The sequence below is a fragment of the Rhizobium esperanzae genome (assembly GCF_014197615.1).
Lineage (GTDB): Bacteria > Pseudomonadota > Alphaproteobacteria > Rhizobiales > Rhizobiaceae > Rhizobium > Rhizobium esperanzae_A.
Window position 1 is genome coordinate 54,043 of record NZ_JACIFY010000006.1, and the last position, 57,671, is coordinate 111,713.

Consider the following 57,671-nt stretch of genomic DNA (forward strand, 5'->3'; position numbering starts at 1 on the left):
TGGCGATGAAATTCGGCAGGCAGGCGTCGCCATGGGTGACGACGAGATCCTCGTCGACAGGCTTCGTGCGCAGGAGTTCGGCAAACAGGGCCGCAGCACTCCGTCCAAGCCGCGCCGCGTCGAAATCCTCTTCGTCGACGATCCCCGCCTCCATGCGCGCCTTGGCGGCGGATAGGCGTTTTTCCAGCCGGTGATCGAACGGGCAGGAGGAAATCGGCAGGCGATGCAGGTCGAGGAGCGCTACCGCCAGCAGTTCGACCCGCGCAAGCTGCGTCAGCGCCGACGCGCTGGCAAGATCGATCCCCGGCAGCGCACCGATCAGCAGCCAGTCACGCTCGCCGTCGCTTTCCCGCGCAAACACATCGGGACACGGCAGGCCAGAGGCCTTCAGCCAGGCGAGCCGCTCCGCCTCATCGGCAAGCTCGCCGAACGGCCCCGACTCCTCGACCTTGAGATAGAGCGCCGGCAGGCCCTCGCCTTCCAGCCGGAAGACGTTCGCCGCCGAACGGCCGAGCGCATCCCGCTCCATCCGATAGCCCGACAGCCGGTCGCCAAGCGCTCCGGGCGGCAATGTCTTGGAAAATTTCAATGAAGCGTTTCGGCGGGCGCAGCTTCGAGCAGGATCTCGAAGGCCTCTTCGAGGGCCGCCACCAGAATATCGGTCAGCTCGTCGCCCTTGTTTTCCAGAAACAGCGCACTGACGGCTTCATCCTGACGCTCCAGAAAACGCTCGATCTCGTTCGACATATCATTGTCCCTTCTTCACCGTATCATCACGGCCATGAGGAAAGGCTAGATGGGGTTCCTTGCGCGTAGCTTGTTGCAAGATGCCTCGGCTCACGTCAACTACTCACGAATGCTATAGGTCGCATACCGGCTACGAGGGATCAACTCGCCAGCCTCATGGGCAAACGAGACGACTTTCGTGGCGTCCTCGTTAACCTCGCAACGGAACCGAATTTGATACCAGCCTTTGGCGGTGCGGAAAGCCGCACTCTTGATATCCAGAACTGTGCCGCTCGATAGTCCGAAAGTCGGCACGATGATCGGCTGAAAGCTGGGCGTATCATGCATGAGCTGTTGCTGGAGTTCATTACCGCAAAGTTGGGCAATACGTTTGCCTCGCGGCACACCGTTCATCGCGATCCTCGCCACCGGATCATCGTCGGCTGTCTGCGAAAATAATGTCTTCGCTTTGGGCAAATCGTCCTTTGCGACATCCGCCTTAGACGGTTCAGGAGGTTTCTGTGCCGGCGGCTTTGTCACCTCGATATCAGTCTTGGCTTCACCGGCCGCTTCTGCGAGAGGCGCATCGCGCTCGGAAGAAACATCGGCCGCATCAACCTCAGGAAGCTTCAAATCATCCGGAACCGGCCTTGCCGGCGGTGTCTCAGCCTGCGGCTTTTCTGAAGAAACCTCTGCAGGCGGCTGTTGGGGCTTTGCGCCATGCTCAGGCGCCGTCGTCGCGGGTTTTATTTCGCCCTCAGAGGAATTTCCCGCCGTCGATTTTTTCGGCCCGCTATCCCTGTCGCCGAACTCGAAAACAGGATTCAGGCTCGGCATCGGGACCGCGGGCTTGGCTTGCTCTGATGGCTTGTTTTCAACGCGGTGCGGCGGAGGTGGTGGAGGCGGCGGAGGAGGTTGCTTCTTGGCCTCCTCCGGCGGCTTCAACTTCCGCTCCGGCGGTTTTTCCTCGGGCTTGGGTTCCGGCTTCTTTTCCTCGGGCGGCGGAACGAGTTCCACCTTCACGCTCTCATCTTCGGGAGGCTTCGGCTCGATCTTCGGCAATCCAAAGATCAGAAGTGCAACAAGAGGGACATGCAGAAGCACGGACACAACGATACCCCACCGGATTTCAGGCCGCTGTTTTCTCGTTTCGTGCTGCGTTTCCGCCGGTACAACGTCTTCTTCTGTCACAGCAGCGATGTGGCCTTTAAAGCGGGCAGCATCAAGCCGTAAACGAAAAAAACCGCGTGATCGCAGCGGCGATTGAAGTCATTGGTCGGCGGCCCCATCGTCCGCCACCAGATTATGCGCCTGCCATTGGTCTTTCGGAATGGCATCGCCGACGAAGAAGGCGAACGACACGACCTTGCCGGAGCCGGCATCGAGCCCGCATTTGAACTGGATGTTGTACCATTTGCGTTGGCTGCGGAAGGCGCCGCCCCTCACCTCGACGCTGCTGCCGCTCACCTTCTCCGCCGCCATCGCATAGGGGGCAAGCGCATCGGGCCGCAAATCCGGCCGTGTGCGGCGGACCTGCTCCAGCGCCTCGAGGTCACAAAGCTGCAGATTGCGTTCGCTGCCGGCGAGGCCGCGCAGCGCTTCGCGGGCGCCCCGGCTGCGCGGGTCGGCCAGCACCTTGTCGGAAAAGAATTGGCGTGCATCGACGAATTCCTCCGGCAGCGGCGCGATCGGTGCCGCGGGAGGCATGACAGCGGCAGGCGGATTGTTCTGGACCGGCGCGGCCGGCTCTGCTTCGGGCCTCGCGGCTTCGGGCTTTACAGCCTCCGGCGGCAGCGCCTTGGCGGGCTCAGGCACGGCCATAGGCTCCGCAGCCTGCGGAACGATCTCCACAGAGAGATCGTCATCGGGCAAGGGCAGCGGCGGCTCGGGCTTCGGCAACAGCAACAGAAGAAGCAGGATCGCAGCGACATGCAGCGCAAATGACGCAGCCGTGCCCCACCGGATTTCGCCATCCCACTTGTCCGCCGCCAATTCCATCGGTCAGGTGGCCGCGGTCGAACGAGCGGCGACGATCAGGAAACTGAGGAGCGCTTTCATCATGGAGCTTGCCGAAAAATCGGGCCGGGAGCCCTGCCGCGGAAATTGAAGCACGCATGGACACTGCCAGCACAGCCAACGCTCTGCAACAGATAAAATACACAATCTTTGATTGCGTCTAACCGAGCGAACCTATGAGATCCCGATAGGCTGCCTCCGGAAAGGCCTTCAGCGTCTCGGTCCGGACATTGCCGCTCATGGCGAGTGAGAGCGTAAAATGCGCCATCACGGCGTCATCGGGCGCCTCGCAGACAGCAACCATGTCGTGCCCGCCCATGGTCAGGAAGAACTGGCTGAAGGAGCCGCCGACGCCGGCGAGCAATTTCTTCGCCGCATCGAGGCGTTTTGCCGAGTCGCGAACGTTGCGGATGCCTTGGTCGGTCCAATTGATCAAAAGAATGTAAGTGGTCATGTCGCACCTCCCAGAGGATGATGCCGAAAAGTGTGAGTGGCTTTCGGACGACATCATGCTCAATTTTCGAGGTAGATCCGGATTCGGATTTTAGGCCGGTCAGGCCTGAAATCATCCCGATCTAGCGGAGGATCGGTCTATACGGCCACACGTCAGCTCTCGCTCGCGCGTGGCGATCGGTCCCTTCCCGTGGGCGGATTATAATCTTGTCACCATGGAGCGACAAGAAAGGTGCCGGGATCATTGGTACTAATCAGGAAAAGCAAAAGCCGGGCGCGAAACCCGGCTTTTCAATGAGATTGGCGGCGTCGAAGCCTCAGCTGTCCAGGAAGCTTCTGAGCTTTCTCGAGCGGCTCGGATGCTTCAGCTTGCGCAGCGCCTTTGCCTCGATCTGGCGGATACGTTCGCGGGTAACCGAGAACTGCTGGCCGACTTCTTCGAGCGTGTGGTCGGTATTCATGCCGATGCCGAAGCGCATGCGCAGAACACGTTCTTCGCGCGGCGTCAGCGAGGCGAGAACGCGGGTCGTCGTCTCGCGCAGGTTCGCCTGGATGGCGGCGTCGATGGGCAGCAGCGCGTTCTTGTCCTCGATGAAATCGCCGAGATGCGAATCCTCTTCGTCACCCACCGGGGTTTCGAGCGAGATCGGCTCCTTGGCAATCTTCAGGACCTTACGGACCTTTTCGAGCGGCATGGCGAGCTTTTCGGCCAGTTCTTCCGGCGTCGGCTCGCGGCCGATCTCGTGCAGCATCTGGCGCGAGGTGCGGACGATCTTGTTGATCGTCTCGATCATGTGCACCGGAATACGGATCGTGCGGGCCTGGTCGGCGATCGACCGGGTGATCGCCTGACGGATCCACCATGTCGCATAGGTCGAGAACTTGTAGCCGCGGCGGTATTCGAACTTGTCGACCGCCTTCATCAGGCCGATATTGCCTTCCTGAATGAGGTCGAGGAACTGCAGGCCGCGGTTCGTGTACTTCTTGGCGATGGATATGACGAGGCGAAGGTTCGCTTCGACCATTTCCTTCTTGGCGATGCGCGCTTCACGCTCGCCCTTCTGCACCATATGCACGATGCGGCGGAATTCCGAAATCGAAATACCGGTCTCGGTCGCCAGATTCTGGATCTCCTGGCGGATATCGCGGATCGTCGTATTTTCGCCGCGGGCGAATTCCTTCCAGCCGCGGGCGGCCAGATTGCCGATCGACTTCATCCAGTTCGGATCGAGCTCGGCGCCCTGGTACTGTTCCAGGAAGCTGTCGCGCTTGACGCCGTAGGATTCGGCCAGACGCAGCAGGCGGCCTTCGTTGGAAACCAGGCGCTTGTTGATGTCGTAGAGCTGCTCGACCAGGGCGTCGATGCGGTTCTGGTTGAGCGACAGCGACTTGACCGCCTTGATAAGCTCGTCCTTGAGTTCCTTGTAGCGGCGCTCCTGGGCTGAAGACAGCGTACCGGATGCCGACAGGCGCTGCTCGACCTGCTGGTCCTGCAGCTTGCGCAGCTTCTTGTAGGTCTCGGCGATCGTATCGAGCGTCTCCATCACCTGCGGGCGAAGCTCGGCTTCCATTGCCGCCAGCGAAAGGTTGGATTCGTCCTCGTCCTCTTCCTCCTCCTCGGGAGGCAGGCCTTCGCCGCCGACATCGGTGATGTCGTCGTCGCCGGAGCGGGCGCGGCGGGTCTTTTCCTTCTCCTCGGCAGCCTTGCGGTCGGCCTCGATCTTCTCGGGGCTCTGGAACTGCGGCGCAGCCTTGGCTTCCGGACCGGAATAGGTCGTTTCGAGATCGATGATCTCGCGCAGCAGCGTCGTGCCTTCGTTCAGTTCGTCGCGCCAGATGATGATTGCCTGGAAGGTCAGCGGGCTCTCGCAGAGGCCTGCGATCATCGTTTCGCGGCCGGCCTCGATGCGCTTGGCGATCGCGATTTCGCCCTCGCGGGAGAGAAGCTCCACCGAGCCCATCTCGCGCAGATACATGCGAACAGGATCGTCGGTCCGGTCGGTCGGTTCTTTTTTCTTGGCGGTCGCGAGCGCAGTGCCGCTCGACGGCGCGAGTTCGCCGCCTTCGCTCTCTTCGTCGCCGCCGCTATCGTCGTCATCACCGCCGCCGGAAGCACCGGCTTCCTCGGCTTCTTCATCTTCGATGACGTTGATGCCCATGTCCGAAAGCATCGACATCGTGTCTTCGATCTGTTCGGACGTCACTTCTTCGGACGGCAGAACCGCGTTGAGCTCGTCCATCGTCACATAGCCGCGCTTCTTGGCGGCCTTGATCATCTTCTTGACCGCGTCGTCGGAAAGATCGAGAAGAGGGCCGTCGCTTGCGCCATCGCGTTCGACTTCCGCGTCTTCGTTCTCTTTGACCTTGGTTGCCATTTATATCGTCGCCTTCCTGACGCTATCCAATCTCGCTACGGTGAATGGGCCGTCTCAGGGCCAGACGCGTCGCTCGCGCCGCCCTATGAATCACCTTTGCCCACCTAACGGGATGACATTTAAAGCCTGATTAACCACGATCGCCGACACCGGACAGCAAAGCTTTTTTGCGTTTGGATTTCCGGCCATGGTTGCGCGATCCGCCTTGACCCAGTTCACCGTTTCAACAAGTCGAACGGTGATTCCCACATTTTTTGCTCTCGTCAAGCTTTTCCACAAAAAAAGCCCACGAAAAATCGGAAAAAGCCTTATCCACAGGCTTTGAACCGCGGCAGCGATTGCGAACCTTATTTAAGATGCGACGAACAAAAGACAAGGGCGGCAAGAATTTTGCCTGCTGCGCCAGTTGTTTCGGCAATTTTTGCAGTCCCGCCGCCGATCTGTTTGCCTCTGCCCGGACGAATATTGGCTATTTTGCCTTGCCATCATAGGCCGTCACCGTCAGCGCACCGAGATCGACCGCAGGAATACAGCGCAGATTGATCGCGGCCATCGCCGCACCATTCGGGCCTACGCCCTCGCCGAACGGCGCGATGCCGCAATTGGCGCAGAAGTGATGCCGGATGACGTGCTTGTTGAAAGTATAGGTCGAGAGTTTCTCTTCGGGCGTCCTCAGCACCAGCTTCTCGCGCGGCACGAAGGCCAGAAGCGCGCCTCTCCGGCGGCAGAGCGAACAGTTGCAGTCGAGCGCTTCGGTGAATTCGCCTTCGACCTCGAAAGCGATATTGCCGCAATGGCAGCTTCCTTCATAGAGCATATTGTCCTCCTTACATCCAATCCATGACGACCTTGCCGGAATTTCCAGACCGCATCGCCTCGAAGCCGTCGCGAAACTCGCCGATCTTGATGCGATGGGTGATGATCGGCGCCAGATCGAGGCCGCCCTGGACGAAGGCGATCATCTTGTACCAGGTCTCGAACATCTCACGGCCGTAAATGCCCTTGAGATTGAGCATCTTGAAGATCACCTTGTTCCAGTCGATCTCGAAACCAGCGGGCGCGATGCCGAGAATGGCGATCTTGCCACCGTTGTTCATCTTGTCGATCATGTCGCGGAAGGCGGGCGCGGCGCCCGACATTTCGAGCCCGACGTCGAAGCCCTCGGTCATGCCGATCGCCTTCATCACGTCGGCCAGATTTTCGCTCGACGCATTGACGACATGGTCGATGCCGAGCTTGCGCGCCAGATCCAGCCGGTGCGGATTGATATCGGTGATGACGACCTTGCGGGCGCCGGAACGCTTGGCGACCAGCGCCCCCATGATGCCGATCGGCCCGGCGCCGGTGACGAGCACATCCTCGCCGACGAGATCGAAGGAGAGCGCCGTATGCACGGCATTGCCGAAGGGATCGAAGATCGCGGCGATCTCATCTGAGATATCGTCCGGGATCGCCACGACATTGCTTTCGGGAATGCAGACGAACTCGCCGAACGAACCCGGCCGGTTGACGCCGACGCCGAGCGTGTTGCGGCAGAGATGCCCCCTGCCCGCCCGGCAGTTGCGGCACTTGCCGCAGACGATATGGCCCTCGCCGGAGACCCGCTCGCCGACATGATAACGGGTGACCGCCGAGCCGATTTCGGCAATCTCGCCGGAGAATTCATGGCCGACGACCATCGGCACCGGAATGGTCTTCTGCGCCCACTGGTCCCAGTTCCAGATATGGACGTCGGTGCCGCAGATCGCCGATTTCTTCACGCGGATCAGCACATCGTTCGGCCCGACCTCCGGCACCGGCACATTCTCCATCCAGAGCCCGACTTCCGCCTTCGACTTGACCAGCGCCTTCATCATGTTCGACATCGACAATATCCCGCCCTTGTTCTGGCGCCGACTTTGCGACTCCCTCTTCTCCCCATCGGGGAGAAGGTGCCCGTAGGGCGGATGAGGGGGCCGCGCGGCACGCCATATAATGCTTAGTTTGTTCTCGCTTCCGCTCGAAACCTCGCTTCGCTCGCCCCCTCATCCGGCCCTTTGGGCCACCTTCTCCCCGCTGGGGAGAAGACGGAGCAAGCCTCCTCAAATCACACCCAGCTCCCGCCCAGCCTCGGCAAAGGCCGCAATCGCCCGCTCCACATCTGCCTTCGAATGTGCCGCCGACATCTGCGTGCGGATGCGGGCCTGGCCCTTCGGCACGACCGGGAAGGAGAAGCCGATCACATAGATCCCCTTCTTCAGCATCAGCCCCGCCATGTCCTGCGCGAGCTTGGCGTCCCCCAGCATGACCGGAATGATCGGATGGCCTTCGCCGGCAAGGGTGAAGCCGAGCTTGGTCATCTCGCTGCGAAAGAGATCGGCATTGTCGGAAAGGCGCTTGCGCAAAGCATCGCCGTTTTCGATCAGGTCGAAGACCTTGAGCGAGGCAGCGGCGATAACAGGCGCCAGCGTGTTCGAAAACAGATAGGGCCGCGAGCGCTGCCGCAGCCATTCGACGACCTCGGCCTTCGCCGCGGTATATCCGCCGGAGGCACCGCCGAGCGCCTTGCCGAGCGTACCGGTGATGATATCGATCCGGCCCTCGACGCCGCAATGTTCCGGTGAGCCACGACCGTTCCTGCCGACGAAGCCGACCGCATGGCTGTCATCGACCATGACCATGGCGCCATATTTCTCGGCGAGATCGCAGACACCTCCCAAATTGGCGATGATCCCGTCCATCGAAAAGACGCCATCGGTGGCAATCAGCTTGAAGCGGCTGCCTTCGGCCCTTTTCAATTCCTCTTCGAGTGCCGCCATGTCGTTATTGGCGTAACGAAAGCGCTTGGCCTTGGAGAGACGCACGCCGTCGATGATCGAGGCGTGGTTCAGCGCGTCTGAGATGATCGCATCCTCTTCGCCGAGCAGCGTTTCGAACAGGCCGCCATTGGCGTCGAAGCAGGAGGAATAGAGGATCGTATCCTCCATACCGAGGAAGGAGGAGATGCGCGCCTCGAGCTGCTTGTGCTCTTCCTGCGTGCCGCAGATGAAGCGCACAGAGGCCATGCCATAGCCGTAGCGGTCGAGCGCCTGCTTGCCTGCCTCGGCCAGTTCCTCGTTGTCGGCCAGGCCGAGATAATTGTTGGCGCAGAAATTCAGCACCCGCTCGCCGGAAACAACGGCGATTTCGCCGGCCTGCTTCGAGGTGATGACGCGTTCGGACTTGTAAAGGCCGGCATCCCTGAGAGAGGCCAGTTCAGATTGCAGGTGGGAGAGAAATGCTTTTGTCATCGTAAGCGCCCTTTTGTCCAAAACATTCTCCGATGGGCGCTGCAATTAGCACAAAGCAGGTGCATATGTCGCCGATCCGGTACGAAATATTTTCATAAAGGAAGACCGGTAGCCAGAGGGGCCGAACCCCTCCGGACTACTGGTCGTGCGAGAGAATGATCTCCAGGAACGCATCGCCGTAGCGCTCGAGCTTCGACTGCCCGACGCCCGAGATGCCGAGCAATTCCTTGCGGCTGCGCGGCCGCTCCGTGGCAAACGCGATCAGCGTCGTATCGGGAAAGACGACATAGGGCGGCACGCCGAGCGATTTCGCGATCGACATGCGCTCGGCCCTGAGTGCCTCGAAGAGACTGCCGTCGGCGCCGGACAGTCCCGATTTGCGCTCGCTGCGCTCGGCCTTCTTCGTGCGCCGCTCCGAGGCCGGCCGATCCTTGCGGAAGAACACCTGCCGTTCGTGCTTGAAGACGGCGCGCGCTTCCGGCTCCAGCTTCAGCGCTCCGTATGCCTCGTGATCGATGCGGATCAGCCCCATGGCCAGCAGCTGGCGGAAGACCGATTGCCAGGTGCGTGCCGGAAAATCCTTACCGGCGCCGAAAACAGGCATATCGACATGGCCGAAACGCTCGGTCTTCTCGTTGGCGTTGCCGACCAGCACATCGATGACATGGCCGGCGCCGAAACGTTCGCCGGTGCGGTAGACGGCGGCCAGCGCCTTGATCGCCGCTTCCGTGCCCTCCCAGGTCTCGACCGGTTTCAGGCAGGTGTCGCAATTGCCGCATTGGCCGGCATGCGCCTCGCCGAAATGGGCAAGGATCGCCTGCCGGCGGCAGGAGGCGGTCTCGCAAATCGCCAGCAAGGCGTTGAGTTTGGCGCGCTCGACCCGCTTGATCTCGTCGGCGGCATTGCCTTCGTCGATCATCCGGCGGCGCTGGATGACATCGGCCATGCCATAGGCCATCCAGACCTCAGACGGCAGGCCGTCGCGCCCCGCACGCCCGGTCTCCTGGTAATAGGCTTCCACCGAACCCGGCAGATCGAGATGAGCGACATAACGCACATTCGGCTTGTCGATGCCCATGCCGAAGGCGACGGTAGCGACCAGGCAGAGGCTTTCCTCCTTGAGGAAAGCATCCTGATTGGCGTCGCGAACCGCCCGGTCCATGCCGGCATGATAGGCACGCGCGCGGATGCCCTGCCCGTTCAGCCACTCGGCCGTGTCCTCGACCTTGGCGCGCGACAGGCAATAGACGATGCCGCTATTTCCCTTGTGACCGGAGAGGAAGCGCAGAAGCTGCTGGCGCGGCTGGTCGCGCTCGACGATTTCGTAGGCGATGTTCGGCCGGTCGAAGCTGGTGGTGAAGACCTCGGCAGCGTCGAGCCCCAGCCGCTCGATGATATCGTCGCGCGTATGCGGATCGGCCGTTGCCGTCAGCGCCACCCTGGGCACACCGGGATATTGCTCGCCGAGCCGGCCGAGCTCGCGATATTCCGGCCGGAAATCATGGCCCCATTGCGAAACGCAATGGGCCTCGTCGATGGCAAACAGCGCGATCTTTTCGTTGGCGATCAGTTCACGGAAGCCGTCTGTCAGGATGCGCTCGGGGGTGACGTAGAGAAGATCGAGCTTGCCTGCCGACAGCGCCCGGCGAACCTCGACGAATTCCTCGCGCGACAGCGATGAATTGAGTGCCGCGGACCGGATGCCGAGCTGCTTCATCGCCTCGACCTGATCGCGCATCAGCGCAATCAGCGGCGAAACGACGATGCCGACGCCGTCCCGGCAGAGCGCCGGGATCTGGAAGCACAGCGATTTGCCCGCGCCTGTGGGAAAGAGCACCACCGCATCGCCGCCGGCGACCACATGGTCGACCACCTGCTGCTGCTTGCCGCGGAAGGAGGAATAGCCATAGACCTGCTTCAACACCTCGAGCGGCGCGCGGCCGGCGGAAAACAGCGCATCGGAGGCGGAAAAGCCCGGTTCGTTCCGTTCGGTCAGCGGCATCAGTGGTTCGCCGCCCCTTTGACGCGGCCGGAAAGCACGCCGAAGCCGTCGATGATCGCCTCCTGATTCTCCAGGCGCACGCCTTCGAAATGCACTTCCTGCTGCGCCCGCATCAGCTGAACGATCGCCTCGCCGTCGCCGGCTTCGGTCGCCAGCGCGATCTCGCGTTCGAGTTCCATCTTCTGCCGGCGCAGCGCCTTCGCCCGTTTGTGAAAGGCGAGCGCCTGGCGGTAGCCCTCACGAGCATCCTCCATCGCCGCCTCCTCGGTCGCCGTCCACAGCCGCGCATTGCGCACCTGCTGGTCGAGGCTCTTGATGAGCGCACCGAAACCTTCGAATTCCAGCCGTTCGGTCAGATATTCGCGCGTCAAATGCGGGCCGGCGACGGCAGCGGCTGCGCCGAGCATTGCCGACCAGAGCCGCTGCAGCTCGCGGCTGTCATATTCGATCGAGGCGATCTCGTCATAATCGTCGATCATCAGCGCCGGATGATTGACGACGGTCAGCGCCAGCACGCTTTCGCGCAGCGCCGTATTGTCCCGGTGTCCGCGCACGGGACCTGAGCGGGCGAGCCGGTCGGAAATGAGGCTGGGGCTTTTCGGCCCTGCCTTGGCCGCATTGTCGCGGCCGTTCCGGGAATTGCCGTTGCCGTTGAAACTGCGGCGCTCGCCGCTGCTGCGGTTCTGGAACTGCGGCTGGAAGAAGGCGTTCAGCCGGTCGCGAATATCCTGCTGGTAGTGACGGCGCACATTCTCGTCAGCGATGACGGCGACCAGCTGCTTCAGCCGCCCTTCAAGTTCGGCGCGCGCCTCGGGCGTGTCGAATTTGCCGGTGTTGATCTCGCGGCTCCACAGCATCTCCGAAAGCGGCTTTGCCTGGCTCATCACCTTGTCGAAGGGCGCGCGGCCCTCGTCGCGCACGAGGTCGTCCGGGTCCTTGCCATCAGGCAGAAGCGCGAAGCGGACGGTGCGGCCGGGCTTCAGATGCGGCAGCGCCAGTTCGGCGGCGCGATTGGCGGCGCGGATGCCGGCACCGTCGCCATCGAAGCAGAGCACCGGCTGCGGCACCATCTTCCAGAGCAGCTCGAGCTGATTTTCGGTGAGCGCCGTGCCGAGCGGCGCGACGGCATTCTCGACGCCCGCCTGATAAAGCGCAATCACATCCATATAACCTTCGACGGCAATGATGGTGCCGCTCGCATTGTCGTCCTGATCGCCGCGGCCAGGGCCCTGGATGGCGCGGCGGGCGCGGGCGAAATTGTAAAGGACATTGCCCTTGTGGAAGAGTTCCGTTTCGTTGGAATTCAGATATTTCGCCGGCGCATCTGATGACATGGCGCGGCCGCCGAAGGCGATCACCTTTTCCCGCGACGAGAGGATCGGAAACATGATGCGGTCGCGGAAGCGGTCGTAGGAAACCGGCACGTTTTCGTGGACGACCAGGCCGCAGGCCTCGATCTGCTCCTTGAGTACGCCCTTGCCGGCAAGGAATTCCTTGAGCGCGTTGCGGCTGTCAGGCGCATAACCGAGACGGAAAGTCTCGATGGTGCGCCCGGTCAGGCCGCGGTCGCGCAGATAGGCGCGCGCCCTCGCCCCATTCGCCGTCTGCAGCTGATCCTGGAAAAATTGTGTCGCCATTTCCATGACGTCGATCAGCGAGCCGCGCTCCTTCTCGCGCTTCTCCATCACGGGATCGGCAAGCGGCATCGGAACGCCGGCCATATCGGCGATCTGCTGCACCGCCTCGGGAAAACTCAAGCCTTCCAGCTCGGTGAGGAAGCGGAAGTGATCGCCGGTGACACCGCAGCCGAAGCAGTGATAACGGCCCTTCCTATCCTCGCAGTGGAAACTCGGCGATTTCTCGCCGTGGAACGGGCAGCAGGCCCAGTAATCGCCGCGCGATACGTTGGTCTTGCGTTTATCCCAGCTCACGCGGCGCGCGATCACGTTCGAAATCGGAACGCGGTCGCGAATATCATCGAGAAAGGTGTTGGAAAAGCGCATCTATACCTCTTGGCCAGCCTCCATATAAGCTGGTTTGCCGCTCCACGCCACGAAACTTGTCACCAAAACCCGCTATTCACAGGCAAGTGCACCCGTCCCCGGCGGCGTCGGTTATCCCATCAAAAACACGTTATCGCCCCCTGCGACAGGGTGCGACATTATTGTCTTTCAAGCGCTGAAATTCCGCCGCCGTAACTGTCTCGGCAAGAATGACGGCCTTTGATGGAGTCAAATTAAATCGTTTTAAAACAGCGACTTATTGTCTGCATCGATTGTGCGGCCTTATCCCCGCACCGCCGTCCGAACCTTCGCTTCGGCGCCTCTAAAAACGACGTTTTCGGCAATCATTATTTTTTTGTAATTTGAATAAGCCGCCGGCCCGCAATAGGTTCGATCTCAACAAAGCGATCCCCGAGCGAAGCACCATCCCTACCCCCGGCGCCGCTTCGCAAGGGTGCCTTTGCAAACACCCTCCGGCTTGGGCTTCGGCCCTGCGTGCCGGTGGAAGCAAAGAGCAAGAAGGCAGGAGCGCCCCCAGCTCCTGCCTTCTTAAATTTTAAGCTCCTTTGCGACAACTCTCCCTTTGAAATTAACCGCTTATAGACAAAACCGTTGACAGGCGGCGCTTGCATGAAAGATGTATGCGCCGAACTCCTGGACCTCTCCAAATGGCTTTTACCGCGGACAATCTCGCAGCAGACGATCGCTTTCTCGCGGCGATCCTCCATTGCGCTGATCAGATGCTCTCGATCTATCGCGAGAGCCCTCGCATCGCCTCGATCTTCGCCGCGCAACAGCGCTGGCTGATGGCCCATGCCGGCTTCGCGCTTCATTACGGTCACCCTGACGACGGCAGGAGCGGCGGCCTCTATTCCGGCCGGTTCATCGATTTCGCGGTCAGGAACGACATCGCCAGCCGCAATACGGCTGCGGCCTTCATGCAGGAAATGCTGGCTTACCGCTTCCTGCGGACGGTTCCCGGCCCCGACAAGCGCACACGCTATCTGGAACCCACGGAGATCGCCGAACAGCATTTCACCCGATGGCTCGTCGCCCATGTGATGATCCTCGACAGCCTCGACGGCGGTGGACGCGCCGACAGGATCACCGCCGATCCCTCGGCGATGATGGCCGCGATCCAGCCGCGGATCGCCAAGGCGATTATCGGCAGCGAAGCGGTGCGCAATCCGGGGCCGACCTTCAATCTTTTCAACTGGGCGAATACCGGCGGGCTGGTGATGGATTACCTGATCTCGCGCCTTCCGCAATTTCCCCGGACGGCCGAACGCGTCGTGGTCGGCCCGCTGTCGCTCCGGGAAATCCGCGAGCAGTTCATGATCTCCAACACCCACCTGAAGCGGCTTCTGACGCAGGCGGCAAACATGGAAAGTGTCGGCTGGACCGAACCCTCCCGAAAGGGTGACTTCTGGCTGTCGGGCCGCTTCATCATGGAATATTGGAATTATCAAGCGGCGAAGTTCGCCATCATCGATGCGGCTGCCGAAGCAGTGCTCGGGCCTGCGGTTCAGGAGGAACCGCAGGCGAGACGGGTGGTCTGAGGCCTATCCGTTCAGCAGTTCCTTAACGGTCGCCGACGCCTTGGCGAAATCCATCTGGCCGGCATAACGCTCCTTGAGCGCCGCCATCACCTTGCCCATGTCCTTGACGCCTGAGGAACCCGTCTCGGCGATAACAGCTGAAATATTGGCGCGCACCTCACCATCCGAAAGCTGCTTCGGCATGAAATCCTGGATGACGGTGATTTCGGCGCGCTCTTTGGCGGCAAGCTCCGGGCGCGAATTCTCCTCGTAGATCTTGGCCGATTCGTCGCGCTGCTTCACCATCTTGGCGAGAATCTGCAGGATCTCGTCGTCGCTCGCCTGCTCCTTGCCGGTGCCGCGATTGGCGATATCACGGTCCTTGACCGCAGCCTGAATCAACCGGACGGTGGAAAGCCGCTCCGCATTCTTAGCCTTCATCGCCTCTTTCAGCTGGGTGGCGAGTTGATCGCGCAGCATGGTCTTTTCTCCTTTTTCGATGCCGCTTCATAAACCACGCTAATGCGGCGGATCAAATAAATTGCGCGATCGGCGCGATAAAGCGCAGGAAAACGGCGGCAATCTCGGCTAGAAAGATTGACGCTCAGCGATTGCGTGGCTATTTACCGCCACCTGCACCAAAATTCGTGATCAGGCCTGAAGCGCGCGGCATTGCCGCGTCCACACGCCTGCGAGATCAAATGGCGACGCGCGCGGCAACGCGCACCGACCGCCGGAAACGGGATGAAGATGACCGCGACAGCACCCTGGACAATCGAAAAGCCGACCGCCCTGCTCGTTCTTGCCGACGGCACGGTGATCGAAGGCAAGGGCATCGGCGCCACCGGCAAGGTCCAGGCCGAAGTCGTCTTCAATACGGCGCTGACCGGCTATGAAGAGATCATGACCGACCCTTCCTATCTCGGCCAGATCGTCACCTTCACCTTTCCGCATATCGGCAATATCGGCGCCAACGATGAAGATATCGAAGACCTGACGCCCGCTGCCCGCCACGGCGCCGTCGGCGTCATCTTCAAGGCCGACATCACCGACCCCTCGAACTACCGCGCCGCCAAGCATCTCGATCAATGGCTGAAGGCACGTGGCGTGATCGGCCTCTGCGGCATCGATACGCGTGCGCTGACCGCCTGGATCCGCGAGAACGGCGCCCCGAACGCGGTGATCGCCCACGACCTGAACGGCGTCTTCGACATCGAGACACTGAAGGCCGAAGCCAAGGCCTGGAGCGGTCTCGAAGGCCTCGACCTTGCCAAGATCGCCTCCTCGGGTCAGTCCTCGCAATGGACCGAGACGCCATGGGTGTGGAACGAAGGCTATGGCGAACTCGCCGCGGCGGACGCGAAATACCACGTCGTCTGCCTCGATTACGGCGTCAAGCGCAACATCCTGCGCCTCTTTGCCGGTCTGGATTGCAAGGTGACGGTCATGCCGGCTGCTACCAGCGCCGAAGACGTGCTCGCCATGCAGCCGGACGGCATCTTCCTGTCGAACGGCCCCGGCGATCCGGCGGCAACCGGCGAATATGCCGTGCCCGTGATCCAGACGCTTATCAAGACCGACATCCCGGTCTTCGGCATCTGCCTCGGCCATCAGATGCTGGGTCTCGCCCTGGGCGCCAAGACCGAAAAAATGCACCAGGGCCATCACGGCGCCAACCACCCCGTCAAGGACCATACAACAGGTAAAGTCGAGATCGTCTCGATGAACCATGGCTTCGCGGTCGACTCGAAGTCGCTGCCCAACGGCGTTGAAGAGACTCATATTTCGCTCTTCGACGGCACCAATTGCGGCCTGCGCGTGCTCGGCAAACAGGTCTTCTCGGTGCAGCATCATCCGGAAGCCTCTCCCGGCCCGCAGGACAGCCACTACCTCTTCCGCCGCTTCATCAACATGGTGCGCGAAAAGAAGGGCGAACCGGCGCTGGCCGAACGCTAAAGCGCGTCGCGATCTTTCAGATTCGCTCCTCGCGCTTTAGGTCTTTGTTTTTACGCATGTCGTTGCCTCAAAACCGCTGCACACTTTTGCGCGACATGCTCTAATTTCAAGAACTGCCCAGTTCAGATGAAGGCTTGCCGATAGGCGAGCCTTTTTCTTTACCCGCATCTTGACCTCAACTTAACTTGAGGAATTACAGATCTCCCTGCAGACATCTCATGCAGGAGAAAATAGATGAGCGGTGCCCTTTTTCGTGTCGACAAATTCATCGTGCCGGCGGCGGCGCGGGAGGAATTTCTCGTCAAAGTGATGATGACCCACAAGGTGCTGGAGGCACAGGAGGGTTTCATCGATCACCGGGTGCTGGAGCAGGTCGCCGGCCCCGGCGAATTCAATTTCGTCACGATCGCCGAATGGGAAAATACCGAGGTCGTCGAGCGCGCGCGGGCAGTCGTCGCCGCCGCTCACAAGGCGGCGAATTTCGACCCGCAGGAATTGTTTGCACGTCTCGGCATTCGCGCCGATATCGCCAGCTACAAGCCTGTCGCGGCTTGAGGGTAATGGCCGCCGGCTCAGGCCCCGGCCGCTGCTCCCTCGCGGCGAAGCAGAAGGTAGAAGCGGGCGCAGAGCATGACGGCCGCCGCCGCCAGCCCGACGAGGAAGCCGAACCAGATGCCGATGCCGCCGAAGCCCAGCGGGAAGGCGAAGGCCCAGGCGAGGAAGAAGCCGATCGGCCAATAGGCGATCAACGCCATGATCATCGGCACGCGGGCATCCTTGAGGCCGCGCAGCAATCCATTGGCGATCACCTGCAGCCCGTCGACGAGCTGGAAAAGCCCGGCAACGACGATCAGCGGCCCGGCATAGGCAAGCACTTCGGGCGCCTCCGGCGAGTTGACGTCGAGGAACCAGCTGCCGAGGAATTGCGGCATGGTGGCAAAGAGCAGCGAGCCTACCGCCGAAATGGCGCAGGCAAGGTTGAGGACCATGACCGAAGCCCGCACCAGCCCATCGTAATCGCCCTGCCCGTGGGCGACGCCGACGCGCACCGTCGCCGCCTGGCTGAGGCCGAGCGGGATCATGAAGGCGATCGAGGCCCATTGTAGGGCGATGCCATGGGCGGCAAGCTCGATGGTGCCGATATAGCCCATCAGCAGCGAGGCGACCGTGAACAGGCTGACCTCGGCAAGAATGGTGACGCTGATCGGGAAGCCGAGCCGGATCACCTCCAGCAGCGCATGCCAGTCGGGCTTCCAGAACCGCACGAAGATCTCGTAGCGCCGCGTCTCCTCCCGCCGCTGCACGAAAGCCAGGATGAAGAGAAAGCCTGCCGTCTGTACGACGACTGAAACGATCGCAGCACCTTCGAGCCCCATCGCCGGAAAGCCGAAATGGCCGAGCACCAGGGCATAGGCGAAGATCGCGTTCAGCACCAGCGTGGCGATGGTGACGTTGAGGATGATGCCCGCCTTGCCGATGGCGCTGACGAGCGCCCGCATGACGTTGAAGAGCAGCGCCGGCAGCACGCCGAACTGGCCGATCATGATATAGCCGTGAGCGAGCTTGGCCACCTCCGGCTTCTGCTGCGCGAAGAGCAGGATCTGCTCCGAGTTGAAGAAGGCCGGCTGCATGACAAGCCAGTAGGCGATCACCACCCAGAGACCCATGCGCAGCGCCCGGCGCACCGAGACGACGTCGCCGCGGCCATAGGCCTGCGCCACCATCGGAATGACGGCGATGGCAAAACCCGAGCCGAAGATCAGGATCGTGAACAGGAACTGGGCCGACAGCACCATCGCGGCCAGATGTTCGGCGCCGAGACGGCCGACGATCATCACGTCGGTGGTGTTGATGCCGAGTTGGGCGAGCTGCGCGCCGATCAGCGGAATGCCGAGCGCCAGCGTTGCACGGAAATGTGCACCCCAACGATTATCGTTTGTCGGCGCAAGCCTGCGCGCGTCGATCGGCGTGTCCATGACACTAGTCCTGTGATTGAAATGGCATCGCCGCAGCTCGCGGCAAAATATCATTCCGGACTTAGATCAAAGCCCGGCGAAGAACTACCCCAAAACAGGCAGATGATGAAAAATTCATCATCACATCAGCATTCCTGATCGATCAACCCGCCGCTTCCAGCGCCTCGGCCGGCTGGCGGACCCGGACCCGCACGAGGAATATGCCGGCGGCCACCAGGATGAACAGGGCGGCCGTCAGATAGGGGGCGCCGGCAAAGGTGACCGGTGCCTCGGGCCGCGTGAAATAGCTGAACAACTGTGTGAAGATCAGCGGGCCTAGAATGGTGGTGATGCTGCTGAGACTGGTCAGCGCGCCTTGCAGCTCGCCCTGCGCCGAGGGCGGCACCTTGCCGGCGGCGATGCTGCGCAACGGCGGATCGGCGACGTTTTCCATGACGGTCGCCACGATCACCACATAGACCACCCAGCCCTCCCAGGCAAAGGCGTAACCGGTCAGCCCTGCAGCCGAAAAACAGAGACCGAGCAGTGCCGTCTTCCATTCGCCGAGCAGAGGCACGACACGCGGCAATATCAGTCCCATCACCAAGGCAGCGCCGATCCCGTAAATGCCGAGCGACAGGCCGATCTGCCCCTCGCTCCAGCCATAGCGATAGGTCGACACGAAGGACCAGACCGAGGGATAGACGGCATGCGCCAGGAAGAACAGGAACATCACCAGGCTGACCCAGCCGATGCCGGGGTAATGGCGCATCTGCCGCAGCGCGCCGAGCGGATTGGCGCGTTTCCACTCGAACTGCCGGCGGTTCTTAGCCTCCAGCGTTTCCGGCAGCAGGAAGCAGGCGGCGATGAAATTGAGAAGCGACAGCGCCGCCGCGCCGAGGAACGGCACACGCGGGCCGAATTCGCCGAGGAAGCCGCCGATAACGGGGCCGATGGTGAAACCGACGCCGAAGGCGATGCCGATCAGCCCGAAATTCTTCGCCCGGTTCTCCTCCGTACTGATATCGGCGATATAGGCCGAGCAGGTGGCGAAGCTGCCGCCGCTGATGCCGGCGAGCACGCGGCCGACAAACAGCATCCAGAAGCTGGTAGCGATGCCGCAGATGAAATTATCGATCGCGAAGGTCAGCACCGACAGCAGAAGAATCGGCCGGCGGCCGAAACGATCCGATAGGTTTCCGAGCAACGGCGCAAACAGGAACTGCATGCCGGCGTAGACCAGCATCAGCCAGCCGCCGTCGATCGCCGCATCGCTGACACTGCCGCCGGTCAGTTGCTCCAGATAGGCGGGCAGCACCGGCATGATGATGGCAATGCCGATAATATCGAGGAAGAGGATGATGAAGACCAGGAAAAGGCCGCGGCGAACGAATTTAGGGTCAAGCATGAGGCATCTCTACAGCGGTTGGTTCTGAAAAGACGATCTCGTCGCCGAGAAAATGACATAGCTCAGAAAACAAACCGAAACAATCCGTGAACATTTCAAAGATTTTGATAGTGCCGCACGGGAAATTTATGAAATCCGTCAACCGGAGGGCGCTGCCTCAGGAGATCGAGAGCCAGCGCCAAGCTCCGCGTTCCCTTGCAATCGCAGCGACGGCATCCAGATCACTGACAGGAAGATCGCTCATTGTGCATTTCGCCGTACAGGCTGTTCGAGACCGCCCGATTATCGCCCGAAAACAAAAGCGGTAGAACGGCATCGACAGCGCTGCTCGGGGCGTGCGCGTGCGAACGAAGGAGAAGGCAATGCGGACCTATCGATTGGGAAAGACCGGACCTGAAGTCTCGGCCATCGGCCTCGGCTGCATGGGCATGTCCGGCATGTATGGTCCCTCCGACCGCGCCGAAAGCATTGCGACGATCCATGCCGCGCTCGATGCCGGCGTCAACCTGCTCGACACCGGCGATTTCTACGGCATGGGCCATAACGAGATGCTGATCGGCGAGGCGTTGAAAGGCCGCAGGCGCGAGGATGCCATTCTCAGCGTCAAATTCGGCGCGCTCCGCGATCCCGCCAGCGGCTGGAACGGCATCGATGCCCGCCCAGCCGCGGTGAAGAACTTCCTCGCTTACACGCTGCAGCGCCTCGGCGTCGACTATATCGATATCTACCGTCCGGCCCGCCTCGATCCGAGCGTGCCGATCGAGGATACGGTCGGCGCCATCGCCGACATGGTCAAAGCAGGTTATGTCAGGCACATCGGCCTGTCGGAAGTCGGCGCCGACACCATCCGCCGTGCTGCAGCCGTCGCCCCGATCGTCGATCTGCAGATCGAATATTCGCTGATCTCGCGCGGCATCGAAGAGAAGATCTTGCCGGCGACCCGCGAACTCGGCATCTCGATCACCGCTTACGGTGTGCTCTCGCGCGGCCTGATCAGCGGCCACTGGCAGAAAGGCCAGGTCGCGGCAGGCGATTTTCGTACCCATAGTCCGCGCTTCCAGGAGGGCAATATCGAGCAGAACCTCGCTCTGGTGGAAAAGTTGCGCGAGATCGCCCAGGCAAAAAGCGTCTCCGTCGCCCAGATCGCCATCGCCTGGGTCGCCGCCAAGGGCGAGGATATCGTCCCGATCATCGGCGCCCGCCGCCGCGACCGGCTGACCGAGGCGCTCGGTTCACGCGCAGTCGACCTGTCAGCAGAGGATTTCGCCGCCATCGAACGCGCCGTCCCGAAGGACGCAGCCGCCGGCGGGCGTTATCCCGAACAGATGCTGAAGCATATGGATAGTGAGAAGTAGGCAAAGGGCGGGTTGAAAAGGGACTGAACGTTGTGCCGCGCGCGCCCCTCATCTGCCTGCCGGCATCTTCTCCCCGCTGGGGAGAAGAGACCAAGCCGCACGACCGTTATTCCCACAGCCGAGGTATCAGAGGGAGCGAGTCGCCGTCACGATTCCGCTTCTCCCCAGCGGGGGTCCGAAGGACGGGTCGAGACCCGTGGCTCGACCCCGGTTGGTGCCGGCAGGCGGATGAGGGGGCGACACGCGCAAACCTTAGCTAATCACCCTCAAACCGGCCCCGAAAACGTATCGCAAGCCGAGAGCTGTCCGCTGTCGAAACCGCGCTTAAACCACCGCGCGCGCTGCGCCGAGGTGCCGTGGTTGAAACTCTCCGGCACGACGTAACCCTGCGAGCGTTTCTGCAGCGTATCGTCGCCGATCTGCTGGGCGGCGTTGAGCGCCTCCTCCAAATCGCCGCTCTCCAGCAACCCCTTTTGCTGGGTATATTTGCCCCAAATGCCGGCGAAGCAATCGGCCTGCAGCTCGACGCGGACCGACATCTTGTTGGCCTCCTCCTCGCTCATGCGCTGGCGGGCCTGGTTGAACTTCGGCAGGATGCCGAGCAGGTTCTGCACGTGATGGCCGACCTCGTGGGCGACGACATAGGCCTCGGCGAAATCGCCCGACGCGCCGAACCGGTCGGAAAGTTCCTGGAAGAATTGGGTGTCGAGATAGACCTTGTGGTCGCTGGGGCAATAGAACGGTCCGGTTGCCGCCGATGCGGAGCCGCAGGCCGATGCCGTCGAGCCGGAGAACAGCACGAGACGCGGCTCTTCGTAAGTCTGGCCCTGCGCCTGGAATATCCCGTTCCACGTATCCTCGGTCTCGGCAAGCACCGTGCGCATGAAGGCGGTCATCTCGTCATTGGCAGGCGTGCGTGTTCCTTGCGACTGGCTCTGCTCGTAGCCGGGGCCGCTCGACATGCCGCCGTTATCCAGCACCTGCAGCAGATCGACGCCCATCATCTTGAAGATGAAATAGATGACGACGAGGAAGATGATCGTGCCGATGCTCAAGCCGCCGCCGGCGCGGCGAACGCCGCCGCCGGAGGGAAAATTGAAGCCGCCGCCACGGCCGAAGCCGCCGCTCGCCGGGTCACCGCGGCGATCTTCGATATTGTCGGACTGACGCCGGCCTCTCCATTCCATCTTCGTTCTCCCCGGCAATGCCCGTGCTTGCACCTAGCAATCTATATATCCGTCAGCGAAGGGAATTCCAGCGGCTTCATCGGCAATCGGCCCCCGCCTCAGCGAGCACCGAGAAGGCGACCAACGCTACCGATCGCATCGCCTTCGGCAGGATCGAGGCCGAGCCATCGATATCCAGCCGGATTGGCCTCGAGGCGGCTCCGGACGCCATTGCCAATCCGGCCCGCAGCCGCGAAATCCGGGTGCTGGCCGTGCCCGACGGAAGATCGGCGTTTGCGCCGTGTTGGATTCCTGTCGATTCCGCGATTTATGGGGTTCCGTTTGCAAATACATTTGCCTATAAGCCGCTTCTAGCCTGAAAAGACCTCAATGCGCGACCCGACCCGGTGATCTCCCACCCTGGCCGGCTTTTTGCGCAGCCAGACATATGGATATCGCCCATGCCGAAGCGCCAAGACCTCAAATCGATCCTCATCATCGGCGCGGGACCGATCGTCATTGGCCAGGCTTGCGAATTCGATTATTCCGGCACCCAGGCCTGCAAGGCGCTGAAGGAGGAAGGCTACCGCGTCATCCTCGTCAACTCCAACCCGGCGACGATCATGACCGATCCGGGCCTTGCCGACGCAACTTACGTCGAGCCGATCACTCCCGAGGTCGTCGCCAAGATCATCGCCAAGGAACGCCCGGACGCGCTGCTGCCGACCATGGGCGGCCAGACGGCTTTGAATACCGCCCTTTCTCTGAAGCGCATGGGCGTGCTCGACCGCTACAATGTCGAGATGATCGGCGCCAAGCCCGCCGCCATCGACATGGCCGAGGACCGCGCGCTGTTCCGCGAGGCCATGGCCCGCATCGGCCTGGAAACGCCACGCTCGATGCTGGCGAACGCCACCGACATCAAGGATCTCGACCGCAAGACCCATGAGGCCGAGCGCAGCAAGCTGCGCGAAAGCCTCTCCGGCCCGGATCTCGACAAGGCGCTGGACGAGCTGGAAAACCAGTGGAACCTCGGCGAGAGCGACCGCAAGCAGCGCTACATGAACCATGCCGTGGCGATTGCCGCCCAGGCGCTCGACCATGTCGGCCTGCCCGCCATCATCCGCCCCTCCTTCACGCTTGGCGGCACCGGCGGCGGCATTGCCTACAATCGCTCGGAATTCTTCGAAATCGTCGGCGGCGGTCTCGATGCTTCGCCGACCACCGAAGTGCTGATCGAAGAATCGGTGCTCGGATGGAAGGAGTATGAGATGGAGGTCGTCCGCGACAAGGCGGACAACTGCATCATCATCTGCTCGATCGAAAACATCGATCCGATGGGCGTCCACACCGGCGATTCGATCACCGTCGCCCCGGCGCTGACGCTGACCGACAAGGAATATCAGATCATGCGCAACGCCTCGATCGCGGTGCTGCGCGAGATCGGCGTCGAGACCGGCGGCTCGAACGTGCAGTTCGCCGTCAATCCGAAGGACGGCCGTCTCGTCGTCATCGAAATGAACCCTCGTGTGTCGCGCTCATCGGCGCTGGCCTCCAAGGCCACCGGTTTTCCGATCGCCAAGATCGCCGCCAAGCTCGCCATCGGCTATACGCTCGACGAATTGGACAACGATATCACCGGCGGCGCCACGCCTGCCTCCTTCGAACCGTCGATCGACTACGTCGTCACCAAGATCCCGCGTTTCGCCTTCGAGAAATTCCCCGGCGCCTCGCCGGTTCTGACGACCGCGATGAAATCGGTCGGCGAAGTCATGGCGATTGGCCGCACCTTCGCCGAATCGCTGCAGAAGGCGCTGCGCGGCCTCGAAACCGGCCTGACCGGCCTCGACGAGATCGAGATCCCCGACTCCGAGGAAGGCGAATCCAGCCACAACGCCATCCGCGCCGCCATCGGCACGCCGACGCCGGATCGCCTGCGCATGGTCGCCCAGGCGCTGCGCATGGGCCTCAGCATCGAAGAGGTGCATGAAGGCTGCAAGATCGATCCCTGGTTCATCGCCGAACTCAAGAACATCGTCGACACGGAAGCCCGTATCCGCGAGCACGGTCTGCCGGAGGATGCCGCGAACCTGCGCATGCTGAAAGCCATGGGCTTTTCCGACGCGCGCCTGGCAACACTGACCGGCAAGCGCCCGAAGCAGATCGCCGAGGTCCGAAACAGCCTGAACGTCCGCCCGGTCTTCAAGCGGATCGATACCTGCGCTGCCGAATTCGCCTCGCCGACCGCCTATATGTATTCGACCTATGAAACGCCCTTCGTCGGCACTGCCCGCTCCGAGGCCGAAGTGTCCGACCGCAAGAAGGTCGTCATCCTCGGCGGCGGCCCGAACCGCATCGGCCAGGGCATCGAGTTCGATTATTGCTGCTGCCATGCCGCCTTCGCGCTGAAGGATGCCGGCTATGAAGCGATCATGATCAACTGCAACCCGGAAACCGTCTCGACCGATTACGATACCTCTGACCGCCTCTATTTCGAGCCGCTGACGGCCGAAGACGTGATCGAGATCCTGCGCGCCGAGCAGGAAAAGGGCGAAGTCGTCGGCGTCATCGTTCAGTTCGGCGGCCAGACGCCGCTGAAGCTTGCCGAGGCGCTGGAAAAGAACGGCATTCCGATCCTCGGCACTGCGCCCGATATGATCGACCTCGCCGAAGACCGCGACCGCTTCCAGAAGCTTCTGATGAAGCTCGACCTCAACCAGCCGAACAACGGCATCGCCTATTCGGTCGAGCAGGCCCGCCTGGTCGCCGCCGAAATCGGCTTCCCGCTAGTCGTGCGCCCGTCCTACGTGCTCGGTGGCCGCGCCATGCAGATCCTGCATTCGGAAGGCCAGTTGCAGACCTACCTGCTCGACACGGTTCCGGAACTGGTGCCCGAAGATATCAAGCAGCGTTATCCGAACGACAAGACCGGCCAGATCAACACGCTGCTCGGCAAGAACCCGCTGCTCTTCGACAGCTACCTCAGCCACGCCATCGAAGTCGACGTCGACTGCCTCTGCGACGGCACCGACGTCTATGTCGCCGGCATTATGGAGCATATCGAGGAAGCCGGCATCCATTCCGGCGATAGCGCCTGCTCGCTGCCGCCGCGCTCGCTGCCCGTCGAACTGATCGACGAACTCGAGCGCCAGGCAAAGGCGATGGCCAAGGCGCTCAATGTCGGCGGCCTGATGAACGTCCAGTTCGCCATCAAGGACGGCACCGTCTACGTTCTCGAAGTCAATCCGCGCGCCTCGCGCACCGTGCCCTTCGTCGCCAAGACCATCGGCGCGCCGATCGCCAAGATCGCCGCCCGCGTCATGGCCGGCGAGAAACTCGACGCAACCTTCGCCGCCTATGGTGAAAAGCCCGATCCGCGCCGGCTGAAGCACATCGCCGTCAAGGAAGCCGTCTTCCCCTTCGCCCGCTTCCCCGGCGTCGACACGCTGCTCGGCCCGGAAATGCGCTCGACCGGCGAAGTCATCGGCCTCGATACCGATTTTGCGCTGGCCTTCGCCAAGTCGCAGCTCGGCGCCGGCGTCGAGCTGCCGCGTGACGGCACGGTCTTCGTTTCCGTACGCGACGAGGACAAGGCGCGCGTGCTGCCGGCGATCCGCATTCTCGTAGAACAGGGCTTCAAGGTACTGGCAACCGGCGGCACCGCCCGCTTCCTCGGCGAAAACGGCATCACCGCCACCAAGATCAACAAGGTTCTGGAAGGCCGTCCGCATATCGAGGACGCCATCCGCAACCGCCAGGTCCAACTCGTCATCAACACCACCGACGGCAACAAGGCGATCTCGGACTCGAAATCGCTGCGCCGTGCGACGCTGATGCAGAAGGTGCCCTACTACACGACGATGGCCGGCGCCGAAGCCGCCGCCCAGGCGATCAAGGCGCTGAAGGCAGGCAATCTGGAAGTCCGGCCGCTGCAGAGCTATTTCGCCTGAGATCGCTCGAAATAAACGGTGCCATCGCTCGATCGAGCGGTGGCACATGTCATTCCGGCAGAGGCGCCACATTCCGGAATCAAACTATCCGGTCGCTGTGATAAGCCCCTGTATTTTCAGCATATCGTCTCGAAATCGTGCGAATTCCTCCGCTTTCGATCGCTCGTCGGGAATGCGCAGCAGATAGGACGGATGCACTGTCACGAAGAGCGTCCGCCCGCCTTCGATCGCCATTGCCTGCCCCCTGATATCCTGGAGACGCTGCTTGGCATCGGTCAGCGCCGCAAGCGCCGTCGCCCCCATGGCAACGATCAGCTTCGGCTTGACCAGTTCCATTTCCAGATCGAGCCACCAGCGGCAATGTTTCACCTCGCTCATATTGGGCTTCTGGTGGATGCGGCGCTTGCCGCGCGGCTCATATTTGAAATGCTTGACGGCATTGGTGACATAGAGCCTTGAGCGGTCGATGCCCGCCTCTGCTATCACCTGGTCGAGCAACCGGCCGGCCGGACCGACGAAGGGACGGCCTGCAATATCCTCCTGGTCGCCCGGCTGCTCGCCGACAAACATCACCTCCGCATCGTGCGGCCCCTCCCCAAACACGGTCTGTGTGGCCTTCTCGTGCAGCGGGCAGCGCGTGCAGACGGCGGCCTCGGCGCTGAGGGCTTCCAGCGTGCCGGCCAAAGCTTCGGGCTCTGCGGGATGGTTGCGCGCCGCCTGCTGCAAGCGGTCGTGAAAGGGCAGCGACTGCGTCGCCTCGCGCGCCGCCATGGCTAGCACCTTGCTCTCGGCCGACGCAATCAGCCCGGGGATGAGATCGGCTTCCGGCAGGTTCCTCCAGTATTTCTTCGGCATCTCCGCCTGCATCGCCTTCACCTTCAGTCGCGCCGGATTGAAGATATTGGCGTAGTAGGTACGCCAGAGTTCGTCCGTGGCGTCGCTGAGATTGGGCTTCTCGCAGGGGGCGTCTCTCATCGTCAGCCGCTCCCCGTCCCAGGCGGCCGAGCCCTTGGGCGTTGCGATCAGCCAGTCCATGTCGGTGAAGCGCCGCTGGAAGAAGGGCGCCGTACGCCTGACGATATGATGATCCGGCTCGAACCAAGCGATGAATTTTCGCCGGCCCTCCGTCACCGCACCGACCTCCTTGAAACGGACGAAGGCCGTCATCTTGTGCGCATCGCGCCGAACGTTCTTCGCCATCAGCTGCGCCCGCACCACATCCTCATCGGAAATGACCTCAAGCAGTTGCCGGTCCAGTTGCAGCCGCCAGAGCAGGCGGTAAAGCAGGGAAAACCGCGCCGGATCGGAATGGCAGAGAACCGTCTCGGCAAGTTCGAGGAAGGCCGGCGGCACCGTCATCGGCTTGCGTGTCGCCGCAGGCGCCGGCGGCATGGCGTCGCGCTGGAATGAAAGATCTGCCTCCGCACTTTTTTCGCGCCAGTCGATCTCCTCAGGCCCAATGCCGGCGGCCGCAAAGGCGCGCGCGGCATCGCGCCATTCGCCAAGATCGCCCCGTCCTGCAAGCACGACCCGGCGCATTACAGCAACGACAATTGTTCAGGTTGCGGCTCGAACATGGCGCGAAGATCCGGCCTGTCGATCAGCCGGCGCGGCGACCAGCCTTCCGCCGAGATGAAGGATTGGACCTTCCTGATCGAAACGCCGAGCCGCGAGAGATCGTCGAGGCGCAGACGGCGAAAGCGGCGGGCCGAAACGATCGCCTTGACCGTCTTGGTGCCGAGCCCGGGCACACGCAGCAACCGCTCGCGTTCGGCTTTGTTGATATCGACGGGAAATTCGCCCCGGTTGGCGAGCGCCCAGGCGAGCTTCGGATCGAGGTTGAGATCGAGCATGCCACCCGCCTGGTTGGCGGTGATCTCGTCGATGCCGAAACCGTAGAAGCGATAGAGCCAGTCGGCCTGGTAAAGCCGATGCTCGCGTATCAGCGGCGGCTTGATCAGCGGCAGGTTTTTCGACGAATCCGGGATCGGGCTGAAGGCGGAATAATAGACGCGCTTCAGGCCATAGCTGCTGTAGAGCCGGCCGCTGCTCGCAAGGATCGTCGCATCGTTCGCGCCATCGGCGCCGACGATCATCTGCGTGCTCTGGCCGGCCGGTACGAATCGCTGACGTTTCTTCGTCCGTAATGTCGGTTCGCCGGCCGCTTCGATCTTCAGCCTGAGATCGCCCATCGATCGGCGGATATTGGCGGGTTTCTTCTCCGGCGCGAAGCGGGTGACGCCGCTGTCGGTCGGCAATTCGATATTGAGCGACAGCCTGTCGGCATGAAGCCCCGCCTCCCCGATCAGATGCGGCGACGCCTCGGGGATCGCTTTCAGATGGATATAACCGCGAAAATGATGAGTCACGCGCAGTTCGCGGACGATGCGCACCATCTCCTCCATCGTGTAGTCGGACGAACGAATGATGCCGGAGGAAAGGAACAGGCCTTCGATATAATTGCGGCGGTAGAATTCCAGCGTCAGCCAGACGACCTCCTCCGGCGTAAATCGCGCCCGCTCGACATTGCTCGACGAACGATTGACGCAATAGGCGCAGTCGTAGATGCAGAAATTGGTGAGCAGGATCTTCAGAAGCGAAATGCACCGCCCGTCCGGCGCATAGGCATGGCAGATACCCGATCCCTCGGTCGAACCGAGCCCGCCGCTTGCGCTGGAATCGCGCTTCACCGTGCCGCTGGAGGCGCAGGAAGCGTCATATTTCGCGGCGTCGGAAAGAATGGCCAAGCGTTCGGTTAGCGACTTCTTCATTCCTATGTTCACTATATGTTCTAATGTATCAAGTCAACCAAAACGATCCCGTCTCTGCCCATTTTGGGGGCGCATCGCCCGATGTCGCGGTGGGTGGTTTTTCGCCTATGCGAATTTTCTGGAAATCGGCCTTGCCGATCTGCTATAAGCACTTAACTAGAATTGTGGCACGGTTCCGAAGCTCCCCTTCGGGACCTGTTTTCTTTTGTGTGGGCGCCTGATTGCGCGAACACGAGGCGTGAAGGACAAAAAAATGGTTGAAAAGGTACCGATGACACAGGGTGGTTTCGTCAAGCTGCAGGAAGAACTGCGCTGGCGTCAGCAGGAGGAGCGCCCCCGAATCATCGAGGCGATCGCCGAAGCCCGTGCTCATGGCGACCTTTCCGAAAATGCCGAATACCACGCCGCCAAGGAAGCCCAGAGCCACAATGAAGGCCGCATCAGCGAGCTGGAAGACCTGACGGCGCGCGCCGAGGTCATCGACCTCACCAAGATGTCCGGCGACAAGATCAAGTTCGGCGCCAAGGTGAAGCTCGTCGACGAGGACACCGAGGAAGAAAAGACCTACCAGATCGTCGGCGACCAGGAAGCAGACGTCAAGGCCGGCCGCATCTCCATCTCCTCTCCGATCGCCCGCGCGCTGATCGGCAAGGAAGTCGGCGATTCCATCGAGGTCAATGCACCGGGCGGCTCCAAGGCCTACGAGATCCTCCAGGTGACCTGGGGCTGATCGCCCGCCAGAAGCGAGACCCATCCCTTGCCGGATATTCGTGACGTCGAGATCATCGCGCCCAATTTCAAGCGCCGGCTCTCCGGCGTCACGTCGACCATCGTCCAGCTCATCCCCTGCCAGATCCGCCTCGGTTTCAGGATCGCCACACTCGGCCCCGGCCTGCCGGAAGGCCTGCCGAAACTGAAGTGGCCGCAGCTCGCCGGCCTCTGGCGCCCGCCGGCGCGCCGGCGCCAGCGTGTCTGGCACGCCCGCCGCAACAATGAGATGGCCGCCGGCATCCTGCTTCGCCATCTCCTGCGCATGCCGCTGAAGCTGCTCTTCACCTCGGCCGCGCAACGCCGCCACACCGCCTATACCAAATGGCTGATCCGCCGCATGGACGCGGTGATCGCAACCAGCGACCGGTCCGGCTCTTTCCTTGAGGTGCCGCATACGGTCATCCAGCACGGTGTCGACCTTTCCCTGTTCCATCCGCCGGAAACGGCAGAGGACGGCATTACCGCCACCGGCCTGCCCGGCCGCTATCTCGTCGGCTGCTTCGGCCGCGTGCGCCATCAGAAGGGCACCGATCTTTTCGTCCAAGCGATGATCGAGCTCTTGCCGCAGCACCCGGAATGGACGGCAGTCGTCTCCGGCCGGGTGACCGCGGAGCACACGGCTTTCGGCGAAAAGCTCAAGGCGGACGTCGCCGCCGCCGGCCTCGGCGATCGCATTCTCTTCCTCGGCGAAGTGCCTGACATCAAGGTCTGGTACCGCCGCCTGACGCTTTACGTCGCCCCTTCCCGCAACGAAGGCTTCGGCCTGACGCCTCTCGAAGCCATGGCGTCGCGGACGGCGGTGGTGGCATCCGATGCGGGCGCCTATGCCGAACTGATCGCCGAGGGCGAGACCGGCGCGGTGGTGGCTGCCGGCGACGGTGAGGCGCTGATCCGGGCCATCGCGCCCTATATCGCAGATCCCGCGCTGGCGATTGCGCATGGCGAAAATGCGTTGAAGCATGTCAGGGCGAATTTCGCGCTGGAAAAGGAAGCAAACGCGATCGGCGCTGTTTACAACAGCCTTCTCGGTGACAATCGCGGTTAAAGCCAAAAAAACGGCCCACTTTACCGCTGAGTAGCCCCGCCAACCTCTCCTCCGTCATGCTCGGGCTTGTCCCGAGCATCTGCTTCCGATCGATAGGGCAGCAGATCCTCGGCACAAGGCCGAGGATGACGATGGGAGAGAACGAAATTACAATAAGCAAACGGCCCGCTGTAAAACGGGCCGCTGCAAAGATTGCCAACAATCAGGCGAGGTTATTCCGCCGGCTGAAGCCCGGCAGCCGGAGCGCCCTCTTCCGCCTGGCCGCCCAGGGCTCTGGCGAGCTGTGCCGTATCAAGCTCGTTTTCCCAACGTGCCACGACGATCGTTGCGACTGCGTTGCCGACGAGGTTCGTCAGCGCCCGGCATTCCGACATGAAGCGGTCGATGCCGAGGATGAGCGCCATGCCGGCGACCGGCACGGAGGGCACGACGGAGAGCGTTGCGGCAAGCGTGATGAAGCCGGCGCCGGTGATACCGGCAGCACCCTTCGAGCTCAGCATCGCCACGAGCAGCAGCAGGATCTGGTCGCCCCAGGAGAGATTGATGCCGGTTGCCTGAGCAATGAACAGCGCGGCCAGGGTCATATAAATGTTGGTGCCGTCAAGGTTGAAGGAATAGCCTGTCGGGATGACGAGGCCGACGACCGAGCGCTTGCAGCCGGCCTTTTCCATCTTGTTCATCAGCCCCGGCAGTGCGGCTTCGGACGAAGAGGTGCCGAGAACCAAGAGCAGCTCTTCCTTGATGTAGCGCAGCAGCGCCAGGATCGAGAAGCCGTTGTAACGGGCGACGGCGCCGAGAACGACGAGAACGAAGAGCAGCGAGGTGATGTAGAAAGTGCCGATCAGCATGGCGAGGTTGGCGATCGAACCGATGCCGTACTTGCCGATGGTGAACGCCATGGCGCCGAAAGCACCGATCGGGGCGGCCTTCATCAGGATGGCGACGAGCTTGAAGACCGGAGCCGTCAGGGCATTGAGGAAGCCGACGACCTGCTCGCCCTTCTCGCCGACCATGGCGAGCGCGATGCCGAACAGCACCGAGAAGAACAGCACCTGCAGGATGTCGCCATCGGCAAAGGCGCCGACAATCGTCGTCGGGATGATGTTGGTGAGGAAGCCGACGATGCTCTGCTCATGCGCCTTCGAGGCATAGGTGGCGACGGCGGTGGGATCGAGCGAAGCCGGATCGATGTTCATACCGGCGCCGGGCTGGACGACATTGGCGACGATCATGCCGATGACGAGCGCCAGCGTCGAGAAGGTCAGGAAGTAAAGCATCGCCTTGCCGGCGACGCGGCCGACCTTTTTCAGGTCGCTCATACCGGCAATGCCGGTCGCAACCGTCAGGAAGATGACCGGCGCAATGATCATCTTGACGAGCTTGATGAAGGCATCGCCGAGCGGCTTCAATTGCGCGCCGAGTTCGGGGTAGAAATGGCCGAGCAGGATGCCGGCGGCGATGGCCGCGAGAACCTGGACGTAAAGATGGGAATAAAAGGGCTTCTTGCCCTTGCTGTCTGCGACTGCATCGAATGGTGCTGCGATCATGATGTCCTCCTAAAGGCTCGTCCGGAACGAACTCCGGCCTCCCGAGCCGTTCGCTTCACTCCAACAGCTCAGCCGTTGTTGCCATCTCCTTCGCAATCACCGTGCCAGTTTCGAATGATCCGACTAGACTATTGATTTAATTGCATAAAAAATCACACCGGCCACCGACAACTCGCTGAGGAATGCGGAAATCCGCACAAATCCATTTGCATCCCGTGCAGAAAAATGCACAAATCCTCCATGTCCTTGTCCCTGTCGCCGCTGTGGTCTTCCCTGCCCCTGCAGCACCGCATCCGCCGGATGTGGTGGGCCTTTGCGGCGATCGCGCTTGTCGCCATCGCCGCAAGCCTGTGGGCCGGCGGCGAGATCGGCCGTTACCAGGCCGAGACTGCCCTCGAAGAACAGGCGCGCACCGATGCAAGGCTGAATGCGGCATTGCTGCGCACGGTCCTCGAAAAATACCGGGCGCTCCCCTTCGTGCTGTCGCAGGACGCCGCCCTCGCAGCCGCATTGGCGGGAAACGATGCCGGCGCGTTCGAGCAACTCAGCCGGAAACTGGAAGTCCTGGCGGCGGGGACGAAGGCTGCCGTCATCTATGTCATCGACAAGAACGGCATGGCGGTTTCGGCCAGCAACTGGCGCGAACCGACGAGCTTCGTCGGCAATGACTATCGCTTCCGGGAATATTTTCGGGGGGCGGTGGCGCAAGGACAAGCCGAGCACTTCGCGCTCGGCACCGTCAGCAAGAAACCCGGCCTCTATATTTCCGAGCGGATATCGGGCGGCAACGGGCTGCTCGGCGTCGTCGTGGTCAAGGTGGAATTCGACGACATCGAGGCGGATTGGAATGCCTCGGACGCACCGTCCTATGTCATCGACGATCGCGGCATCGTTCTCATCACCAGCATTCCCTCGTGGCGCTTCATGACGATCGGCCGGATCGCCGACGACCGGCTGACGGCGATCCGCGAAAGCCTGCAATTCGGCGATGCGCCGCTTCAGCCGCTGCCGCTCGATAAGGTCCGAAGCCTCGGTGACAGGCTCGACGTCGTCGAGATCGTCATGCCGGGCGGCGCCGGGAAAACCAGGTTTCTCGATGTCGGCATGCCTGTTCCCGCGACAGCATGGCATTTGCAGCATCTGGTGGCGCTGGGGCCGTCCGTCGATGCCGGCATTCGCGAAGCCCGGATGCTGGCATTGCTCATGCTCCTGCCGCTGCTATCAGGCGCTGCCTTCCTGTTGCGCCGCCGCCAGGCAGTCACCCTCAAGATTTTCAGGGAACAGCAGGCGCGGGAGGAACTGGAACGGCGCGTCGCCGAGCGGACGCTCGATCTCAGCCAGGCGCGCGACCGGCTGCAGGCGGAAATCACCGGGCACAGGAGCACGGAGCAGAAGCTGCAGGCCGTGCAGCAGGATCTGGTGCAGGCCAACCGTCTGGCAATCCTCGGTCAGGTGGCCGCCGGCGTCGCCCATGAGATCAATCAGCCGGTCGCAACCATCCGCGCCTATGCCGACAATGCCCGCACCTTTCTCGATCGCGGCCAGACGGCGCCCGCCGGTGAAAATCTCGAAAACATCGCCGCGTTGACGGAACGCATCGGCTCGATCACCGAGGAGCTGAAGACCTTTGCGCGAAAGGGCCGCGGCAACGCCGAACCGACGGGATTGAAGGACGTCATCGAGGGCGCGGTGATGCTGTTGCGCAGCCGGTTTGCCGGCCGCATGGATACGCTCGATATCGACTTGCCGTCTGCCGAACTGCAGGTCATGGGAAACCGGATCCGTCTCGAGCAGGTTCTCATCAATCTGCTTCAGAACGCCCTGGAGGCGGTCGCGCCGAAAGCCGAAGAGGGTCGTGTCGACGTCAGCACGTCAATCGATGCGGAGATGGTGACACTGACGGTCGCCGACAACGGCCCCGGCATTTCGCCCGAGATCCGCAAGGGTCTGTTCACGCCGTTCAACACCTCGAAGGAAAGCGGTCTCGGCCTGGGGCTGGTCATCTCCAAGGATATCGTCGGCGATTACGGCGGCAGGATGGAGGTTGAGAGCGACGACAGCGGCACCCGATTCATGGTTCATCTGAAGAAAGCTTGAAATCATGGCCACACCGATGCCCGTTGCGCTGATCGACGACGACAAGGATTTGCGCCGCGCCACGGCCCAGACGCTCGAACTCGCCGGATTTTCCGTGTCGGCCTATGAGGGCGCCAAGGCCGCGCTGGCCGACCTGCCGCCGGATTTTGCCGGCCCCGTCGTCACCGATATCCGCATGCCCGAAATCGACGGGCTGCAGCTCTTCGCCACGCTTCAGAAAATGGACGCCGACCTGCCGGTGATCCTGATGACCGGTCATGGCGATATTCCGATGGCCGTTCAGGCCATCCAGGACGGCGCCTATGATTTCATCGCCAAGCCCTTTCCAGCAGATCGGCTGGTGCAGAGCGTGCGCCGGGCCAGCGAGAAAAGGCGGCTTGTTCTGGAAAACCGGATGCTGCGCAAGGCGGCCGAAGACGCGCAGGAGAATTCACCGCTGATCGGCCAGACGGCTGTAATGGAAAATCTGAGAAACATTCTTCGCCACATTGCCGATACCGATGTCGACGTGCTCGTCGCCGGCGAGACCGGCAGCGGCAAGGAAGTGGTCGCGCAGATCCTGCATCAGTGGAGCCACCGCCGGAAGGGCAATTTCGTGGCGCTGAACTGCGGGGCACTGCCCGAGACGGTCATCGAAAGCGAGCTCTTCGGCCATGAGGCCGGCGCCTTTACCGGCGCCCAGAAGCGCCGCACCGGCCGCATCGAGCATGCAAGCGGCGGCACGCTTTTCCTCGACGAGATCGAGAGCATGCCCCTCGCCACGCAGGTCAAGATGCTGCGGGTGCTGGAAATGCGCGAAATCACCCCGCTCGGCACCAACGAGGTCCGCCCGGTCGATCTGCGCGTCGTCGCAGCCGCCAAGATCGACCTCGGCGATCCCGCGGTGCGCGGGGATTTTCGCGAGGATCTCTATTACCGGCTGAATGTCGTGACGATTTCCATCCCGCCGCTCCGAGAGCGCCGCGACGATATTCCGCTGCTGTTTTCCCATTTCGCCGCCCGTGCGGCCGAGCGCTTCCGCCGCGATGTCCCGCAGCTTACAGAGAATGTCCGCCGCCATCTCGCCACCCATGCCTGGCCGGGCAATGTCCGCGAACTCTCCCACTATGCCGAACGCGTGGTGCTGGGCGTGGAAGGTGGCGGAGCAGCACTCGTCCCCCAGCAGCCGACGGGCGGCACGCTGCCTGAACGGCTGGAACGCTACGAGGCGGAGATCATCCGCGACGCGCTCGCGGCCAATGATGGCGACGTGCGCGGCACCATCGAGGCGCTCGGCATTCCGAGGAAGACGTTTTACGACAAGCTCCAGCGCCACGGCATCAACCGCGGCGGCTATGCCGCGCGCAAGTAAGCGGCTTCAGACTTCGACCAGTCCGAGTTTCTTCACCTGCCGGATCGTCAGCATGGTGCGCACGGTGTCGACATGTTCGTTCGCCGTCAGAATCTCGATGACGAAATCCTGGAAATGGGTGAGATTTTCAGCCACGCAATGGAGCAGGAAATCGCTGTCGCCAGAGACCATCCAGGCCTGGCGCACCAGCGGCCATTCGGCCGTGGCGGCTGCAAAGGCCTTGAGATTGCCTTCCGACTGGTGCTTGAGGCCGACCATGCAGAAAGCGACCAGATCGAAGCCGAGCCTCGGGCTGTTCAGCATCGCATGGTAGCCCTCGATGATGCCGGCTTCCTCGAGCTTGCGCACCCGGCGCAGGCAGGGCGGCGCCGAGATGCCGACGCGATCGGCAAGCTCCACATTGGTCATGCGGCCATCGGCCTGCAATTCCCGGAGTATCTTTATATCGATGACGTCGAGTTCGGCGCGACCCACATCATTGCCTTTCTTTAATTCTCCGCGGGGAGCTTCTATATAAAGCCGCGGAATACGCAAGAATGTTTCACGCCGATGACGGATTCTTGCACATCCGGGCGATTTGCCTTGTTGGTAACGCAAGGCTGCCCTTGAATAAAAGCATTGGACGTTCATAAATGGCGCGTGGACCGCGAAACGGCGCAATCGCCACTGCGCCGCCGCCCTCCTGCCCAGTCGAAAGGAAATGACATGCCCGCCCGCCACACCAAGGTGCTCATCATCGGTTCCGGACCCGCCGGCTACACGGCCGCAGTCTATGCCGCGCGCGCCATGCTGAAGCCGGTCCTGATCGCCGGTCTCGAACAGGGCGGCCAGCTGATGATCACTACGGACGTCGAGAACTATCCGGGCTTTGCCGATCCGATCCAGGGTCCCTGGCTGATGGAACAGATGCTGCAGCAGGCAAAACATGTCGGCGCCGAGATCGTCAACGACCTTGTGACCGAAGTCGACATGAACCAGCGCCCTTTCGTCGCCCGCACAGATAGCGGCCAGGTCTGGACCGCCGATACGCTAATCATCGCCACCGGCGCCAAGGCCAAGTGGCTCGGCATCGAGAGCGAACAGCATTTCCAGGGTTTTGGTGTTTCGGCTTGCGCCACCTGCGACGGTTTCTTCTATCGCAACAAGGATGTGATCGTGGTCGGCGGCGGCAACAGCGCCGTCGAGGAAGCGCTCTATCTCTCCAATATTGCGAAATCGGTCACACTGGTGCACCGCCGCGATTCTTTCCGCGCAGAGAAAATCCTGCAGGAACGCCTGTTCTCCAAGGAGAACGTCAAGGTTCTCTGGAACAGCGAAGTCGCCGAGATTACCGGTACGCCGGCAAAGCCCCCGATGCCGCCGTCCGTTTCCGGCGCGCGCCTGCGTGACGTGCGCACCGGCGCGATCACGGAAGTGCCGGTCGACGGCGTTTTCGTTGCGATCGGCCATGCGCCGGCCACCGAGCTTTTCAAGGACAAGCTGAAGCTGAAGGACAACGGCTACCTCTGGACCGCACCGGATTCGACCGCGACCAGCCTGGAGGGAGTCTATGCCGCGGGTGACGTCACCGACGATACGTTCCGCCAGGCGATCACTGCCGCGGGCCTCGGATGCATGGCCGCCCTTGAAGCCGAGCGATATCTGACGGGCCACATGCCCGTCGCCGTGGCAGCGGAGTAAGATCGGCATGAGGGGTGGGGGAATGCCATTGGATTGGGACAAGCTGCGTATTTTTCACGCAGCTGCCGAGGCGGGTTCGTTCACGCATGCGGCGGATAAACTGCATCTGTCCCAATCCGCCATCAGCCGCCAGGTCAGCGCGCTGGAGCAGGATGTCGGCACCAAGCTGTTTCACCGCCATGCGCGCGGCCTGATCCTGACGGAACAGGGCGAGCTGCTTTACCGCACCGCCCATGACGTGCTGCTGAAGCTCGAAACCGTGAAGATGCAGCTCACCGAGACGAATGAGACGCCGTCCGGCAAGCTGCGCGTGACGACGACGGTCGGTCTCGGCCAGGGTTGGCTGACCGACAAGATCCAGGAATTCCTGCAGCTTTATCCCGATGTGCAGATCCAGCTGATCCTCGACAACGAGGAAGTGGATGTGAACATGCGCCATGCCGATTGCGCGATCCGCCTGCGCCAGCCGCAACAGTCCGACCTCATCCAGCGCAAGCTCTTCACCGTGCACATGCACGTCTATGCCGCTCCCTCCTACATCAACCGCCATGGCGAGCCGCAGAAGATCGAGGATCTCGACAATCACCGCATCATCACTTTCGGCGAGCCTGCGCCGAGCTACCTGCTCGACGTCAACTGGCTGGAGGTCGCCGGCCGCTCCTCCGACAACAAGCGCATCCCGCATCTGCAGATCAACAGCCAGACCTCGATCAAGCGCGCCGCCCTGCTCGGCATCGGCGTCGCCTGCCTGCCGGATTACATCGTCGGCCGCGATCCCGGTCTGATTCAGCTGGCGATCAACGCCGACGTGCCCTCCTTCGACACCTATTTCTGCTATCCCGACGAGATCAAGAACGCCGCCAAGCTGAAAGCCTTCCGCGATTTCATCGTCAGCAAGGCCAGAAACTGGAACTTTTAAGCCCTGACTTGTCGACGTTTTGCATACTATGCAGAAAGCGCATGACTGGCATGCGCAAATAAGGGTTGCCGTTTGCCCATTAAACCACCATATCGCACATAGCTGATGCACATGGTGGCTTTTCCTCCCAGTTCCACCGCATTAGCTGTTCCCCTCTGGAGGTTTTTGACCTTCACACTTATAAGGGCCCTGGTTTTCCAGTGGCCCTCTTTTTTTGCCTTACTGCTTCGAGAAATGCCGCACCGCAAAAAAATTGTGCGGCGCATAGCAGACATGCACAAAAAAGCATTGAAACCTGCCTAGGGAAGCACCATATCTCTCTCAGCTGATGCATCTTGTGGTTTCTCTCCCAGTACCACCGCATTAGCTGTTCCCCTCTGGAGGTTTTTGACCTTCACAATTACAAGGGCCCTGGTTTTCCGGTGGCCCTCTTTTTTTGCCCAAAATTTGTTCACCCCATAAATTACGCCACCTCACGCCTCCGTGATTTGCATATCGGAGTTCGACGATCAATATATCGATCAAACACGATTTATAGTTCGGCGAACCACGATGGACAAAGACGAGATTATCAAAGCACTCGCCCATCCCACCCGGATGGACATTCTGAGCTGGCTGAAAAATCCGGAGCAACATTTCCCGTCGCAGGAGCATCCGTTCGAGATGGGCGTCTGCGCCAGTCAGTTCGAGCGCTGCGGCCTGTCGCAGTCGACGGTTTCGGCCCATCTCGGCACGCTGCATCGCGCCGGCCTCGTCACCACCAAACGCGTCGGGCAGTGGATTTTCTACAAGCGCAACGAGGAAACGATCGCTGCTTTCGTCAAGCAGCTAACACAGGAGCTTTAGAAGCCCTCGCCCTTCTCGCCCCGCCCTAAGGCCTTGATCGGCCTCGGCGCGGCGGCACTCACCTATCTCTCCGCCAGGCGCCGAGCAGCCCTCGCCCCCGCCGAGTGATCCTCCCGCAAAAGAAAGGACCATCATGCCTAAGCTTTTCGAACCCACCAAGGTTGGCGATATCTCCGTCAAGAACCGCATCGTCATGGCGCCGCTGACCCGCAACCGTTCGCCGGGTGCGATTCCCAACGACCTCAATGTCGAATATTACCGCCAGCGCGCCAGCGCGGGCCTGATCATCACCGAAGCGACCGCGATCACTCATCAGGGCCAGGGTTATGCCGACGTGCCCGGCCTCTACAGCAAGGAAGCGCTCGACGGTTGGAAGCGTGTCACCGACGCCGTTCACACAGCCGGCGGCAGGATCGTCGTCCAGATGTGGCATGTCGGCCGCATCTCGCACACGACGCTGCAGCCGGCTGGCGGCAAACCCGTCTCTTCGACCAATCGCGTTGCCAAGGCCAAGACCTATCTGGTCAATGCCGACGGAAGCGGCAGCTTTGCCGATACCTCCGAGCCCCGCGCGCTCGAAACTTCCGAAATCCCCGGCATCATCGAGGATTACCGCAAGGCAGCCCGCGCAGCCATCGATGCCGGCTTCGACGGTGTCGAGATCCATGGCGCCAATGGCTACCTGCTCGATCAGTTCATCCGCAACGGCGTCAACGACCGCACCGACCAATATGGCGGCTCGATCGAGAACCGCACCCGCCTGACCTTCGAAGTCATCGATGCCGTCGTTAGGGAAGTCGGCGCAGGCCGCACTGCGATCCGCATCTCGCCGGTGACGCCTTCGGGCGAAAGCTATGATTCCAATCCGCAGGCGACCTTCACCCATGTCGTCGAGGGGCTGGCCAGATACGGCCTCGCCTATATCCACGTCATCGAAGGCCAGACCGGCGGCGAGCGCGACTACAAACAGGGCGACAACCCCTCCTTCGATTACAAGGCGCTGCGCCAGGCCTATGAAAAGGCCGGCGGCAAGGCGAACTGGATGGTCAACAACGGCTATGACCGCGATCTCGCGATCGACGCCGCCGAAAGCGGCCGCGCCGATCTTGTCGCCTTCGGCAAGCCCTTCATCGCCAATCCCGATCTCGTCGAACGGCTGGCAAAGAACCTGCCGCTCAACACACCCGATCAATCGACCTTCTACGGCGGCACAGCCAAGGGCTACCTCGACTATCCCACCCTCGAAAAGGTCGCCTGAGGTTTCCCGTATGCATCAAGAAATCCCGCCGAAAGGCGGGATTTCTGCATTTGATATCCCTATATAGGACGCATGTTTGCTTCCTATCTCGATCGCTGGTCACTCATATCGGACGGCGAGCCCATCATCACCCATTCGAGCCGCCTGCTGCCGGTCCTCTGGCGGGAGAGGCCCGCCATGCTGAAAGTCGCGACCGATATCGACGAACGGTACGGCGCGCTGCTGATGCAATGGTGGGATGGCGACGGCGCGGCCCATGTCTATGCCCACGAAGGCGACGCCGTGTTGCTGGAGAGGGCAACCGGGAAACGCTCCCTGCTTGCCATGGCGATGGACGGCGAAGACGACGAGGCGAGCCGCATTCTCTGCCGCACCGCCGCGCGGCTGCATGCGCCGCGCGAAAGACCGCTCCCTGATCCTATTCCCCTCACCCGCTGGTTCCGCGATCTCGAGCCGGCCGCAGGCAAACATGGCGGCACGCTTGCCGATTGCTCGGCGATCGCCAACGCCCTCCTTGCCGATCCGCGCGATCTCTCCGTCCTCCATGGCGACATCCACCACGACAACATTCTCGATTTCGAGGAACGCGGCTGGCTGGCAATCGATCCGAAACGGCTTCACGGCGAGCGCGGTTTCGATTTCGCCAACATCTTCGCCAACGAGGAATTGCCCACCATTACCGATCCCACCCGCTTCCGCCGCCAGCTCGCCGTCGTCTCTGCGGAGGCGGGGCTGGAGCCGAAGCGGCTGCTGCAATGGATCGCCGCCTATTCCGGCCTTTCCGCCGCCTGGTTCCTTGGCGACCCCAATATCGAGCAGGCGGAGACAGCCTTGACGGTCGCGCGGATCGCGTTGTCAGAACTTCGGGCCTAAAGGACGACGCAAAAGTGCTGAGGTTCGCACCTCAACTGGCCTTGGGCCGCAGATTGATTCCCTTAGAGATTTTCCTTGAGAAGGACCTCGATCCTTATCCTCTCCTGCTCAGCCAGCGGCTCCCGGGCGTCCGAGCGAGCCCGCATGATGCGGATTGCGCTTCGCACCGCATGACCAGGATCCTGTGCGATGACGGCATCGATGCGGTCGTCGCGCAAGGCTTCCTCACTGAACGGCGTACGCTCATGGACGACCACCGCGAGGTTGACGAGGTCGACGTTTGCAGCGGTTGCCGAAAGCGGAATGCGCGCCTCCGAACTAAGGACATAAACGGCAATGATATCCTTGTTGTTTTCGAGCACGCGCCCGATGATCTCATTGGCGCGACGCTCATCGGCATGCGTCTCTATCGAAGGAAGAGACCTAAGAAACGGAAATCGTTCATTAATTATTGTATCGAAACCGTGCCGGCGCTGAATGCTGTCAAGCGATTGCATCGTCTCGGCGACCACCATCACCTTGCCCGGCGCGCGGCAGGCAAATGTGCCGATCAGCTTTCCGGCGGTCGCCCCGGCCGCGAAATTGTCCACGCCGACGAAATCGGCCGCGGGAAGCTTTTCCTGGCCGGACAGAAACTGCACGACCTTGATGTTTCGTTCGAGCAGCCGCGCCACGGCATCGCGCACCTGCGGCGATTCCGGCGCCATCAGAGCCACTCCGTCGAGCTCTTCCTCACCTATTCCGGCAAGATACTTCGCCACCCCATGCGCGTCGTCGGTGGGAATTTGAACATAATCGATATCGGTCAGATCGCCCTTGAGGGCCTGCCCCAGTTCCTTCACCCGCCGCAAAAGCTCGCGAAGATAAAGATCGCCTGACTTCGGCAGGACGAATCTGAAGCGATAACTCTTGTTGCGCGCCAGGCTCACGGCTGCCGGGTTGCGGATAAAGCCAATCCGTTCAATGGCTTCATGGACGCTGCGAACCGCCTTTTTGCTCACATTCGGGCGATCGTTCAAGACGCGATCGACGGTCGCGAGGCTGACGCCGGCGGCTTCCGCAAGGTCTTTTGCTGTTGGCCGCATAAGGGCTCCTGATGCGATTTGGACGGATCACGTTTCTCTCAAAAAAATCAGAAATGCAAGAATTGAAGTGCGCACCTCAAAATTTGCTTGCACTGAGGTGCGCACCTCAGTTATGAATAATCCGCGACGGGCTCTTTCGGCCACGCCGGAAAGGACAGTCGATAACGCGGCCACAGCGCGCTCTAGCATAAGCGCCCTCGCCGCAACGCTTTTATTCACCCCTCTCGATGGAGGTCGGGAGGTCAACGGGAGGATCCCAGTTATGAAGTCTGTTTTGATGAGCTCGGCACTCGCTGCCGGGATGTATATCGCTGTGTCTGCAGGGTCGGCTTCGCATGCCCAGGCCGCAGACCTCACCCTGTGCTGGGCGGCATGGGACCCTGCCAATGCGCTCGTCGAGCTCAGCAAGGATTTCGAAGCGAAGAGCGGCAACAAGATGCACTACGAATTCGTGCCGTGGCCGAATTTTGCAGATCGCATGCTCAACGAACTGAATTCCGGCGGCAAACTCTGCGATCTGCTGATCGGCGACAGCCAGTGGATCGGCGGTGCGGCCGAGAACAAGCAATACGTCAAGCTCAACGATTTCTTCGACAAGGAAGGGATCAAGATGGACGATTTCATTCCGGCGACCGTCGTCGGATATGCAGAGTGGCCGAAGAACTCGCCGAACTACTGGGCAATGCCGGCCTTCGGCGACGTGGTCGGCTGGACCTACCGCAAGGACTGGTTCGCACGTCCCGAGCTGCAAGCCGAGTTCAAGAAGAAATACAGCCGTGATCTCACGGTTCCGAAGAACTGGGACGAACTGATCGACATCGCCCAGTTCTTCCAGGGGCGCGAAATCGACGGCAAGAAGGTCTACGGCGCGGCGATCTACACGGAGCGCGGCTCCGAAGGCATCACCATGGGCGCCATGAATGCGCTCTATAGCTATGGCTTCGAATATCAGAATCCGAAGAAGCCCTACGATCTCGAAGGCTTCGTCAACTCGCCCGATGCCGTCGCGGGCCTCGAAGAATACAAGAAGCTCTACGATTGCTGCACGCCGCCCGGCCATTCCGACGCCTACATGACCCAGGACGTCGACGCCTATAAATCAGGCCAGGTCGCATTGCAGATGAACTTCACCTTCACCTGGCCGGGAATCAACGCCGACGCCAATGTCGGCGGCGACAAGTCGGGCTACTTCCCCAATCCGGCCGGCCCGAAGGGCGTGCAGTTTGCCCAGCTCGGCGGCCAGGGCATTTCGGTCGTCGCCGCTTCCGACAAACAGAAGGAAGCGCTCGATTACATCAAGTGGTTCGGCCAGCCTGAAATCCAGCAGAAATGGTGGAAACTCGGCGGCTATTCGGCGCTCAGAGCAGTCGTGGAAGATCCGGGCTTCGCCTCCAGCCAGCCCTACGCCAAGCCGTTCCTCGATTCGATGGCGATCGTGAAGGACTTCTGGGCCGAACCGTCCTACGCCTCCCTCCTCCAGGCATCGCAGAAGCGCTTCCACGACTATGTGGTCGCAAACCAGGGCAGCGCAAAAGACGCGCTCGACGGCCTCGTGAAGGACTGGAAGGGCGTCTTCGAGGACGACGGAAAATACTGACGCTGACACCCGCTTCCTCCCAGCAGTGAGCGTCGCGCAGGGCCGGCCACATGGACCGAGCCGGCCCTGCACACCACCATCTTTCATGCCAAGGAGACGAACATGCTCCATTCCCCGATCGATCGCGTCGCCAGCGCCACTCCGCCTGCAATCGCGGCCCGGGTCAGAGGTCTGTCCGATCGCGCCATAGCCTGGCTCTTCGTAGCACCGTCGATCGTGTTGCTGCTCGCCATCAACATTTTTCCTCTGATCTGGACGATCAGGCTGAGTTTCACCAATTTCAGAGTGAACCGGCCCAACGCGCCGATCGAGTTCGTCGGCTTGCGGAACTACGTCAACATCCTGACGGATAGCGATATCTGGCAGAGTATGCAGGCCACCGCGCACTTCCTGATATGGACCATTGTGCTGCAGGTGCTGATCGGCTTTTCGCTCGCCTATCTGATCAACAAGAAGTTCCGCGGCAACGACCTTTGGACGACGATCATCGTGCTTCCGATGATGCTGAGCCCCGCCGTCGTCGGCAACTTCTGGACCTTTCTCTACCAGCCGCAAATCGGCCTGTTCAACTACGTGGTCGGCTTCCTCACCGGGAACGATCCGTCCAGCTTCTCGATGATCGCCAGCACGTCGCTGGCGCCGTGGGCGATCGTCATCGTCGACACCTGGATGTGGACGCCCTTCGTGATGCTGATCTGCCTTGCCGGACTGCGCTCCATTCCGAACAGCATCTATGAGGCGGCCGAATGCGACCGCGCCAGCAAATGGCGTCAGTTCTGGACCATTACCATCCCGATGGTGCTGCCCTTCCTGATGCTGGCCGTCCTCTTCCGCGGCATCGAGAATTTCAAGATGTTCGACCTCGTCGTCCAGCTGACCGGCGGCGGCCCGGGATCGATCACCGAACTGACCTCGATCAACCTGAAGCGCGCCGCTTTCGAGCAATGGCGAACCGGCTACGCATCCGCCTATGCCGTCATTCTTTTCGTCACCGTCTTCGGCCTTGCGTCGATCTACGTCAAAGCTCTGAACAAGGTGAAACAGAGATGAGCAGCTATTCCGTAACCGAACCCTCCGGGCGTCAGAAGTGGTTTGCCGGCATTCTGGTCGTCTTCTACGCCGTCGTCACCCTTCTTCCGCTGCTGTGGATCATCGGGACCGGCTTCAAATCGCCTGAGGACGCAATCGCCTATCCGCCTAAGATGGTGTTCCAGCCGACGGTCGAGGGATATGTGAACCTCTTCACGACCCGGACCCGCGTGCCCGAGGATCAACTCAAGGCGCTCGGCGAACCGACGACCTGGTACGACAAACTTGTCCGCAAGGAGGGCGTTGTCATTACCGGCGCTTCGCGCTTTGCCGAGCGGTTCTACAATTCCGTCATCATCGGTTTTGGCTCGACCGTCCTGTGCATCACGCTCGGCACGGCGGCCGCCTATGCCTTCTCGCGCTTCAAAGTGCCGCTGAAGGACGACCTTCTCTTCTTCATTCTGTCGACGCGCATGATGCCGCCGATCGCCGTCGCCATCCCGATCTTCCTGATGTTCCGGTCGCTCGGCCTCAGCGACACGCATGCCGGCATGATCCTGCTCTATACCGCGGTCAACCTGTCCCTCTCGGTCTGGCTGCTCAAGGGCTTCATCGACGAAATCCCGATCGAATACGAAGAGGCGGCACTGATCGACGGCTACACGCGCTTCCAGGCCTTCTACAAGGTCGTGCTGCCCCAGGCCGTCACCGGCATCGCGTCGACGGCGATCTTCTGCCTGATTTTCGCATGGAACGAATATGCCTTTGCCGTGCTGCTGACGTCGGGCAATGCCCAGACGGCGCCGCCGTTCATCCCGACCATCATCGGCGTCAGCGGCCAGGACTGGCCGGCCGTCGCCGCCGGTGCCACCATCTTCCTGGTGCCGGTCATGGTCTTCACAATCCTGCTTCGCAAACATCTCCTGCGCGGCATTACCTTCGGAGCGGTCCGCAAATGACGACCTTTCTCAATCGCCTGTTCCGCCTGCGCCGCGACGCATGGGAAATGCTGGCATCGGTCCTGATCGCGCTCGGCGTCGTCATGCTGATGCAGCCCTTGTCGCTGTCGCTCTACTCCTATTCTTTCCTCGTGACGCTTGTGGGCACAGTGATGTTCATCATCGTCAGCCATTTCCCGGAGTGAACCATGGCACAGATCCGAATTCAGAATGTGCGCAAGGATTTCGGGGCGTTCAACGCGGTGAAATCTTCCACCTTCACCGTCGAGGACGGCGAATTCTTCATGCTTCTCGGCCCGTCCGGATGCGGCAAGACGACGACGCTGCGGATGATGGCCGGCTTGGAGCTTCCGACCAGCGGCGAAATCTATATCGGTGGCGAAGAGGTCGGGATGAAGCGGGCGAGCGAGCGCGACATCGCCTTCGTCTTCCAGATGTTCGCTCTCTATCCGCACATGAACGTCCGCAAGAACATATCCTATCCCCTCGTCAGCCAGGGCATGAGGAAGGCTGAGGTCACAGCGCGTGTCGCGGAAGTGGCAAAGATCCTGAGGATCGAAAACATCCTCGACAAGCCGGTCGGCGGTCTCTCCGGCGGCGACCGGCAGCGCGTCGCGCTCGGTCGCGCCATCGTGCGCAATCCGAAGGCCTTCTTCATGGACGAGCCGCTCGGCGCTCTCGACGCTGAGTTCCGCGAGCACATGGCCGAAGAACTGCGGGCCCTGCATGACCGCATGGGCGCCACGACCGTCTATGTGACCCATGACCAGCTGGAAGCCATGCAGATGGGCGACAAGATCGTGGTGATGAACCATGGCGTCGTCGAACAATTCGGCAAGCCCCAGCAGATCTACGACTGGCCGGCGACGAAATTCGTCGCGAAGTTCATCGGCTCGCCGCCGATGAATTTCCTCGAATTCGAAGGCTCGATCGGCGCCGGCGGCGGCGAGGTCAGCCTCTCAGGACATGTGGTGAAGGTTCCGGTCTCCCGGGACGAACGCCTTGGCAAACTCGCCTTGGGGGTCAGACCCGAACATATCAGGTTCAGGGACGATTCAGCCTATCGCGGGCGGGTTATTGCCGTCGAATATCTCGGCACGACGCAGATCGTCACGATCGACACCGCCCACGGTGAGATCAAGGCCCGCACACCATCCAACCAATCCGCATGTGTCGAGGAACTGATCGGCCTGGATTTCGATTCCAAAAACCTGACGATCTTTGACTCTGCGACCGGAAACGCGCTTGTTTCAGAGGCCAACGAAGGAGTGTTGCGCCGTGGCTGAAGTCATCCTGAAAAACATCACCAAATCCTTTGCCGGCCACCGCGCTCTCGACGACGTCTCGATGATCGTCCCTGACGGCTCGTTCGTCGTCCTCCTCGGACCGACGGGTGCGGGCAAAACGACGACGTTGCGCATGGTGTCGGGTCTCGACAACCCCGATGTCGGCGAAATCATGATCGGCGGACGGTCCATGCGCGGCCTGACGCCCGCGCAACGCAACGTCGCCATGGTGTTCCAGCAATATTCGCTCTATCCGCATCTGTCCGTGCGTCAAAATCTGGAATTTCCCCTGAAATCGCCGTTGCTGAAGACGCCGCAGCGCGTGATCGATGAGAAGGTGAACGCAATCGCGGAAATCCTCCAGATCTCGCACAAGCTCGACAACAAGGCGACCGCACTATCGGGCGGAGAAATGCAACGTGTGTCGATCGGGCGCGCACTGGTCAGAAATCCACAGATCTATCTGATGGATGAGCCGCTGAGCTCACTCGATGCCAAGCTTCGCGCCGATCTACGGATCGAGCTGAAAAACATCCAGGCCAAATCCGGCGCGACGCTGCTCTATGTCACCCACGACCAGGTGGAGGCGATGACGATGGCAACCCATGTCGGCGTTCTCCATGAGGGCAAGCTCGTCCAATTCGGCTCGCCGCGAGAGATCTACGAACATCCGGTCAGCATCTACGCCGCAACGCGTCTCGGCCAGCCCCGCATCAATGTCGTTCCCGCCGAGATCTTCCCAGGCGCGCCGGCGAAGGCCAAATCGATCGGCCTGCGGCCCGAGCATATCGATCAGGGCGACGGTCAGGATGCGACGGTTACGCGCGTCGAACATCTCGGCGACCAGACGCGCCTGCACCTCACGTTCAAGACACATAATCTGATTACCGTCACCGATGCTCATACCGAGCTCAAGGGCGGAGAAACCATCAAGATCCAGCCGAACAAGCCGCTCTATTTCGACGCGGCCGGCATGCGCTTAGTTTAAGGGAGGCGAGAATGTCACAGTTCCTCAACAGTAGGGAAAACGCGGTCACCGAAGCAATCGACGGTCTTCTGGCCGCATCCGGCGGTACGCTCAGCCGTCTCGACGGATATCCGCATATTCGCGTCGTCGTCCGTTCGGACTGGGACAGGAGCAAGGTTGCGATCGTCTCCGGCGGCGGCTCGGGCCATGAGCCGGCGCATGCCGGTTTCGTCGGCAAGGGAATGCTGACCGCAGCCGTCTGCGGCGACGTCTTTGCCTCCCCGAGCGTGGACGCGATCCTTGCCGGCATCCTGGCCGTCACCGGACCGGCCGGCTGCCTGCTGATCGTCAAGAACTATACCGGCGACCGTCTCAATTTCGGTCTCGCCGCCGAACGCGCACGCGCCTTTGGCCTGAACGTCAGCATGGTCATCGTGGACGACGACATCGCGTTGCCGGATCTCCCGCAGTCCCGCGGCGTGGCGGGAACCCTGTTCGTTCACAAGATCGCGGGTGCGCTCGCCGAGAGCGGCGCCGATCTCGAGGCGGTGACCAAAGCCGCCCGCCGGGTGATCGAAAACACCAGCTCGATCGGCATGTCGCTCGATACGTGCACGGTGCCGGGCTCTCCGAAGGAGAACCGAATTCCGGACGGTCACGCCGAGCTTGGGCTCGGCATTCACGGTGAAGCCGGTGTCGAACAGGTCGAATATTCAGGTGCGAAGGGCGCGGTCGCCGCGATGGTCGAGCGTCTTGCGCCATCGATAGACGACAGATCTCACGTCGTCCTGGTGAACAACCTCGGCGGCACCTCGGTCCTGGAAATGTCGGTCATCGTTCACGAACTTCTCCAATCCGCCATCGCGGGCAGGATTTCGCACATCGTCGGACCGGCGCCGATGATGACCTCGCTCGACATGCAGGGATTTTCGATCTCGGTCTTCCCGGCCGGCAAGGCAGAACTGGAGCTTCTTTCCAAGCCCGTTGAACTTGCCGCCTGGCCGGGCGTGACCGCCGTCAAACCCGTTGCGGTGCTTTCGCTGCCGGATGGACTGACGCCGATCGCCCCGATTGCATCAAGGCACGAACCCACCCGTCAGTTCCTGACGGATTGCTGCACCCTTCTCATCGGCGCCGAGAAGGATTTGAATGCACTCGACGCGAAGTCAGGCGACGGCGACACCGGTTCGACCTTGGCCGGTGCCGCCCGCGCGCTCATCGAAGCGCTCGATCGTCTTCCCCTTTCCGATCACACCCAGCTCTTCCGGGCCATGGGGCAGGAACTCAGCCAGACCATGGGCGGCTCCTCGGGTGTGCTTCTCGCGATCTTCTTTGCCGCGGCCGGCGACGGCGCATCGAGCGGGCTGAACATTCGCGAAGCCCTGAAGGCGGGCCTCTCCCGAATGCAGGAGATCGGCGGCGCGCGCCTGGGCGATCGAACGATGGTCGATGCTCTCTCGCCGGCCCTGGATGCGCTCGACGTGGGATTTGCCGCGGCTGCGGAAGCGGCGCGCGCCGGCGCGGACCTCACTGCGACGCTCGTCCATGCCAAGGCCGGGCGCGCCGCCTATATCAACGCCAAGCAGCTCGAAGGCCATACCGATCCCGGCGCGGAAGCGGTCGCCCGGCTCTTCGAATACCTGGCTCTCCGCCCCGATGACGCCGGGCAGCGCCCGGATGGTCAGGCGACCGGCAGGCGCGTCACGGGCTGAATGTCGGCAATCGAGACCATGGCGAAGGTCTGCAGCGACCGCTACGAACAGTTCGGCGCCACAGGACATGCCTTCGCCATCAAGCCGTTGCCGCTTGTCGAAATGGCAAAGCGTTGCCGGTGCTAACCAGGGGAAACCGGCGAATGCGCAATGAAAACAGCCGCGGTGTCGCGATGCGCTGCAGGCAGGCAGCCGAGAGCGACGAGTGAGGCTCTCACCGCCTCGTCGATCGGCGTGCGCGGCTCCTTGCCGAGTTCGGCCACAAGCTTGGCGTTGCTCATCCTGAGCGGCACCTTCCAGAGATAACGCATCTCCTTGATCTCCCGCATCAAGGGAATGAAGGGCGCGGCGAGCGGTACGATCCACCAGGGAAAACGACCGATCTTTGCCTTACCGCCGGCAACGCGCTTGATCGCTTCCGCCATCTGCATGCCGTCCGCATCCCAGAAGCCATCCATATGATAGACTGCAAAGAGCGGCAGCCGATCGGCCCGCTCGATGAGCTGGACGACAGTTTCCGCCATATCCGGCAGATAGGTCCACTGATGGCCGACGCCGCGCCGCCCCGGATTCCTGATCGTGCCGACCGGCTTGCCCGGCGTGACAAGACCCGACGAAAACCAGCTGTTACCGGTTGCGCCCGGACCGAAGAAATCCCCGGCCCTGACAATGATGGCGCCGGTCCCGGATTGCGATGCCACCTTCAGCCGCTCCTCCATCTCGACGCGGATCGCACCCTTCCTGGTCAGCGGACGCTGCGGGCTTTCCTCGGTCGGCGCCGGCAGGGCAGCGGGACCGAAATTATAGACATTGCCCGGCAGCACGATACGCGCACCGACAGTGCGGGCAGCAGCGATCGTATTGTCGAGCATCGGCAGCACCAGCCTTTCCCAGTCGCGGTAACCGGGCGGATTGACGGCGTGAACGATCAGGCCGACCCTATCTGCGGCCCTCAGCACGTCGCCGGCATTCATCGCATCACCCTGCACCCATTCGAAAGCCGGCTCGCTGCTCGATGCCTTGGCGGCATCACGGTTGAGCGCGCGGATATGCCAGCCGCGCGCCGAGAGCCTGCGCGCGACGGCGCCGCCGATACCGCCTGTCGCACCAAGCACCAGTGCCGTCATCTTCGTGTCTCTGCTCATGACAATCATCTCCTTCGATCGGATGAGATGAGTATGTCCTGGGAAAGTGATAAACAAAATTGACGAAATAAGTGCATCTGCTATACAAAAATATATGAGCACTGAACCGAACTGGGATTTCTACCGCAGTTTTCTAACCGTGCTCCAGCACGGGTCGCTTTCGGCCGCTGCCCGCGAATTGGGGTTGACCCAGCCGACGATCGGTCGCCATGTCGATGCCCTGGAACTGGCGATCGGCGCCGAACTCTTCATCCGATCGCCGAATGGCCTGTTGCCGACCGACGCCGCGCTGGCATTGAAGCCCTATGCCGAGACGCTGGCGGCAACCGCCGCAGCCCTTTTGCGCACCGCATCCGGCCAGCGTCAGCACGTGGCGGGAACCGTCAGGGTCAGCGCCAGCGAGGTCATCGCCGTCGAAGTACTGCCTCGGATTTTCGGACCGTTGCAGGAGACCCATCCCGAACTCCAGATCGAGCTCTCGGCATCGGATACGATCGAGGATCTGGTGAACCGGGAGGCCGATATCGCCGTGCGCATGGCCGAGCCACAGCAGGATGCGCTCGTCGTGCGCCGCATCGGCGATATTCCCCTCGGCTTTCATGCCCACCGCCGCTATCTCGAACGGCACGGCATCCCGGAAACCATCGCAGATCTCGCAAACCACCGGCTGATCGGCTTCGATCGGCAAACGGCCTACGTCCGCATGGTGATGAAACGCTATCCGGTACCGGAGGGCATCAAATTCTCCTACAGAACCGACAGCAATCTTGCCCAGCTTTCGGCGATCCGCGCCGGCGTCGGCATCGGCATCTGCCAGACCGGGCTCGCCCGGGAAAATCCCGACCTGGTTCACATCCTGCCCGACGCGTTCGAGATCCCGCTCGGCACATGGGTGGTCATGCATGAGAGCCTGAAGACTTCGCCGCGCTGCCGCGCCACCTTCGACGCGCTGGTCGGAGGGCTGCAAGACTATCATCGATCTTCGATCGGCACATGACCCGGCATCCGGCTCGACCGGTGACGGAACCTATCGAAGGAGGTGGATTTTCCGGAATTGTGCCATCACGCATCCGCAGGCGGCGGCTGATTATGCCGCGCTCAAATGAAGGCTGGCAGCCGGATTGGGGATGAATGGCGATCGTCGCGCGAGCGTCGATGGGCGATAGGTCGCATCAAATGCGTTGCGAGGCCTCGGCCGCGCGGCCCTTCCACTGGCCGTCCACCACCTCGGTTTCCGGCCGATCGCCGCCCTCGGCATATTCCTCATGCCACTTGCCGTTCTCGTCCTGCCAACTGATCTCGGCGGAATCGCCGCCGACCTGCTGTTCGTCCGCGACGATGCGCGCAGCTTCGAGCGCCTCGGCATGGGTCGGGAATGCCTCGGAATAGACGCCTCCGAGCCTGTAGGCCCACCCGCCGTCATGCGGCACGACTTCGTAGACCACCTTGATCATGCATCCGTCTCCTCATCTTTATTGCGCACTCGCACGCTTCCGGACAGGATCCGGATCATCGCGGCCGCTTGACGAGAATTCGAGGACGCCGCGATCTGCTTTCCGGCCCCGATGACATTCAGTATTCCATTAAACGCCGAAGACTGCAAATGGGACTGAATGGAGGCTTGCTTGATATGCGAAATCAGTGGCTTAGATAAAACGCATGAATCGGCACGGGAGCTGAGCCTTGGGGATTGCGTCACGCTTGCGAGAAGAGACGTTTCTGGTCGCCGCACTGGTCGTTGCAGCGATCGCCTATCTCTTGGAACACACGGTGATCGAGATGGGACGCGGCGTCGCGCTGATCGCAGCCGCCGCCCTGGTCGGCACCATCGTTCTCGCCTCGATCCGCGTTGCCCATCACGCCGAGCTGCTCGCCGTCAAGGTCGGCGATCCCTATGGCACGATGATCCTCACGCTTTCGGCCGTCGCCGTCGAGGTCATCATCCTCGCCATCATGATGAGCGGAGAAAGTTCGCCGACACTGGTGCGCGACACGATCTATTCCGCCCTGATGCTCGATATCAACGGCATTCTGGGTCTTGCCGCCTTGCTCGGCGGCCTCAAGCATGGCGAGCAGCCCTATAACGACAATTCGGGCAAGACCTACGGCGTGATGATCCTCACTGCCATGGGCATCTCGATGATCGTGCCGGAATTCGTACCCTATCATAAATTGCACTATTATTCCGCCTTCACCATCGTCGCGATGATCGCGCTCTATGGCCTCTTCCTGCGCATGCAGGTCGGCCAGCACAGCTATTTTTTCAGCTACAGCTACCCGCGCTCCGAACGGAAGAAAGAAAGCCCGGAGGAGCATGGATCCGAGGAGTCGGCCGCGATGTCGATCGCGACCATCCTTGCCGGCGTCGTCATCATCGGCCTGCTGGCGGAGTTCATGTCGACCTTCATGACCGAAGGCCTGCGCGACAGCGGTGCGCCAATCGCGGTGACGGCCGTCGTCGTGGCGGCGATTTCGGCCGCGCCCGAAATCCTGACCGCCTTGCGGGCGGCGCTCAAGAACCGGATGCAGGCGACCGTCAACATCGCCATGGGCGCCTCGCTGTCGACGGTGATCCTGACGGTACCTGTGATGGAGGCGATCGCACTGTATACGGGCCAGCCCTTCATCATGGCGATGACCCCGGCCCAGACGGTGATGGTGACGATCACCCTGATTGCCGCGGCGATCAACCTCAACGACGGCGAGACCAACGCCATAGAGGGCATGACGCATTTCATCCTGTTCGCCACCTTCATCATGCTGACGGCGCTGGGGCTTTGAAGGCTCCCTTCCCCCGTGGAGAACGGGCTGTTTAGAGCATGTCGCGCAAAAGTGTGCAGCGGTTTTGCGATAACGACATGCGCAAAACAAGACCTAAAGCGCGAGGAGCGAATCTGAAAGATCGCGACGCGCTTTAGACGGGCTGTTGGGCGAAGAGCAGGCGTTCGCGGGCTGCGAACCATTCCTCGGCGTAATCGTCATTCTTGTATTGATCGAAATACGGCCCGCCATCGGTGAAGTGGACGTTCTTGGCGTCTTCGCGGTAGTCGTATTCGTTGACGAGGTAGTTCCACGTCACCGGCAGTTCGCCGATGAGGTCGTCGTTCTCAAGCCACTTGAACTGGTGCAGTTGCAGGCCGGTCGCCGTGTTGACGTAGTCGGGCGTCAGCGCGCTGCATTTGTCGTTGTTGAAGAGAATGAGGCTCGACCAGTTCTTCTTTTCGTACTTGGTCTGCGTATGGCCGAGGAACTTCGTGTCGATCTTCGGCTGATAATCGTGTTTGACGCACATGGCGGCGCAGCGATCGTCGCGCAGAGCCCACAGCTCGGCAATATCGGCGCGCATCAGCATGTCGCAATCCATGAAGATGCTCCAGCCCTCGAAACCGCTGAGATAGGGCGTCAGGAAACGCGAGAAGGAGAACTCTGTGGATTGCAGCGCGTTGCGCTGACGGGTGAAAATCCCGCCAAGATTGGAAAGTGCAATGGGCGAGAACTCGACCGGGATCGACGACTTCTCGATGATGCTCTGCACGAGAACGTGGTAGGCGACCACTTCCTTGGGATCGAATCCCACAAAAATTCGTACGTTCTGTTGTTTCATTGTCCACCTTGATCGCCAGTATCGACAACAGCTTTCTTGGCCGCTACGCCTGTTGGCAACGGCCTGCGACAGTCATCCCTTCGACTTTTCGAGGAAACGCTGCTTGCGTGTCTTCGGTTTGAACCGCCGGAAGAAATTGTCGACGGCGCGGATGAATTTAGTGACGGACATCAGCCTGTCGATCTGGCTGTTCGTATTGTCGAGCCGCTCCGACAAGACCTCAACCGCAGTCATCGCGATCTCGATCGGCGGCACCTCAGGAAACCGTTTGGCAAGCGCCGAATAGGGGCTCGCATCGACGCCGCCCATCATTGAGATCGAACCCATGCGCGCAAAGAGACGCAGGAAAATCTGCTCGAACGTCCAATCGTGAACGTCGAACACCTTCCACTTCTCGCTCCGCTTTGCCGAAAAGCCGGCAAGCAGGATCTTGCCCGGCAACTGCAGATCGGCGAACCACAACGCTACCGCAAAGCCGCTCGTCGCGATCTTGCCGATCGGATAGAGATCGGCGAGCATTTGCGTCAGATCGAGGTGACGGGCATCAGCGCCTTCGAAGCAGTTCTTTTCGCTGAGATTTTCCTCGACGGAGACCCGAATGTTGACGACGCCGAGGAAATCGTCGCCGCCAAAGAAGCGTAAGACATCTGCCGCCTCGCGCCGGTGGACGATATGGGCGCCCATCACGTCGCTGCGGGCAACCAGCATGGAATGGCCGACAAAGGGCTCGTCGAGCACCTTGTAGACCTTGTTGAAGAAGACGTAGAGCGCCGTCTCCGGCAATTCGCTCCGCAACCGTTCGAGATCGACCGCCTCACTGTTTGCCACCAGCACAATATGGGAATAGCGCGACAACAACGCCTTCCACGCTTCCGGCGTCAGGAAATTGAAGCCGCCACCCGGAGCGGTCGTAGCCTTGTTATCGCTGGGGATTGCTTCCATATCGCCTCACATGCACTTTCCAAGGACGACGCGCTCCGTCCGCCCGACTAGCTGTTGCTGAAATAGGCGCGCATCCGGGCAAGCCGCGTCAGCCCGCCGATCTGCTTTCCCACATGCGAGAAGAAGCCCGCCACTCGGTCCGTCATCGACGGCTGCCGGCAGAAAGACGCCCAGGGCGTGTTGCGAAGATCTTCGGCATAACGATCGGCCATCCGCCGGTGCACCCAGGGAACGTTCGCCTGCCACGGCTTCTTGCGGCCGGTAAAATGAAAGATGGCCGGCCGGTCGACGAAAGGCAGCAAGCCCGTCTGCGTATTCCAGCGCGGATCGAGCACCAGCCAGTCGCTATCGAAAGCAACGTTCAGCGCATCCTGGTCGTTGTTCTCGAACAGGTGCGACCGCTCCTCGTAGATTTCCCGGGTCCTGGCGAAAAGCCCCCTCGCCCGGCAGACCGACCAATCGAACAGCAATACGCCGGCATTGAAGTAACGGCCGCGCTCGCCCATGCCGATCTTGCGCTGGCGCGCGCCTGATTTTTCGGGAAAGGCCATGACATAGTCGTCGACGGCGGCAAGCGCCTTACCCTGAAAATCGAGGGTGAAGAGCTCGTCGACGGATGCCACCGCGAGCACATCGGCATCGAGGTAAAGCAGGCGTTCGATATGGTCGGGTATATCCCGATCCATGTAGAGCCGCGCCAGCGTGGCGGCGGACCAGCGGCCCCGCGCCTGGAGACCGGTATCGGGCGTCTTATAGGGCAGCACCCTGATCGCCATACCGTGAAGCCGCCCAAAATTGTCGATCTCGGCGACCTCGTTCGGCTTGAGGTCGATGCCGAGAAGCAGGAACTCGACACCAGCATTCGTAAGATTGCGCTTGACGGAAAGCAGAGTACAGCAGGCGGCCGGCAGCATGTTGACATCCGAACAGACGATGACGGCACTCTGCTGCAAAATCCGGCCCCCCGAAGCGGTAAATTGAACTTGATGCCGGATATCTAGTTGGTTTGGCGTCCGCCCGCAACCGCAGAACACCCGCCCCAGCGGCACTCCCCGTCACGTTTTGAATCGGAATTCAACGACTTGCGAGGCGAAGCGGATTCAATGCGGCAACGCGTTGAATCGGCATGTGAGCTATAGTCGCAGCGCCAGAGGATGATCGACGAGCAGCCGGTCGACGGTGGCGAGTTGCAAGCCTTCGACCTTGCACTGCGCCAGCAACAGCCGATCAAAGGGATCACGCGTCTCCGGCTCGGGATCGGCGGTGGTGATGACGTGTGGGATATCGACAGGCAGGATCATCAATCCGGCTTCCCGGAGATAGACGGGAATGGTCTCAAGCGGCAATCCCGGCTGCAATTTGCCAAGTCTTGTCTTGATGGCAATTTCCCAGAGGCTGGCGACACTGACGAAACCGCTGGCGGCCCCGTCTGAAAGCAACTGCTCGACACGCGGAAAGCGGTCGGTCAGCTTCTTCTGCGCGATAGCAATCACCATATGAGTATCAAGCAGCACACGCATGGTTACGGCAGCGGCTTGAGAAGGAAATCTTCCGGCAAAGGATCGTCGAAATCGTCGGCAATATACATCTCCGTCCTCGTGATACCCTTGGAACGGAGATAGGCCTCGCCGGCCTCCAGATTCAAACCACCGCGCTTCTGATGCGGCACCAGATCGAATACCGGCCGGCCGTTCCGCGTCACGACAATGGTCTCGCCTTCCTCGACCTCGCGAGCAAGCTCGGTCAAGCGGTTCTTCGCGTCGCGGATCGAAACGGTCTTCATGACGCCAAATGTAGCCACATGCAGCCACATCGTCAACGGCGGAATCGGGATAGGGGGGAGCCTGTTGGCTCCGCCCCTCCCACACCACCCGGCATGCGGGTCCGCACCGGGCGGTTGAAGCAGTTGAAGTCGTCGGGCTCGTCGTTCTCCCGGCCTGACGCTTGGGTTTGCTTAGTCTGGTTCGGCGGATTTGATTTCTCGCTGCCGTGACCCTTCGGGCTTCACCCTACCT

Annotated in this window: 51 protein-coding genes and 1 pseudogene (1 of these 52 running past the window's edge); 25 read left to right on the forward strand and 27 right to left on the reverse strand. The window is 61.4% G+C overall.

Going from position 1 to position 57,671, the window contains the following annotated elements:
- The 11 genes from GGD57_RS10100 to dnaG all read right to left on the reverse strand — a co-directional run.
- Positions 1-589 carry the 5' portion of an APH(3') family aminoglycoside O-phosphotransferase gene (locus GGD57_RS10100; protein ID WP_184469285.1) on the reverse strand. It extends 200 nt beyond the left edge of the window, so the window shows 589 of its 789 coding nt (coding positions 1-589); the start codon lies at positions 587-589; its stop codon lies beyond the left edge, outside the window.
- The gene (locus GGD57_RS10105) at positions 586-747 is read right to left on the reverse strand and encodes a hypothetical protein (protein WP_004677707.1); all 162 of its coding nucleotides are present in this window, start codon (positions 745-747) and stop codon (positions 586-588) included. The genes GGD57_RS10100 and GGD57_RS10105 overlap by 4 nt, the downstream gene beginning before the upstream one ends.
- A 99-nt stretch (positions 748-846) precedes the next feature.
- A complete protein-coding gene (locus tag GGD57_RS10110) occupies positions 847-1,917 on the reverse strand; it encodes a DUF930 domain-containing protein (protein ID WP_184469287.1) in 1,071 nt (356 codons plus the stop codon).
- A 78-nt stretch (positions 1,918-1,995) separates the two neighbouring features.
- The gene (locus GGD57_RS10115) at positions 1,996-2,724 is read right to left on the reverse strand and encodes a DUF930 domain-containing protein (RefSeq protein ID WP_184469290.1); all 729 of its coding nucleotides are present in this window, start codon (positions 2,722-2,724) and stop codon (positions 1,996-1,998) included.
- A 178-nt stretch (positions 2,725-2,902) separates the two neighbouring features.
- Positions 2,903-3,196, reverse strand: a complete 294-nt coding sequence (locus GGD57_RS10120) for a GYD domain-containing protein (protein WP_184469292.1) — start codon at positions 3,194-3,196, stop codon at positions 2,903-2,905.
- Between the two features lie 316 nt (positions 3,197-3,512).
- Positions 3,513-5,570: an RNA polymerase sigma factor RpoD gene (gene rpoD, locus GGD57_RS10125; protein ID WP_184469294.1), complete on the reverse strand. Its 2,058-nt coding sequence runs from the start codon at positions 5,568-5,570 to the stop codon at positions 3,513-3,515.
- Between the two features lie 469 nt (positions 5,571-6,039).
- Positions 6,040-6,387: a GFA family protein gene (locus tag GGD57_RS10130; protein ID WP_184469296.1), complete on the reverse strand. Its 348-nt coding sequence runs from the start codon at positions 6,385-6,387 to the stop codon at positions 6,040-6,042.
- Positions 6,388-6,397: 10 nt separating this feature from the next.
- A complete protein-coding gene (gene tdh, locus GGD57_RS10135) occupies positions 6,398-7,435 on the reverse strand; it encodes an L-threonine 3-dehydrogenase (protein ID WP_184469298.1) in 1,038 nt (345 codons plus the stop codon).
- 216 nt (positions 7,436-7,651) lie between these two features.
- Positions 7,652-8,839, reverse strand: a complete 1,188-nt coding sequence (locus GGD57_RS10140) for a glycine C-acetyltransferase (protein WP_184469300.1) — start codon at positions 8,837-8,839, stop codon at positions 7,652-7,654.
- Positions 8,840-8,975: 136 nt separating this feature from the next.
- Positions 8,976-10,841, reverse strand: coding sequence for a DNA helicase RecQ (recQ, locus tag GGD57_RS10145; RefSeq protein WP_184469302.1), 1,866 nt, complete (start codon positions 10,839-10,841; stop codon positions 8,976-8,978).
- Positions 10,841-12,844 (reverse strand): DNA primase, encoded by a 2,004-nt coding sequence (gene dnaG, locus GGD57_RS10150; protein WP_184469304.1) that lies wholly within the window; start codon positions 12,842-12,844, stop codon positions 10,841-10,843. The genes recQ and dnaG overlap by 1 nt, the downstream gene beginning before the upstream one ends.
- Before the next feature lie 668 nt (positions 12,845-13,512).
- On the opposite strand from dnaG, the gene GGD57_RS10155 reads away from it, so the two are divergent.
- A complete protein-coding gene (locus GGD57_RS10155) occupies positions 13,513-14,403 on the forward strand; it encodes a hypothetical protein (RefSeq protein WP_184469307.1) in 891 nt (296 codons plus the stop codon).
- Between the two features lie 3 nt (positions 14,404-14,406).
- Here the strand turns inward: GGD57_RS10155 and GGD57_RS10160 are convergent, their stop codons facing one another.
- Positions 14,407-14,862: a GatB/YqeY domain-containing protein gene (locus GGD57_RS10160; protein ID WP_184469309.1), complete on the reverse strand. Its 456-nt coding sequence runs from the start codon at positions 14,860-14,862 to the stop codon at positions 14,407-14,409.
- A gap of 270 nt (positions 14,863-15,132) precedes the next feature.
- On the opposite strand from GGD57_RS10160, the gene carA reads away from it, so the two are divergent.
- Entirely contained in the window at positions 15,133-16,338 is a 1,206-nt protein-coding gene (gene carA, locus GGD57_RS10165) for a glutamine-hydrolyzing carbamoyl-phosphate synthase small subunit (protein ID WP_184469317.1), read from the forward strand.
- A 234-nt stretch (positions 16,339-16,572) separates the two neighbouring features.
- Positions 16,573-16,893: an antibiotic biosynthesis monooxygenase family protein gene (locus GGD57_RS10170; RefSeq protein WP_184469319.1), complete on the forward strand. Its 321-nt coding sequence runs from the start codon at positions 16,573-16,575 to the stop codon at positions 16,891-16,893.
- A 17-nt stretch (positions 16,894-16,910) separates the two neighbouring features.
- On the opposite strand, the gene GGD57_RS10175 is transcribed toward GGD57_RS10170, so the two are convergent.
- Positions 16,911-18,314 (reverse strand): MATE family efflux transporter, encoded by a 1,404-nt coding sequence (locus GGD57_RS10175; RefSeq protein WP_184469321.1) that lies wholly within the window; start codon positions 18,312-18,314, stop codon positions 16,911-16,913.
- Between the two features lie 142 nt (positions 18,315-18,456).
- Positions 18,457-19,701 carry a TCR/Tet family MFS transporter gene (locus GGD57_RS10180; RefSeq protein ID WP_184469323.1) on the reverse strand — a complete coding sequence of 415 codons (1,245 nt, stop codon included), beginning with the start codon at positions 19,699-19,701 and terminating at the stop codon, positions 18,457-18,459.
- A 362-nt stretch (positions 19,702-20,063) separates the two neighbouring features.
- On the opposite strand from GGD57_RS10180, the gene GGD57_RS10185 reads away from it, so the two are divergent.
- Positions 20,064-21,056: an aldo/keto reductase gene (locus tag GGD57_RS10185; protein WP_184469325.1), complete on the forward strand. Its 993-nt coding sequence runs from the start codon at positions 20,064-20,066 to the stop codon at positions 21,054-21,056.
- Between the two features lie 266 nt (positions 21,057-21,322).
- Here the strand turns inward: GGD57_RS10185 and ypfJ are convergent, their stop codons facing one another.
- Positions 21,323-22,243: a KPN_02809 family neutral zinc metallopeptidase gene (ypfJ, locus tag GGD57_RS10190; protein WP_184469327.1), complete on the reverse strand. Its 921-nt coding sequence runs from the start codon at positions 22,241-22,243 to the stop codon at positions 21,323-21,325.
- 440 nt (positions 22,244-22,683) lie between these two features.
- On the opposite strand from ypfJ, the gene carB reads away from it, so the two are divergent.
- The gene (carB, locus tag GGD57_RS10195) at positions 22,684-26,172 is read left to right on the forward strand and encodes a carbamoyl-phosphate synthase large subunit (protein WP_184469336.1); all 3,489 of its coding nucleotides are present in this window, start codon (positions 22,684-22,686) and stop codon (positions 26,170-26,172) included.
- Positions 26,173-26,256: 84 nt separating this feature from the next.
- On the opposite strand, the gene GGD57_RS10200 is transcribed toward carB, so the two are convergent.
- Together GGD57_RS10200 and GGD57_RS10205 are read right to left on the reverse strand one after the other, a co-directional pair.
- Positions 26,257-27,711 carry a UdgX family uracil-DNA binding protein gene (locus GGD57_RS10200; protein ID WP_184469338.1) on the reverse strand — a complete coding sequence of 485 codons (1,455 nt, stop codon included), beginning with the start codon at positions 27,709-27,711 and terminating at the stop codon, positions 26,257-26,259.
- Positions 27,711-28,943: a putative DNA modification/repair radical SAM protein gene (locus GGD57_RS10205; protein WP_184469340.1), complete on the reverse strand. Its 1,233-nt coding sequence runs from the start codon at positions 28,941-28,943 to the stop codon at positions 27,711-27,713. Before GGD57_RS10205 ends, GGD57_RS10200 begins: the two co-directional genes overlap by 1 nt.
- 253 nt (positions 28,944-29,196) lie before the next feature.
- Here GGD57_RS10205 and greA point away from each other — a divergent pair, with 253 nt between their 5' ends.
- Both greA and GGD57_RS10215 read left to right on the forward strand, forming a co-directional pair.
- A complete protein-coding gene (gene greA, locus GGD57_RS10210) occupies positions 29,197-29,673 on the forward strand; it encodes a transcription elongation factor GreA (protein ID WP_085739005.1) in 477 nt (158 codons plus the stop codon).
- Between the two features lie 27 nt (positions 29,674-29,700).
- Positions 29,701-30,759, forward strand: coding sequence for a glycosyltransferase family 4 protein (locus GGD57_RS10215; RefSeq protein WP_184469342.1), 1,059 nt, complete (start codon positions 29,701-29,703; stop codon positions 30,757-30,759).
- Positions 30,760-30,971: 212 nt separating this feature from the next.
- Here the strand turns inward: GGD57_RS10215 and GGD57_RS10220 are convergent, their stop codons facing one another.
- Positions 30,972-32,306 carry a dicarboxylate/amino acid:cation symporter gene (locus tag GGD57_RS10220; protein ID WP_097610851.1) on the reverse strand — a complete coding sequence of 445 codons (1,335 nt, stop codon included), beginning with the start codon at positions 32,304-32,306 and terminating at the stop codon, positions 30,972-30,974.
- A 225-nt stretch (positions 32,307-32,531) separates the two neighbouring features.
- Between GGD57_RS10220 and GGD57_RS10225 the strand changes: the two genes are divergently transcribed.
- Both GGD57_RS10225 and GGD57_RS10230 read left to right on the forward strand, forming a co-directional pair.
- On the forward strand, positions 32,532-34,403 hold the full coding sequence (locus GGD57_RS10225) for a sensor histidine kinase (protein WP_184469344.1): 1,872 nt from the start codon (positions 32,532-32,534) through the stop codon (positions 34,401-34,403).
- A 4-nt stretch (positions 34,404-34,407) separates the two neighbouring features.
- Positions 34,408-35,754: a sigma-54-dependent transcriptional regulator gene (locus tag GGD57_RS10230; protein ID WP_184469346.1), complete on the forward strand. Its 1,347-nt coding sequence runs from the start codon at positions 34,408-34,410 to the stop codon at positions 35,752-35,754.
- 6 nt (positions 35,755-35,760) lie between these two features.
- Here GGD57_RS10230 and GGD57_RS10235 read toward each other — a convergent pair whose 3' ends face one another.
- Entirely contained in the window at positions 35,761-36,228 is a 468-nt protein-coding gene (locus GGD57_RS10235) for an Lrp/AsnC family transcriptional regulator (protein WP_097610853.1), read from the reverse strand.
- A gap of 231 nt (positions 36,229-36,459) precedes the next feature.
- Here GGD57_RS10235 and trxB point away from each other — a divergent pair, with 231 nt between their 5' ends.
- From trxB to GGD57_RS10260, 5 genes are all read left to right on the forward strand, one after another.
- A complete protein-coding gene (trxB, locus tag GGD57_RS10240; RefSeq protein WP_184469348.1) occupies positions 36,460-37,434 on the forward strand; it encodes a thioredoxin-disulfide reductase in 975 nt (324 codons plus the stop codon).
- 22 nt (positions 37,435-37,456) lie between these two features.
- Complete coding sequence (locus GGD57_RS10245) at positions 37,457-38,353, forward strand: LysR family transcriptional regulator VtlR (RefSeq protein ID WP_003593139.1); 897 nt, start codon at positions 37,457-37,459, stop codon at positions 38,351-38,353.
- A 552-nt stretch (positions 38,354-38,905) separates the two neighbouring features.
- Entirely contained in the window at positions 38,906-39,199 is a 294-nt protein-coding gene (locus GGD57_RS10250) for an ArsR/SmtB family transcription factor (RefSeq protein WP_184469350.1), read from the forward strand.
- A 133-nt stretch (positions 39,200-39,332) separates the two neighbouring features.
- Positions 39,333-40,457 carry an alkene reductase gene (locus tag GGD57_RS10255; protein ID WP_184469352.1) on the forward strand — a complete coding sequence of 375 codons (1,125 nt, stop codon included), beginning with the start codon at positions 39,333-39,335 and terminating at the stop codon, positions 40,455-40,457.
- A gap of 72 nt (positions 40,458-40,529) precedes the next feature.
- Positions 40,530-41,330, forward strand: coding sequence for an aminoglycoside phosphotransferase family protein (locus tag GGD57_RS10260; protein ID WP_184469354.1), 801 nt, complete (start codon positions 40,530-40,532; stop codon positions 41,328-41,330).
- A 62-nt stretch (positions 41,331-41,392) separates the two neighbouring features.
- Here GGD57_RS10260 and GGD57_RS10265 read toward each other — a convergent pair whose 3' ends face one another.
- Positions 41,393-42,415 carry a LacI family DNA-binding transcriptional regulator gene (locus tag GGD57_RS10265; protein ID WP_184469356.1) on the reverse strand — a complete coding sequence of 341 codons (1,023 nt, stop codon included), beginning with the start codon at positions 42,413-42,415 and terminating at the stop codon, positions 41,393-41,395.
- Between the two features lie 262 nt (positions 42,416-42,677).
- Here GGD57_RS10265 and GGD57_RS10270 point away from each other — a divergent pair, with 262 nt between their 5' ends.
- From GGD57_RS10270 to GGD57_RS29370, 8 genes are all read left to right on the forward strand, one after another.
- Positions 42,678-44,012 carry an ABC transporter substrate-binding protein gene (locus GGD57_RS10270; protein ID WP_184469358.1) on the forward strand — a complete coding sequence of 445 codons (1,335 nt, stop codon included), beginning with the start codon at positions 42,678-42,680 and terminating at the stop codon, positions 44,010-44,012.
- A 102-nt stretch (positions 44,013-44,114) separates the two neighbouring features.
- Positions 44,115-45,062, forward strand: coding sequence for a carbohydrate ABC transporter permease (locus tag GGD57_RS10275; protein ID WP_184469360.1), 948 nt, complete (start codon positions 44,115-44,117; stop codon positions 45,060-45,062).
- Entirely contained in the window at positions 45,059-46,000 is a 942-nt protein-coding gene (locus GGD57_RS10280) for a carbohydrate ABC transporter permease (RefSeq protein ID WP_184469362.1), read from the forward strand. The genes GGD57_RS10275 and GGD57_RS10280 overlap by 4 nt, the downstream gene beginning before the upstream one ends.
- Entirely contained in the window at positions 45,997-46,185 is a 189-nt protein-coding gene (locus tag GGD57_RS10285) for a hypothetical protein (RefSeq protein ID WP_028752282.1), read from the forward strand. Before GGD57_RS10280 ends, GGD57_RS10285 begins: the two co-directional genes overlap by 4 nt.
- Positions 46,186-46,188: 3 nt before the next feature.
- Positions 46,189-47,286 (forward strand): ABC transporter ATP-binding protein, encoded by a 1,098-nt coding sequence (locus tag GGD57_RS10290; protein ID WP_184469365.1) that lies wholly within the window; start codon positions 46,189-46,191, stop codon positions 47,284-47,286.
- The gene (locus GGD57_RS10295) at positions 47,279-48,274 is read left to right on the forward strand and encodes an ATP-binding cassette domain-containing protein (protein ID WP_184469367.1); all 996 of its coding nucleotides are present in this window, start codon (positions 47,279-47,281) and stop codon (positions 48,272-48,274) included. Before GGD57_RS10290 ends, GGD57_RS10295 begins: the two co-directional genes overlap by 8 nt.
- Before the next feature lie 11 nt (positions 48,275-48,285).
- Positions 48,286-49,965, forward strand: coding sequence for a dihydroxyacetone kinase subunit DhaK (locus tag GGD57_RS10300; RefSeq protein ID WP_184469369.1), 1,680 nt, complete (start codon positions 48,286-48,288; stop codon positions 49,963-49,965).
- Positions 49,966-50,091 carry a hypothetical protein gene (locus tag GGD57_RS29370; protein WP_281423739.1) on the forward strand — a complete coding sequence of 42 codons (126 nt, stop codon included), beginning with the start codon at positions 49,966-49,968 and terminating at the stop codon, positions 50,089-50,091.
- Here GGD57_RS29370 and GGD57_RS10305 read toward each other — a convergent pair.
- Positions 50,088-51,110 (reverse strand): NAD-dependent epimerase/dehydratase family protein, encoded by a 1,023-nt coding sequence (locus GGD57_RS10305; protein ID WP_184469371.1) that lies wholly within the window; start codon positions 51,108-51,110, stop codon positions 50,088-50,090. The two genes, GGD57_RS29370 and GGD57_RS10305, sit on opposite strands and share 4 nt — an antisense overlap.
- Before the next feature lie 94 nt (positions 51,111-51,204).
- Here GGD57_RS10305 and GGD57_RS10310 point away from each other — a divergent pair, with 94 nt between their 5' ends.
- Together GGD57_RS10310 and GGD57_RS29130 are read left to right on the forward strand one after the other, a co-directional pair.
- Positions 51,205-52,107, forward strand: a complete 903-nt coding sequence (locus GGD57_RS10310; RefSeq protein WP_184469373.1) for a LysR family transcriptional regulator — start codon at positions 51,205-51,207, stop codon at positions 52,105-52,107.
- A gap of 19 nt (positions 52,108-52,126) precedes the next feature.
- Positions 52,127-52,213 (forward strand): annotated as a pseudogene (locus GGD57_RS29130) (GrpB family protein); the annotation flags it as partial.
- A gap of 69 nt (positions 52,214-52,282) precedes the next feature.
- Here GGD57_RS29130 and GGD57_RS10315 read toward each other — a convergent pair.
- Entirely contained in the window at positions 52,283-52,564 is a 282-nt protein-coding gene (locus GGD57_RS10315; RefSeq protein ID WP_085737904.1) for a DUF2188 domain-containing protein, read from the reverse strand.
- 229 nt (positions 52,565-52,793) lie between these two features.
- Here GGD57_RS10315 and GGD57_RS10320 point away from each other — a divergent pair, with 229 nt between their 5' ends.
- Positions 52,794-53,891 carry a calcium:proton antiporter gene (locus tag GGD57_RS10320; protein ID WP_184469375.1) on the forward strand — a complete coding sequence of 366 codons (1,098 nt, stop codon included), beginning with the start codon at positions 52,794-52,796 and terminating at the stop codon, positions 53,889-53,891.
- A gap of 133 nt (positions 53,892-54,024) precedes the next feature.
- Here the strand turns inward: GGD57_RS10320 and GGD57_RS10325 are convergent, their stop codons facing one another.
- The 5 genes from GGD57_RS10325 to GGD57_RS10345 all read right to left on the reverse strand — a co-directional run bounded on the left by GGD57_RS10325 (position 54,025) and on the right by GGD57_RS10345 (position 57,439).
- Entirely contained in the window at positions 54,025-54,714 is a 690-nt protein-coding gene (locus tag GGD57_RS10325) for a glycosyltransferase (RefSeq protein WP_184469377.1), read from the reverse strand.
- 72 nt (positions 54,715-54,786) lie between these two features.
- Positions 54,787-55,656, reverse strand: a complete 870-nt coding sequence (locus tag GGD57_RS10330) for a 3-deoxy-manno-octulosonate cytidylyltransferase (RefSeq protein WP_184469379.1) — start codon at positions 55,654-55,656, stop codon at positions 54,787-54,789.
- A 47-nt stretch (positions 55,657-55,703) separates the two neighbouring features.
- Positions 55,704-56,609 carry a glycosyltransferase family 8 protein gene (locus GGD57_RS10335; protein ID WP_184469381.1) on the reverse strand — a complete coding sequence of 302 codons (906 nt, stop codon included), beginning with the start codon at positions 56,607-56,609 and terminating at the stop codon, positions 55,704-55,706.
- A gap of 180 nt (positions 56,610-56,789) precedes the next feature.
- Positions 56,790-57,176: a type II toxin-antitoxin system VapC family toxin gene (locus GGD57_RS10340; protein WP_184469383.1), complete on the reverse strand. Its 387-nt coding sequence runs from the start codon at positions 57,174-57,176 to the stop codon at positions 56,790-56,792.
- 2 nt (positions 57,177-57,178) lie between these two features.
- Positions 57,179-57,439 (reverse strand): type II toxin-antitoxin system Phd/YefM family antitoxin, encoded by a 261-nt coding sequence (locus GGD57_RS10345; RefSeq protein ID WP_011652922.1) that lies wholly within the window; start codon positions 57,437-57,439, stop codon positions 57,179-57,181.
- Positions 57,440-57,671: the final 232 nt, after the last annotated feature.

Bases quoted from the DNA above. Each gene is read 5' to 3' on its own strand.
- GGD57_RS10105 (WP_004677707.1), bottom strand. From the start codon at position 747: ATGTCGAACGAGATCGAGCGTTTTCTGGAGCGTCAGGATGAAGCCGTC.
- GGD57_RS10115 (WP_184469290.1), bottom strand. From the start codon at position 2,724: ATGGAATTGGCGGCGGACAAGTGGGATGGCGAAATCCGGTGGGGCACG.
- GGD57_RS10120 (WP_184469292.1), bottom strand. From the start codon at position 3,196: ATGACCACTTACATTCTTTTGATCAATTGGACCGACCAAGGCATCCGC.
- rpoD (WP_184469294.1), bottom strand. From the start codon at position 5,570: ATGGCAACCAAGGTCAAAGAGAACGAAGACGCGGAAGTCGAACGCGAT.
- GGD57_RS10130 (WP_184469296.1), bottom strand. From the start codon at position 6,387: ATGCTCTATGAAGGAAGCTGCCATTGCGGCAATATCGCTTTCGAGGTC.
- tdh (WP_184469298.1), bottom strand. From the start codon at position 7,435: ATGTCGAACATGATGAAGGCGCTGGTCAAGTCGAAGGCGGAAGTCGGG.
- GGD57_RS10140 (WP_184469300.1), bottom strand. From the start codon at position 8,839: ATGACAAAAGCATTTCTCTCCCACCTGCAATCTGAACTGGCCTCTCTC.
- recQ (WP_184469302.1), bottom strand. From the start codon at position 10,841: ATGCCGCTGACCGAACGGAACGAACCGGGCTTTTCCGCCTCCGATGCG.
- dnaG (WP_184469304.1), bottom strand. From the start codon at position 12,844: ATGCGCTTTTCCAACACCTTTCTCGATGATATTCGCGACCGCGTTCCG.
- GGD57_RS10155 (WP_184469307.1), top strand. From the start codon at position 13,513: ATGGCTTTTACCGCGGACAATCTCGCAGCAGACGATCGCTTTCTCGCG.
- GGD57_RS10160 (WP_184469309.1), bottom strand. From the start codon at position 14,862: ATGCTGCGCGATCAACTCGCCACCCAGCTGAAAGAGGCGATGAAGGCT.
- carA (WP_184469317.1), top strand. From the start codon at position 15,133: ATGACCGCGACAGCACCCTGGACAATCGAAAAGCCGACCGCCCTGCTC.
- GGD57_RS10170 (WP_184469319.1), top strand. From the start codon at position 16,573: ATGAGCGGTGCCCTTTTTCGTGTCGACAAATTCATCGTGCCGGCGGCG.
- GGD57_RS10175 (WP_184469321.1), bottom strand. From the start codon at position 18,314: ATGGACACGCCGATCGACGCGCGCAGGCTTGCGCCGACAAACGATAAT.
- GGD57_RS10180 (WP_184469323.1), bottom strand. From the start codon at position 19,701: ATGCTTGACCCTAAATTCGTTCGCCGCGGCCTTTTCCTGGTCTTCATC.
- GGD57_RS10185 (WP_184469325.1), top strand. From the start codon at position 20,064: ATGCGGACCTATCGATTGGGAAAGACCGGACCTGAAGTCTCGGCCATC.
- ypfJ (WP_184469327.1), bottom strand. From the start codon at position 22,243: ATGGAATGGAGAGGCCGGCGTCAGTCCGACAATATCGAAGATCGCCGC.
- carB (WP_184469336.1), top strand. From the start codon at position 22,684: ATGCCGAAGCGCCAAGACCTCAAATCGATCCTCATCATCGGCGCGGGA.
- GGD57_RS10200 (WP_184469338.1), bottom strand. From the start codon at position 27,711: ATGCGCCGGGTCGTGCTTGCAGGACGGGGCGATCTTGGCGAATGGCGC.
- GGD57_RS10205 (WP_184469340.1), bottom strand. From the start codon at position 28,943: ATGAAGAAGTCGCTAACCGAACGCTTGGCCATTCTTTCCGACGCCGCG.
- greA (WP_085739005.1), top strand. From the start codon at position 29,197: ATGGTTGAAAAGGTACCGATGACACAGGGTGGTTTCGTCAAGCTGCAG.
- GGD57_RS10220 (WP_097610851.1), bottom strand. From the start codon at position 32,306: ATGATCGCAGCACCATTCGATGCAGTCGCAGACAGCAAGGGCAAGAAG.
- GGD57_RS10225 (WP_184469344.1), top strand. From the start codon at position 32,532: ATGCACAAATCCTCCATGTCCTTGTCCCTGTCGCCGCTGTGGTCTTCC.
- GGD57_RS10230 (WP_184469346.1), top strand. From the start codon at position 34,408: ATGGCCACACCGATGCCCGTTGCGCTGATCGACGACGACAAGGATTTG.
- trxB (WP_184469348.1), top strand. From the start codon at position 36,460: ATGCCCGCCCGCCACACCAAGGTGCTCATCATCGGTTCCGGACCCGCC.
- GGD57_RS10245 (WP_003593139.1), top strand. From the start codon at position 37,457: ATGCCATTGGATTGGGACAAGCTGCGTATTTTTCACGCAGCTGCCGAG.
- GGD57_RS10250 (WP_184469350.1), top strand. From the start codon at position 38,906: ATGGACAAAGACGAGATTATCAAAGCACTCGCCCATCCCACCCGGATG.
- GGD57_RS10255 (WP_184469352.1), top strand. From the start codon at position 39,333: ATGCCTAAGCTTTTCGAACCCACCAAGGTTGGCGATATCTCCGTCAAG.
- GGD57_RS10260 (WP_184469354.1), top strand. From the start codon at position 40,530: ATGTTTGCTTCCTATCTCGATCGCTGGTCACTCATATCGGACGGCGAG.
- GGD57_RS10265 (WP_184469356.1), bottom strand. From the start codon at position 42,415: ATGCGGCCAACAGCAAAAGACCTTGCGGAAGCCGCCGGCGTCAGCCTC.
- GGD57_RS10270 (WP_184469358.1), top strand. From the start codon at position 42,678: ATGAAGTCTGTTTTGATGAGCTCGGCACTCGCTGCCGGGATGTATATC.
- GGD57_RS10275 (WP_184469360.1), top strand. From the start codon at position 44,115: ATGCTCCATTCCCCGATCGATCGCGTCGCCAGCGCCACTCCGCCTGCA.
- GGD57_RS10280 (WP_184469362.1), top strand. From the start codon at position 45,059: ATGAGCAGCTATTCCGTAACCGAACCCTCCGGGCGTCAGAAGTGGTTT.
- GGD57_RS10285 (WP_028752282.1), top strand. From the start codon at position 45,997: ATGACGACCTTTCTCAATCGCCTGTTCCGCCTGCGCCGCGACGCATGG.
- GGD57_RS10290 (WP_184469365.1), top strand. From the start codon at position 46,189: ATGGCACAGATCCGAATTCAGAATGTGCGCAAGGATTTCGGGGCGTTC.
- GGD57_RS10300 (WP_184469369.1), top strand. From the start codon at position 48,286: ATGTCACAGTTCCTCAACAGTAGGGAAAACGCGGTCACCGAAGCAATC.
- GGD57_RS29370 (WP_281423739.1), top strand. From the start codon at position 49,966: ATGTCGGCAATCGAGACCATGGCGAAGGTCTGCAGCGACCGCTACGAA.
- GGD57_RS10305 (WP_184469371.1), bottom strand. From the start codon at position 51,110: ATGAGCAGAGACACGAAGATGACGGCACTGGTGCTTGGTGCGACAGGC.
- GGD57_RS10310 (WP_184469373.1), top strand. From the start codon at position 51,205: ATGAGCACTGAACCGAACTGGGATTTCTACCGCAGTTTTCTAACCGTG.
- GGD57_RS10315 (WP_085737904.1), bottom strand. From the start codon at position 52,564: ATGATCAAGGTGGTCTACGAAGTCGTGCCGCATGACGGCGGGTGGGCC.
- GGD57_RS10325 (WP_184469377.1), bottom strand. From the start codon at position 54,714: ATGAAACAACAGAACGTACGAATTTTTGTGGGATTCGATCCCAAGGAA.
- GGD57_RS10330 (WP_184469379.1), bottom strand. From the start codon at position 55,656: ATGGAAGCAATCCCCAGCGATAACAAGGCTACGACCGCTCCGGGTGGC.
- GGD57_RS10340 (WP_184469383.1), bottom strand. From the start codon at position 57,176: ATGCGTGTGCTGCTTGATACTCATATGGTGATTGCTATCGCGCAGAAG.
- GGD57_RS10345 (WP_011652922.1), bottom strand. From the start codon at position 57,439: ATGAAGACCGTTTCGATCCGCGACGCGAAGAACCGCTTGACCGAGCTT.